This window comes from Actinomyces haliotis (genome assembly GCF_015355765.1).
Taxonomy (GTDB): Bacteria; Actinomycetota; Actinomycetes; order Actinomycetales; family Actinomycetaceae; genus Actinomyces; species Actinomyces haliotis.
Genome location: NZ_JACWNA010000027.1, coordinates 1 through 43,567, shown reverse-complemented (window position 1 = coordinate 43,567; position 43,567 = coordinate 1). Strand labels below are relative to the sequence as shown.

38 protein-coding genes and 6 pseudogenes are annotated in these 43,567 nt (G+C 71.8%); 19 read left to right on the top strand and 25 right to left on the bottom strand.

The genetic code is table 11. The features are described 5' to 3' along the window. Positions 1–102: 102 nt before the first annotated feature. Positions 103–627: a hypothetical protein gene (locus IXW69_RS10690; RefSeq protein ID WP_194786322.1), complete on the bottom strand. Its 525-nt coding sequence runs from the start codon at positions 625–627 to the stop codon at positions 103–105. On the opposite strand from IXW69_RS10690, the gene IXW69_RS12230 reads away from it, so the two are divergent. After that, positions 626–1,513 (top strand): ABC-2 transporter permease, encoded by an 888-nt coding sequence (locus IXW69_RS12230; RefSeq protein WP_228525318.1) that lies wholly within the window; start codon positions 626–628, stop codon positions 1,511–1,513. The genes IXW69_RS10690 and IXW69_RS12230 overlap by 2 nt on opposite strands. Positions 1,514–1,883: 370 nt before the next feature. On the opposite strand, the gene merA is transcribed toward IXW69_RS12230, so the two are convergent. Then, positions 1,884–3,308, bottom strand: a complete 1,425-nt coding sequence (gene merA / locus IXW69_RS10680) for a mercury(II) reductase (protein ID WP_061225165.1) — start codon at positions 3,306–3,308, stop codon at positions 1,884–1,886. Between the two features lie 106 nt (positions 3,309–3,414). On the opposite strand from merA, the gene IXW69_RS10675 reads away from it, so the two are divergent. After that, positions 3,415–3,804 carry a heavy metal-responsive transcriptional regulator gene (locus tag IXW69_RS10675; RefSeq protein ID WP_194786321.1) on the top strand — a complete coding sequence of 130 codons (390 nt, stop codon included), beginning with the start codon at positions 3,415–3,417 and terminating at the stop codon, positions 3,802–3,804. Between the two features lie 47 nt (positions 3,805–3,851). On the opposite strand, the pseudogene IXW69_RS10670 reads toward IXW69_RS10675, so the two are convergent. From IXW69_RS10670 to IXW69_RS10655, 4 genes and pseudogenes are all read right to left on the bottom strand, one after another. Further along, positions 3,852–4,082, bottom strand: a pseudogene (locus tag IXW69_RS10670) (LLM class flavin-dependent oxidoreductase); the annotation flags it as partial. 97 nt (positions 4,083–4,179) lie between these two features. Beyond that, the gene (locus IXW69_RS10665) at positions 4,180–4,764 is read right to left on the bottom strand and encodes a GNAT family N-acetyltransferase (protein WP_323745285.1); all 585 of its coding nucleotides are present in this window, start codon (positions 4,762–4,764) and stop codon (positions 4,180–4,182) included. Between the two features lie 369 nt (positions 4,765–5,133). Next, positions 5,134–6,000, bottom strand: coding sequence for a DUF3152 domain-containing protein (locus tag IXW69_RS12120; RefSeq protein WP_194786320.1), 867 nt, complete (start codon positions 5,998–6,000; stop codon positions 5,134–5,136). Between the two features lie 679 nt (positions 6,001–6,679). Next, positions 6,680–7,627, bottom strand: coding sequence for a DUF3152 domain-containing protein (locus IXW69_RS10655; RefSeq protein WP_194786319.1), 948 nt, complete (start codon positions 7,625–7,627; stop codon positions 6,680–6,682). A 92-nt stretch (positions 7,628–7,719) separates the two neighbouring features. Between IXW69_RS10655 and IXW69_RS12115 the strand changes: the two genes are divergently transcribed. After that, positions 7,720–9,006, top strand: a complete 1,287-nt coding sequence (locus IXW69_RS12115; protein WP_194786318.1) for a ferredoxin reductase family protein — start codon at positions 7,720–7,722, stop codon at positions 9,004–9,006. 45 nt (positions 9,007–9,051) lie between these two features. Here IXW69_RS12115 and IXW69_RS10645 read toward each other — a convergent pair whose 3' ends face one another. Continuing rightward, the gene (locus IXW69_RS10645) at positions 9,052–9,516 is read right to left on the bottom strand and encodes a MarR family winged helix-turn-helix transcriptional regulator (RefSeq protein WP_194786317.1); all 465 of its coding nucleotides are present in this window, start codon (positions 9,514–9,516) and stop codon (positions 9,052–9,054) included. Between the two features lie 150 nt (positions 9,517–9,666). Here IXW69_RS10645 and IXW69_RS12225 point away from each other — a divergent pair. Further along, positions 9,667–10,526: pseudogene (locus tag IXW69_RS12225) on the top strand (DUF368 domain-containing protein); the annotation flags it as partial. A gap of 18 nt (positions 10,527–10,544) precedes the next feature. Continuing rightward, positions 10,545–10,733 (top strand): hypothetical protein, encoded by a 189-nt coding sequence (locus tag IXW69_RS12220; RefSeq protein ID WP_407646569.1) that lies wholly within the window; start codon positions 10,545–10,547, stop codon positions 10,731–10,733. 111 nt (positions 10,734–10,844) lie between these two features. On the opposite strand, the gene IXW69_RS10635 is transcribed toward IXW69_RS12220, so the two are convergent. Further along, positions 10,845–11,048: a cold-shock protein gene (locus IXW69_RS10635; protein WP_194786316.1), complete on the bottom strand. Its 204-nt coding sequence runs from the start codon at positions 11,046–11,048 to the stop codon at positions 10,845–10,847. A 391-nt stretch (positions 11,049–11,439) separates the two neighbouring features. On the opposite strand from IXW69_RS10635, the pseudogene IXW69_RS12105 reads away from it, so the two are divergent. The 3 genes and pseudogenes from IXW69_RS12105 to arfB form a co-directional block, all read left to right on the top strand. Continuing rightward, positions 11,440–11,712: pseudogene (locus IXW69_RS12105) on the top strand (1-acyl-sn-glycerol-3-phosphate acyltransferase); the annotation flags it as partial. A gap of 352 nt (positions 11,713–12,064) precedes the next feature. Further along, the gene (locus IXW69_RS10625) at positions 12,065–12,562 is read left to right on the top strand and encodes a lipoprotein LpqH (protein WP_194786324.1); all 498 of its coding nucleotides are present in this window, start codon (positions 12,065–12,067) and stop codon (positions 12,560–12,562) included. Between the two features lie 37 nt (positions 12,563–12,599). Beyond that, entirely contained in the window at positions 12,600–13,040 is a 441-nt protein-coding gene (gene arfB / locus IXW69_RS10620; protein WP_194786315.1) for an alternative ribosome rescue aminoacyl-tRNA hydrolase ArfB, read from the top strand. Between the two features lie 100 nt (positions 13,041–13,140). Here arfB and IXW69_RS10615 read toward each other — a convergent pair whose 3' ends face one another. Both IXW69_RS10615 and IXW69_RS10610 read right to left on the bottom strand, forming a co-directional pair. Further along, entirely contained in the window at positions 13,141–15,012 is a 1,872-nt protein-coding gene (locus IXW69_RS10615) for a BCCT family transporter (RefSeq protein ID WP_194786314.1), read from the bottom strand. Between the two features lie 356 nt (positions 15,013–15,368). Next, positions 15,369–16,178 carry a class II glutamine amidotransferase gene (locus IXW69_RS10610; RefSeq protein WP_194786313.1) on the bottom strand — a complete coding sequence of 270 codons (810 nt, stop codon included), beginning with the start codon at positions 16,176–16,178 and terminating at the stop codon, positions 15,369–15,371. A gap of 247 nt (positions 16,179–16,425) precedes the next feature. Here IXW69_RS10610 and IXW69_RS10605 point away from each other — a divergent pair, with 247 nt between their 5' ends. Then, positions 16,426–17,265, top strand: coding sequence for an aldo/keto reductase (locus IXW69_RS10605; RefSeq protein WP_194786312.1), 840 nt, complete (start codon positions 16,426–16,428; stop codon positions 17,263–17,265). Between the two features lie 22 nt (positions 17,266–17,287). Here IXW69_RS10605 and IXW69_RS10600 read toward each other — a convergent pair whose 3' ends face one another. Continuing rightward, positions 17,288–18,190, bottom strand: a complete 903-nt coding sequence (locus IXW69_RS10600; protein ID WP_194786311.1) for a TIGR01777 family oxidoreductase — start codon at positions 18,188–18,190, stop codon at positions 17,288–17,290. A gap of 256 nt (positions 18,191–18,446) precedes the next feature. Between IXW69_RS10600 and IXW69_RS10595 the strand changes: the two genes are divergently transcribed. Both IXW69_RS10595 and IXW69_RS12100 read left to right on the top strand, forming a co-directional pair. Further along, on the top strand, positions 18,447–19,622 hold the full coding sequence (locus IXW69_RS10595; protein WP_194786310.1) for a pyridoxal phosphate-dependent aminotransferase: 1,176 nt from the start codon (positions 18,447–18,449) through the stop codon (positions 19,620–19,622). A 100-nt stretch (positions 19,623–19,722) separates the two neighbouring features. Continuing rightward, positions 19,723–20,346, top strand: a complete 624-nt coding sequence (locus tag IXW69_RS12100; protein WP_194786309.1) for a sugar O-acetyltransferase — start codon at positions 19,723–19,725, stop codon at positions 20,344–20,346. A gap of 375 nt (positions 20,347–20,721) precedes the next feature. On the opposite strand, the gene IXW69_RS10585 is transcribed toward IXW69_RS12100, so the two are convergent. The 10 genes and pseudogenes from IXW69_RS10585 to IXW69_RS10545 all read right to left on the bottom strand — a co-directional run bounded on the left by IXW69_RS10585 (position 20,722) and on the right by IXW69_RS10545 (position 29,198). Beyond that, positions 20,722–22,332: a hypothetical protein gene (locus IXW69_RS10585; RefSeq protein WP_194786308.1), complete on the bottom strand. Its 1,611-nt coding sequence runs from the start codon at positions 22,330–22,332 to the stop codon at positions 20,722–20,724. Positions 22,333–22,385: 53 nt separating this feature from the next. Then, positions 22,386–22,517 carry a hypothetical protein gene (locus IXW69_RS11940; RefSeq protein ID WP_267240566.1) on the bottom strand — a complete coding sequence of 44 codons (132 nt, stop codon included), beginning with the start codon at positions 22,515–22,517 and terminating at the stop codon, positions 22,386–22,388. A 199-nt stretch (positions 22,518–22,716) separates the two neighbouring features. Further along, positions 22,717–22,941 (bottom strand): VOC family protein, encoded by a 225-nt coding sequence (locus IXW69_RS10580; protein ID WP_194786307.1) that lies wholly within the window; start codon positions 22,939–22,941, stop codon positions 22,717–22,719. A 152-nt stretch (positions 22,942–23,093) separates the two neighbouring features. Then, positions 23,094–23,204, bottom strand: a pseudogene (locus IXW69_RS10575) (helix-turn-helix transcriptional regulator); the annotation flags it as partial. Between the two features lie 41 nt (positions 23,205–23,245). Then, complete coding sequence (locus tag IXW69_RS10570; RefSeq protein ID WP_194786305.1) at positions 23,246–23,572, bottom strand: HepT-like ribonuclease domain-containing protein; 327 nt, start codon at positions 23,570–23,572, stop codon at positions 23,246–23,248. Then, the gene (locus tag IXW69_RS10565; RefSeq protein WP_194786304.1) at positions 23,569–23,898 is read right to left on the bottom strand and encodes a nucleotidyltransferase family protein; all 330 of its coding nucleotides are present in this window, start codon (positions 23,896–23,898) and stop codon (positions 23,569–23,571) included. The genes IXW69_RS10570 and IXW69_RS10565 overlap by 4 nt, the downstream gene beginning before the upstream one ends. Before the next feature lie 74 nt (positions 23,899–23,972). Then, positions 23,973–25,058, bottom strand: coding sequence for a redox-regulated ATPase YchF (ychF, locus tag IXW69_RS10560; RefSeq protein ID WP_194786303.1), 1,086 nt, complete (start codon positions 25,056–25,058; stop codon positions 23,973–23,975). Between the two features lie 140 nt (positions 25,059–25,198). Then, entirely contained in the window at positions 25,199–25,792 is a 594-nt protein-coding gene (locus IXW69_RS10555) for a hypothetical protein (RefSeq protein WP_194786302.1), read from the bottom strand. A 204-nt stretch (positions 25,793–25,996) separates the two neighbouring features. Then, positions 25,997–27,607: an alpha/beta hydrolase gene (locus IXW69_RS10550; protein WP_194786301.1), complete on the bottom strand. Its 1,611-nt coding sequence runs from the start codon at positions 27,605–27,607 to the stop codon at positions 25,997–25,999. A gap of 73 nt (positions 27,608–27,680) precedes the next feature. Further along, positions 27,681–29,198: an alpha/beta hydrolase gene (locus IXW69_RS10545; protein ID WP_194786300.1), complete on the bottom strand. Its 1,518-nt coding sequence runs from the start codon at positions 29,196–29,198 to the stop codon at positions 27,681–27,683. Between the two features lie 124 nt (positions 29,199–29,322). Here IXW69_RS10545 and IXW69_RS10540 point away from each other — a divergent pair, with 124 nt between their 5' ends. The 3 genes from IXW69_RS10540 to xseA all read left to right on the top strand — a co-directional run bounded on the left by IXW69_RS10540 (position 29,323) and on the right by xseA (position 33,317). After that, positions 29,323–30,741: a DNA recombination protein RmuC gene (locus IXW69_RS10540; protein ID WP_194786299.1), complete on the top strand. Its 1,419-nt coding sequence runs from the start codon at positions 29,323–29,325 to the stop codon at positions 30,739–30,741. 322 nt (positions 30,742–31,063) lie between these two features. After that, entirely contained in the window at positions 31,064–31,747 is a 684-nt protein-coding gene (locus IXW69_RS10535) for a hypothetical protein (RefSeq protein WP_228525314.1), read from the top strand. Between the two features lie 211 nt (positions 31,748–31,958). After that, positions 31,959–33,317 carry an exodeoxyribonuclease VII large subunit gene (gene xseA, locus IXW69_RS10530; protein ID WP_407646567.1) on the top strand — a complete coding sequence of 453 codons (1,359 nt, stop codon included), beginning with the start codon at positions 31,959–31,961 and terminating at the stop codon, positions 33,315–33,317. 110 nt (positions 33,318–33,427) lie between these two features. Here xseA and IXW69_RS10525 read toward each other — a convergent pair whose 3' ends face one another. Beyond that, complete coding sequence (locus IXW69_RS10525; RefSeq protein WP_194786298.1) at positions 33,428–35,068, bottom strand: glycoside hydrolase family 32 protein; 1,641 nt, start codon at positions 35,066–35,068, stop codon at positions 33,428–33,430. Between the two features lie 137 nt (positions 35,069–35,205). On the opposite strand from IXW69_RS10525, the gene IXW69_RS10520 reads away from it, so the two are divergent. Both IXW69_RS10520 and IXW69_RS10515 read left to right on the top strand, forming a co-directional pair. Then, positions 35,206–35,463: an exodeoxyribonuclease VII small subunit gene (locus IXW69_RS10520; protein ID WP_194786297.1), complete on the top strand. Its 258-nt coding sequence runs from the start codon at positions 35,206–35,208 to the stop codon at positions 35,461–35,463. Positions 35,464–35,500: 37 nt separating this feature from the next. Next, entirely contained in the window at positions 35,501–36,475 is a 975-nt protein-coding gene (locus IXW69_RS10515; protein WP_194786296.1) for a carbohydrate kinase family protein, read from the top strand. A gap of 326 nt (positions 36,476–36,801) precedes the next feature. Here IXW69_RS10515 and IXW69_RS10510 read toward each other — a convergent pair. Next, positions 36,802–37,761: pseudogene (locus IXW69_RS10510) on the bottom strand (PhoH family protein); the annotation flags it as partial. A gap of 139 nt (positions 37,762–37,900) precedes the next feature. After that, the gene (locus IXW69_RS10505; RefSeq protein WP_194786295.1) at positions 37,901–38,677 is read right to left on the bottom strand and encodes an isoprenyl transferase; all 777 of its coding nucleotides are present in this window, start codon (positions 38,675–38,677) and stop codon (positions 37,901–37,903) included. Positions 38,678–38,881: 204 nt separating this feature from the next. On the opposite strand from IXW69_RS10505, the gene trhA reads away from it, so the two are divergent. The 3 genes from trhA (at position 38,882) to IXW69_RS10490 (ending at position 41,628) form a co-directional block, all read left to right on the top strand. Next, positions 38,882–39,673: a PAQR family membrane homeostasis protein TrhA gene (trhA, locus tag IXW69_RS10500; protein ID WP_194786294.1), complete on the top strand. Its 792-nt coding sequence runs from the start codon at positions 38,882–38,884 to the stop codon at positions 39,671–39,673. A 111-nt stretch (positions 39,674–39,784) separates the two neighbouring features. Beyond that, positions 39,785–40,993, top strand: coding sequence for a PPK2 family polyphosphate kinase (locus IXW69_RS10495; protein ID WP_228525313.1), 1,209 nt, complete (start codon positions 39,785–39,787; stop codon positions 40,991–40,993). A gap of 131 nt (positions 40,994–41,124) precedes the next feature. Beyond that, positions 41,125–41,628, top strand: coding sequence for a GreA/GreB family elongation factor (locus IXW69_RS10490; protein ID WP_194786293.1), 504 nt, complete (start codon positions 41,125–41,127; stop codon positions 41,626–41,628). Positions 41,629–41,860: 232 nt separating this feature from the next. On the opposite strand, the pseudogene IXW69_RS10485 reads toward IXW69_RS10490, so the two are convergent. After that, positions 41,861–43,567 (bottom strand): annotated as a pseudogene (locus IXW69_RS10485) (hypothetical protein); the annotation flags it as partial.

Here is a 43,567-nt window from a genome sequence, read left to right as displayed (position 1 = left end):
GCGGTCATCGTGATGACTCCGTTCGAGAGTGCTGTGAGAAGTTCACTCGAAGGATCACACGGTGGCCGCGTCCTTGTCCGGGACGATCACAGGGCCACCGCGCTACACCACTATCGGGGACTCAACTAGGCGCTCTCGGACTATCGCACGTTCCACGACCGCAAGGCCGGGAATCAGAAGGGCGTGCAGTCGGCGAACGACGAGCTGATGCGCGAGCACGGGCTCTCGGTCGTGAAGCGGCTGGAGCACGCGCCGAAGGACTGGGAGCTGCGCCGCGAAGACTTCGCCGAGGGGTCGCTCGACCGCGAGATGGGCGACCGGATGAGTGCGGCGCTGGCCGATCCCCGCGCGGTGGACAAGGCCGGTCTGGTCTCGGTGATCGAGGATCAGAACCAGCAGCTCGGTGATGACGGGGATCGGGTGCCACGGATGCGGCTGCACAGCCCCGTCAGCAAGAAGGGCAAACGCGCCGGGCAGGAGACCTGGACGCTCTACATCGAGGACCGCCGCGGCGAGTCCGGGCGTGCCGAGCGCCGCAAGCGCGCGAGTGCCCTCTCGGCGGACTTCACCCCGGAGGGCGCGCAGGCGTTCTTCGACTACCACCAGCAGCAGAAGGAGAAGGAACATGAGCGCAGCGCTCGACAGGCTGAAGCAGCAGAACGGGCCCGTGCAGTCGCAGCAGCAGCTCGGCAGTCCGGAGACGATGGAGCTGTTGACCTCGATCCTCGCCGCCGTCGAGGCGCAGAATACGAGGATCGCCACGCTGACCGAGCAGCAGAAGAAGCTCGCGGGGTTCGTGAAGGTGGACAGCGAGGAGCAGGAGAAGCAGCTTTCCGCGATCTCGCATCAGCTGACCTCAACGTCGCCGCCGCCGGAGTCGAACGAGAACAGCGAACTGCTCGCCGGAATCGCGTCCACTCTCGCGGGTATGAGCGTGAACCTCAACGGGGAGAGTCTGAAGGGCTCAGCCTCTAAGTCCGAGGCTGCCGCCAAGCATCTCGATGAGAGCCGGGCTAAGTTCGAGCGGGCCGCGAACGGTGCGCAGAAGGCCTGGCGGGAGTCGATCACCCAAGCCAGCGCCGAGGCGACGAGTGCGATCAGCACGGCCCGGGATCAGGCTGTGCAGTCGATCGAGAGGGCCGCTGCCGACGCCGGGGCCGTGGCAACAGCCAAGATTGACGCCGCGAACGAGCGGGCCGAAAAGATCATCGCCACAACGGCGAAGCTGGAGGCCCGTCAGCTTTGGTCTGTCGCCGCGTCGATGTGCCTCGCGCTGCTGCCGGTCGCAGTGATCGTCGCGGGTGTTTGGATGGCCGTCGCCGGGCTTATCACGGGCGCTCAGTGGGCCCTCGACGTGGACGGGAGCGTGTGGCTCGGGATCGGTCGCTGGCTCGTGGTCTCCATGGGCCTCGCCGGGGCCGGCTACGGACTCTTCGCGTCCGTCCGCTGGGTCGCCGGTCTCGTGGAGACCTGGAAGGGCCGCAGGATGCCGAGGTGGCCCCGTTGGCGGTGATGGCTGGATCCGATCGAGCTACCGGTTCCGATCAGCAGTCGAAGGATTTTCGCTGCAGCCAGTCCTGCGGCCTCGGTGCCGCCGCCGTAGCCTGACGAGCATCCCGGCCGTGACGGCCATCGCGACGGCGATCCCGGCACCGATGATCCAGGGATTGCCGAGGAGCCCTCCGACGCCTGCGAGTGCTCCGCCCGCCGCGATGAGCGGCAGGCCGCAGCAGAGCAGCAACGGAAGCGCGCAGCATGCCAGTAGGAGCAGCCCGGTCCCTGCGGCGACGATGGGACCGGCGCGCCGTTCGTCGCGGTCGTGATCGGCGCTCATCGTCTGCACCTCTTCCGGATGAGATCTCCCCGATTGCATGCGTTGCCGTTCATGCGCAGCACGAGAGCAGTGACGGGTCGGTGGTGAAGGACTTCGCGGCGATCCGGATACCTTCGGTCATGGTCAGGTAGGGGGCCCAGGCGTCGGCGACTTCGGCGATGGTCTTGCCGAGCACGTGGACGCCTGCGGCGGCGAGTTCCCCGGCGTCCTTGGCGACGGCGGTGAGGCCGAGGATCTCGCTCGTATCGGCGTTCACGACGATCTTGATGAACCCGCGGGTGTCGCGGTTGATCACCGCCCGGGGCACATACTCCAGGGGCAGCACGCGGCAGTCGCAGCGGATCCCCGCGGCGACGACCTCCTTCTCGGTCATCCCGACCGCGCCGATCGCCGGTCCGGTGAACGTCACCCGCGGCAGATGGGAGTAGTCGACGGACCGGTCGGCGTCGGCGAACGCGTTCTCGGCAACGAGGGTGCCGTGGTGGGCCGCGACGTAGACGAACTCCGGGTGCCCGGTCACGTCGCCCGCGGCCCAGATCCGCGGGTTCGACGACTGCAGATGGTCGGAGACGACCACCTCGCCGGAGTCCCCGGTCTTCACCCCGACCGCATCGAGGTTCAAGCCGTCGGTGACGGGACGGCGTCCGAGGGCGACGAGCACCTGGTCGGCGCGGAACTCCTGCGAGCCGCCGGACACGTCCGCGGTAACCACGACCTGCCCGGTCGCCGCGTCCCGGGACACCCGGGTCGGCACCGCGCGGCGGACCACCCGGATGCCCTCGTCGGCGAACACCTCCTGCAGTGTCCGGGACACCTCCGGCTCCTCCTTCGACGCGAGCCGGGACCGCACCAGCACGGTGACCTGGGAGCCGAGGCGGGCGAACAGCTGCGCCTGCTCCAGGGCAACGTAGCCGCCGCCGAGCACCAGCATCGACTCGGGGACCTCGGTCAGGTCCATCGCCGTGGTCGAGGTCAGGTACCCGGCCTCGTCCAGGCCGTCGATCGGCGGAGCCCACGGCCGCGCACCGGTGGCGACCAGGTAGTGCTCGGCCTCGATCGTCTCGACCGCTCCGTCTGCGGCGGTGACCTCCAACACCGGCGCGTCCGGGGTGCCCGCGAACCCGGCGTCTCCCCGCCGGACGTGCCACCCGTATGAATCGGCGACGTCGGCGTACTTCTCGCCCCGCATCGTCTCGACCAACGCCTGCTTCCCGGCGATCAGCGCGGGCATGTCCACTGGGCCTGCCGTCGTCGCGATCCCCGGGAACCGGTCGGCGGCGTCGGCGGCGACGTGCCGTGCATCGGCGGCGGCGATGAGGGCCTTCGACGGCACGCAGCCCGTGTTCACGCAGGTGCCGCCGAGCGTGCCACGCTCGATCATCACCACCGACTTCCCGAGCATGGTCGCGCGAATCGCGGCGGCGAACGCTCCGCCGCCCGATCCGATGATGGCGAGATCGTACTTCGTAGGCATCGCTGCTCCCGTCAAGGCTTGGACTTCTGTTCCGTTTCAGCCAGACTGGACCTTCCAGTGCAGGGGAAGGTCAAGCGTGGCCCCTGCCGAATGATCGGAGGCCGCAATGCGCATCGGAGAACTCGCCGAACGCGCGGGCACCACCTCGAAGACGCTCCGGTTCTACGAAGAGCAGGGACTGCTGCCCCCGGCCGACCGGACGCCATCCGGGTACCGCGACTACGCGCCCGACGCCGTCGCCCGGATCGACTTCGTTCACCGTGGCCAGGCCGCAGGCCTCACCCTCGCCCAGATCCGCCAAATCCTCGACATCCGCGACAGCGGCCACGCGCCCTGCGAGCACGTGCGAGACCTCCTCGACGCGCGCCTGGCCGAGATCGAGCAGCAGATCGCCCAGCTCACCGCCCTGCACGGCACCATCGCCGACCTCCGGCACGACGCCGCGCACCCGGACCCCGACACATGCAGCCCAGGCCAGGTCTGCCGGTACCTGTAGAGGGACGCGGACCGAGAAAACGAGAGCCATAAAACGAACATGCGCTAGCGCATGTCGATGACCCCGGTGCCGACCTCGAGGTGCTTGGTGCGGGCGCCGGCCGCGGCGAGCAGCGGCATGGGCGAGGAGTGCTGGGCGGCGTCGTGGTGGACGCGCCAGGAGGCGTTGTTGACGCCGATCTCGTCGGCGCCGACGGCGATCTCGACCGCGTCGTGGAGGGCCTGGGCGGCGTCGGGGGCACCGTGGTCGAGGCCCTCGCCGTAATGGCCGAAGGACAGGAATCCGAATCACTTCATGGAAGGTTAAACTACCTGAAAGCTCGGAACATGACCAGCCCCTCAGCGCAGTGGGGCTGACGCGGCGCTGATGCTCGCGTCACTCCCCGGTCGGGACTCGCCCGGAGGTGTCCATCCAGAGGAGGACGCCCTCGCCGCCCTCGAAGGTGATGCCGGCGAGCTCCTCGACCCGCGCCAGCTCCTCGAAGCCGACGGCGAGGTGCACGGCGAGGGAGGCGTGGTTCGTCGCGTTGACGACGCTGTGGAGCACAGCCCCCGGGCTCTGCTCGGCGACGGCGTCGACCACGGCCGACAGCAGGGCCCGGCCGATGCCATGGCGGCGGGCGTCGGGGTCGACCACCATCCCGGAGACCATCCAGCCCGGCGCCATCTGCGCCGAGGCGGCCATGCCCTCGGGCATGGGGAAGGCGCCGGAGAGCGCGACCGGGGTGAGCTGGGCGTCGACGGGGTGCTCGTCGGTGGTGGCCGGGACGAGGGCGAGGAGGAGGACCGGGAGGGTCTCGATCATGCGGGGCGCCTCCTCGAGGGCCTCGTCGACGTCCTGACCGCGCAGGGCGAGGAGCTGGGCGACGCGCGGCGCGTCAGCGGGCTCGGCCGGGCGGATGACGATGCCTGAGACGGGAGTGCCGTGGGCGTCGGGCTCGTAGGGGGCGAAGTCGTTCACTCCCCCACCCTCCCACGTCCGGGAGCCGCTCCCTCCATCGGTCTGCGGCCCGCGGCAGGGGGGGCGCCGGCCATGAGGATCTCGCACGCCCGCGAGCGAGCGGGATCCGAGTCATCGCAGTCGTTGGTCGGGCTGCCCCGGCCGCCGAGGTCGGCGCCCGCGGCAGGCCTGACGGGCCCTGCCCGCCGCCGTCCGTGCAGGGGCGGCAGGTGCTCATCCGGGCCCGGTGACCCGCCGCGCCGAGGGCCTGGCCGGACGGTCGAGGGCTCGATCGCCACGACGGGAGGGAAACGTCGGCGCCCCACCCGAACCGCGAGACCGGAGAGTGTGAGGAGGGGGCGAGCACGCGGAGGAAGGCGTCAGCGTCGCTCAGGAGCCGGAGCCGGGCCAGGCGTTGGCGACGCACCCGCCGAGGTCGACGGCCTGGGCCTGCATCACCGGAGCGGATCTTCCCGGCCCCGGACAGGTCTCGACAGGGTGACCGAGCCAGGTGCCGAGCTCATGGTTGATGAGGTACGCACGGTAGGTGGCGGCGTCGGTGAACGCGGGAACGAGGTGGCGCCAGCGGTCGGCGTTGAGGACGAGCCGGTTGGCGCTCGTGCACGACCAGGTGCCCTGCGTGTCCTGGCCCGCGCAGAGCTCGTCCACGGTGTTGGGGGTGGCGAGGACCACGAGGAGGTCGGCGTCGTCCTGGTCCGCCACCTGCCGGAAGGCAACGCCGTCGATGACGCTCCACCCACGGGGGTCGGTGAGGACGGAGGTGGTGGCCCGGGCGACCTCGGCGGCGTCGAGGCCGGTCCCGTGCTCGACGGCGACGGCGACGGTGCGCTCTCCCCCGACCGGCGCCGGTGAGGGTGAGGGGGCGGCGCCGCCCTGACCCTGATCCGCCTCGCCGGGCACGGGAGCGAACGTGAAGGTGCCGTCACCGACCGCGTGGGAGCGAGTGATGCCGTCGGAGGCGGGACTGGGCACCGGTGCGTGGACGCTCGGCGTGAGCTCGGCGGCCGGGGCGACGGCCTGCGTCGGCTCGTGGCTGGGAGCGAGGGTGGCCCGGGCGGCGGCGCCCGGGGCGGATCCCGGCGCCGCAGAGGCGTCGTCGGCCGCGCAGCCGTGGAGGGCGGCGCTGAGGACGAGCAGGGCGACGACGGCGACGCCCGCGCCGCGGACGAGCTTCCAGGGCTCCGAGAGGACGAGCTCACCCGAGCCGCCGGGGCGCCCGGGGCGAGCGGAGCGCACTGGACGCGCTGGGGGGACGTCGCGCCCGCCGAGGCGGCGGCCGGGGGCTGGGACGGCGCGGCCGGCGGCCCCGCGACGGGAGCGGGCTGCGGCAGGCTGGTGCGCTGCTCCTCGCCGGGACCTGTCGGTCCGCGACGTCTGCTCGCGGGAGGCGCCTGCGCGCCGGCTCGACGGCGCTCCGGCGTGCGGCCACGAGGACCTCGTCACGACGTCCGGGGCGCCCTCGAGGTCGTGCTGGCGGGGGGAGGAGCCGCGCGTGGCTCTCTCGGTGCGGCGGGGGCGGGGCGGCTCCGGCCTCCGGCCCTTCCGGCCCCCTCGGGAGCCGTCCCGGGCGGGCGCGGATGGGGCCACGCCGTCGTGGGCGCGGCCCGGCTGACGCTCCGCGGGCCCGGGGGCGGTGCTGGAGCGGCCGCGCTCGGGGCCCTGACCGGACGCCCTGGTGCCGTCGGCGCGCCCTGCACCGCCGAGACCCCGCGGTCGGCGCGGGGTGGCCCCCTGGCCGCGCCGACCTGGCAATCCGGATGTCATGGACGGCATTGTGCGGCGGTCTCCTCCCTGCTGGCCCCGCCACGCCGTCGCCCCGCGTTGCAGACCGGCCTCGACGGTGCGACCTCGCACACGTTCTGCCCCGCGCGCTGGTCACCGGGTCGAGAACCAGGACCGGGCGGCACCGCTCGGCTCAGTCCGGCTGGCTGTCCTGCGTCGGCCAGGGGTTGGCGACGCAGTCGCCGAGCCCCTTGGACTGCTGCATCATGACGGGCGCCTTGAGGCCCTTCCCACCGCACTGCTCGTGGTCGCGGCCCAGGAAGTGCCCGACCTCGTGGTTGACGAGGTAGCCGTGGTAGTCGTCGAGCGACCTGAACCAGGGGACGCCGTAGCTCCAGCGGTCCGCGTTGAGGACGACGTCGGCACTGATCTGGCAGTCCCAGGTGCCCTCGGTCTCGAGCGGGGCGCAGAGCTTGTCGACCGTGCCGGGGGTGGCGACCTTGATGGTGAAGCCCGCCTGGGACGGGTCGCTCACCTGCTTGAAGGAGACGTTGTCGATGGAGCGCCAGCCCCGCTCGTCGTTGAGGATCTCATTGATGGTGGGGGCGATGGCGTCGACGTCGACGCCGGAGCCGTCCTCGGCCTCGAGCAGGTAGGAGTAGACGGCCTGGGGAAGGCCCTCGGGCTGCTCGACGGGCTCGGCGACGGTCCACTGCTCGTGCCCGGTGACGTCGGTGTGGATGATCCCGTCGGAGTCGACAGAGTAGGAGGCCGTCGGCGTCGGGTGGGCGCCCGCCGTCGCCGAGGAGGAGGCCGTCGCGGTGGGCTCCGGCGAGGACGCGGCCCTCGCCGACGAGGTCGCGGTGGGGCCGGCGGTGCGGCTCGGCGCCGCCGAGAGCACGGCAGAGGCGGAGGCTCGCCCCTCGGCGGAGGGAGTCGACGCCGTTGCGCCGGCGGAGGCGCCCGAGTCCTGCGACCAGCCCGTGAGACCGACGGCGAGGAGCCCGAGGACGATCGTGATAACGGCCGCGGCCGCGACGAGGACGGCCGTGCGGGAGGTCAGCGGGAGAGTGCTGGAGAGGGTGGGGGCGGAGGAGGAGCGCTCCTCACTGCCCCGTCCGGGGTGCGACGGGGAGCTCATGGGCTCATTGTCGGGCACCGTCGCGCCCGTGACCACCACCGGCCCGTCGCCGAGACCGGATCGTGCGGTGGCCGTCCCGCTACCCTCGCTGGGTGCGCCGCTGGTTCCCCGTCCTGCTCTCCCTGACCGTCATCGCCGTCTCCGTCCTCATCGCCGCCGCCCCGGGCTCCGGCCCCTTCATCGCGGTGGTCCTCGCCCTGGGGACCTGCGCCTACGCCTGCCTGGCGATGGCGATCGGCATCTCGACGCGGCTCCCGCTCGTCGAGAAGGTCCTCGGCCCGCTCGACCGCGCCTACGGGGTCCACAAGGCCCTCGGCATCACGGCGCTCGTCCTCGTGCTCGCCCACCTCACCCTGGCGACGACGGCCTCGGCCTCGAGCGTCGGCATCATCGAGCCGCAGCCGCTCGTCATCGGGCTGGGCGCGCTCGGGCTCCTCGTCCTGGCGGGGACGGCGGCGGTGGCGCTGTCCGACATGTCGCACTCGCGCTTCCAGAAGGTGCACGGGCCGCTGGCCGGGGTCGCCTTCCTCGTCCTCACGCTGCACGCCGTCGTGGCGTCGGCCACGGGCCACGGGCACGGCGCGGTGACGACGGCGTGGACAGCGGTGCTCGCGCTCATCGGCCTGGGCGGGATCGCGCAGCGGATCCACCACCGCTACCTGGGCGGGCGGCGCATGCGAGTCGCGGCGACGACGCCCCGCGAGCGGGCCCTCGAGGTGGACCTCGTCCCCGCCCGCGACGGCGGCCGCGCGCCGACGGTGCGCCCGGGCCAGTTCATCGTGCTGACCGCCTCGTCGGGTGGCGTGCGCGAGGGGCACCCCTTCACGGTGACGCGCTCTGACGAGCACGGGCTCTCCGTCATGGTGCGGGCCGTGGGCGACTGGACGCGTCTGCTCCAGGCGGGCCTGGCCGTCGGCGACGAGGTGCTCGTCGACGGCCCCTTCGGCGGCTTCCTCCCGGCGACGAGCGGCACCCCCGAGGTGTGGGTGGCGGGAGGCTCAGGGGTGACGCCCTTCCTCGCGACGATCCGCCCCGTCCTGGCCGAGGAGAGGGCCGTGCGCGCCGACGGCGCCGTGCCGCCCGAGCGCTGGCCCGTGCGTCTCGTCGTCGCCGCGCACGCCCGCTCCGACGCCCCCGCGTGGGAGGAGCTGCGCGACGCCGGTGAGGAGCTGGACTGGCTCACGGTGGCCCCGGCCTTCACGGAGTCCGGCGACCGGCTCGAGGACGAGGCGCTCGACGCGCTCGTCGCGGACTCGCCGGAGCGGGCGAGCTGGTACGTGTGCGGGCCGCAGGACCTGACGAGGTCGGTCCGCTCGGCGCTGCGACGGGCCGAGCGGTCCACGGAGCGGCTGCACGTCGAGCGCTTCTCCTGGCGCTGACGGCGCCCGGAACGCACCGGGGTCCGGCTGCGCGGCCGCCCGCCCTCAGCGGCCGGCGGCGACCACCCGGCGCAGGAGCTCGGCGAGCTCCGCGGCGCCGTCGTCCCCGACGGGCTCGACGAGCCTCGAGCGGACGGCTCGCAGGTGCGCGGGCCGGGCGGCGCCCAGGCGCTCCTCGCCCTCATCGGTGAGGTGGACGGTGACGGCTCCGGCGCCGGACTCGCGGCGCACGAGGCCCCGAGACTCCATGCGCGCCAGGAGGTGGGAGACGCGGCTGCGCTCCCAGCCCAGCACCCCCGCGAGCGCGGAGGAGCGCAGCGCGGCGCCGGCGACGTGGAGGCGGACGAGGACGGCGATCTCGGTGTCGGTGACGTCCGCGGCGGTGGAGGCGGCGGCGACGGCGTCGCGCTCGACGGAGTGGAAGGCCGCTTTGAGAAGGGACCACAGCTCGTAGTCGCGGGCGGTGCGCTCCTCGTCGTCCGTGACGCTGACGTCCGTCCCGTGTGCCATGGCGACCATCCTGCCCGCGTTGACGCGTCACCACAACCGCTCACCGCCCGCCCCCAGGCGGTCTCCAGGTACACCCCGTAGCGTCGCTGGAGCCGCCCCGGCGAGCCTGCGAGACCGTTCGGCCCCACACCCCACCGAGGAGACCCCGCGATGCCGCACACGAGCGCGACACCAGCCCCCGCGACACCGACCGTTCCGAGCAGGACACCGGCGACGACGAGCACCGCTCCCCCGCCCCGGACGGACCGGGGAGGAGAGGCCGCGTCCGCTCCTCGGCGTCGCACCACGATCCCCGGCAACCTCCTGCGCGGAGCCCTCATCGGCACCGTCGAGACCGTCCCGGGCGTGTCCGGCGGCACCGTCGCCCTCGTCGTCGGCGTCTACCACGAGCTCATCGACTCCGCCTCGGCCCTCGTCTCGGCCGTCCGGGCCCTCGGTCGCGCCGACCGGCGCACCGCCGTGCCCGCACGGCTCGCCGAGGTCCGGTGGCGAGTCGTCCTCCCCGTCATCATCGGCATGGCCGCTGCCGTCCTCACGATCGCCGAGCCCATGGCCGACGCCGTCGAGCAGCACCCCGTCGCCATGAGGGGCCTCTTCCTCGGGATGGTGCTCGCGTCCCTGGCCGTGCCGCTCCTCATGGTCCGCCGCTCCCTCGCGCTCGCAGACCTGCGGGGCGCACCGCGAGCACCGTCCACCGCGGTCCTCGTCCTGGCCGGGGCGATCGCGGCCGTGGCGACCTTCGCGCTCGTCTCGCTCGAGCCGACGAACGTCGCGCCGTCGACGCCGGTCATCGTGCTGGCGGCGAGCGTCGCCGTGTCCGCCCTCGTCCTCCCGGGCCTGTCCGGCTCCTTCCTCCTGCTCGCCCTCGGCCTCTACGAGCCGACGCTCCGGGCGGTCGCCGAGCGCGACCTCGCCTACCTCGCCCCCTTCGCGCTCGGCGCCTCCTCGGGCTCGCACTCGTCGTCAAGGCTCTCCAGCGCCTGCTCGCCCGGCACGAGGCGGTCACGCTCGCAGCGATCACCGGCCTCATGGTCGGCGGCGCGAGGGCGCTGTGGCCGTGGCAGGCCGACGGCGAGCTCCTGGCGCCCGGCGAGGACGCCGGCACGGTGCTGGCGCTCGGCACTGCCGGCTTCGCCCTGGTGGCCGTGCTCATCGTCGTCGACGAGGTCCTGCGGCGGCGCGAGGGCCACGGAGAGGAGCCCGCGCTCCACGACTGACGCACGGCCCGGGCACGAGCCGGGCGCACGCGATCGGGCCGCCGTCCCCTCCCTGGGGACGGCGGCCCGATCGTTGACCTGGACGCCCCGTGCGGGGCGGTCAGCGGGTGCTCAGAGCGTGGTGACGTTGGCGGCCTGGAGGCCCTTGGGGCCGGACTCGACGTCGTACTCGACCTTGGCGCCCTCGTCGAGGGAGCGGAAACCGTTGGAGTTGATGGCGGAGAAGTGGACGAAGACGTCGTCCGTGCCGTCGTCGGGCTGGATGAAGCCGAAGCCCTTGTCGGGGTTGAACCACTTAACAGTTCCGGTGGCCATGAGGATCTTCCTTCTGGTGGGTGGAGCGGCCGCGGGTCGATCGCTCCCTGGTGCATTCTCGATCGAGCAGAAGGAACCGTGAGGCCCCGTGGCCGGGCTCCGGTCGGAGCAGCCAACTGTCGAACAATGGTCCCACCCTACGCCATCGCGAGGCAGCGCGGGCCACTCGTGGAGGTGGCGGACCGCGCCCGGACGCTGCCGGGGCCGCGACGACGGGGCGCACCGCGGCGCCAGTCGGCTCACGGCGGCGACCCCGGAGGGAGGAGGATCGGGGCCCTGGAGTGGGTGAGCGCCACCGCCCGACCACGCCCACGGAGGTCCCGTGAACCTCAAGCGCGCCGTCGCCCGCGCCCTCCTAGCCGTCTCCCCGCGGAGCGTCGTGACCCAGGAGATGCCAGAGCGGGTCGTCCTCGTCGGGGCGCCGCACACCTCCTACCTCGACGGGGTGCTCATGGCCGTGTCCCTGTGGTCGGCGGAGCGGGAGCTCCGATTCCTCGTCAGGGACTCGGGCGCGCAGGCGCCACTCATCGGGACGGTCATCCGCGCCGTCGGCGGGATCCCGGTGGAGCGCTCCACCTCGCACGGGCTGGTGGACCAGATGGTGGCGCGCTTCGCCGACGACGTCCCCTTCGTGCTGTGCCTCGCCCCCAAGGGGACGCGCGGGGAGCGGGACTTCTGGAGGTCGGGCTTCTACCGCATCGCGACCCAGGCGGACGTGCCGGTCCAGCTGGGCTTCGTCGACCGGCGCGACCGCACCTTCGGGTGGGGCCCCGCGTACCGGCTCACCGGGGACGTCCGGGCGGACACGGACGTCATCCGGGCCTTCTACGAGGGCGAGGGGGGGCGTGCGCCCCTCACTCGCCTGCGTCCCCCGGCTGCGCGCCGGCCGACGGCGCGCCCCGCGCCTGAAGGAGGCGACGGAGCGGCTGACCGCCCCGCCCCGCCGCGGCGCCTACGATCCGGGGGTGACTCCCGACCACCGAGACAGCGCACCTCGACCCGAAGCAAGGACCCCCATGAGGCAGTCGCGCACCCGCAGCCTTACGGCCCTCAGCCTGTCCGCCGTCGCCGCCCTCGTTCTGGGGGCGTGCTCCGGCTCGTCGGTCTCTCCCGCCGCCCCCTCCGCACCGACGACGGCGGCAACCACCGCGATCGCCGTCGGCGGCTCCTTCAAGGGCACCGCGGACGGCAAGGCGCTCGAAGTCCCCGACGCCGGCGTCGCCTGCCGCGTCCAGGACTCCTCGACGACGATGGCCGTCGCCTCGCAGTCGGGGACCGCGGAGGCCTCGGCCAGCGTCGTCCTCGACGGCCAGGGCAAGGTCATCCTCGTCGACCTCGTCTCGGCGGCCACCGGCCCGGTCAGCTACTCGGACGGGTTCAACGTCGGCTCCGCGATCGCCGAGCACGACGGGAGCACGTGGACGGTGCGCGGCGAGGGCACGGCCTCGACGGACGCCTCCCCCGCCCCGGACTCGCCGACCGTTCCCTTCGAGCTCTCCATCACCTGCCCCTGAGCGGCCCCGCGCCCCATCCCGACACCCCGCCACAGACATGGACGACCTGCGCATCGAGCCCGGACCGGGCTGCCCGAAGGGGCTCACGGTCCCGGCAGGGGAGCTGCACGAGCAGTTCTCCCACGCCTCCGGCCCGGGCGGCCAGGGCGTCAACACCTCGGACTCGCGCGTGCAGCTCTCGCTCGATCTTGCGACGACGACGGCGCTCACGGAGAAGCAGCGAGAGCGGGCCCTGGAACGCCTCGCCGAGCGCCTGGACGGGACGGTCCTCACGATCGCGGCCGCCGACGACCGCTCCCAGCTGCGCAACCGCAAGGCGGCACGCGCCAGGCTGGCCGCACTGCTGCGCGCCTCACTGGCTCCGGAGACCGTGCGACGGGCGACGAAACCGACCCGCGGCTCCAAGCGGCGGCGGCTCGCGGCGAAGAAGCGGCGCAGCGAGCTGAAGGTCCAGAGGCGCCGTCCCGGTGCGGAGTAGCGCCGTCCGGCGCGACGCCGGGAGCACCAGGAACGAGGAGGCGGCCGCCCCCGCTCGGGGACGGCCGCCTCGTGACCTGTCGGTGAGGGACGCCGGAGGCTCAGCCCCGCGTCGTCGTGCCGGAGCCCGTGGAGCCGGCGGGGCCGCTCGCGCCCGCTGCGTGGCCGGCCCCCGACGGGTGCCCCTTGCGCGGAGGACGCGGGCCGCGCGGGTGCATGCGCTTGCGGAGGGCGTCCATCTCGAGCTGCTCGCGGTGCAGCCGGCGCTCACGGGCCAGGCGTCGCTGGAACTCCTGGTGCTCGCGGTACTCGAGGTAGATCGGGTCCTCGCGCAGGCCCTTGACGATGGCGAACATGAGCGCGACGAGCACGACGAGGAAGGGGCTCGCGGCGATGATCGTGACGCTCTGGAGGTTGTGGAGCGCCGCGCCGTCCTCGCCCGTGAGGAGCAGGGTGAGGCCGATGACGGCGGTGAGCAGACCCCACAGGGCGGAGAGCCACGGGCTCGCCGTCGCGCGGCCCCGCTGGCTCATCGAGCCCATGACGGTCGAGGCGGAGTCGGCGGAGGTGATGAAGAAGGTTCCCAGGAGCACCATGGCGACGAAGCCGGCGATCGTCCCGCCCGGCATGGTGTGGAGAAGGGCGAAGAGCTGGTTCTCGGCGGAGCCGTCTCCCCAGATCGAGTCGCCCGCGCGCTCGAGGGTGATGGCGGTGCCGCCGAAGATCGCGAACCAGACGATCGAGACGCCCGCGGGGACGAAGAGGACCGTGAGGCAGAACTCGCGGATGCTGCGGCCGCGGGAGATCCGGGCGATGAACATGCCGACGAAGGGGCTCCAGGAGATCCACCAGGCCCAGTAGAAGATCGTCCAGCTGCCGAGCCAGTCGCCGGCGGTGGCGTCGGCCGACTCGGCGGTGCGGCCCGCCATCTCGAAGAACTCGGAGAGGTAGGAGCCGATCGAGCCCGGGATGAGGTTGAGCTCGGCGACGGTCGGGCCGAGCACGAAGACGAAGACGGCGAGCACGGCGGCGATGACCATGTTCGCGTTGGAGAGGTACTGGATGCCCTTGCCGACGCCCGACATGGCGGACAGGAGGTAGCACAGCGTGAGGACGACGACGATGCCGACGATCACCCGGGTGCTGGGGCTGTCGACGATGCCGGACGCCTGGAGACCTGCGCCGATCTGGAGGGCTCCGAGGCCCAGGGAGCAGGCGGTTCCGAACACGGTGGCGACGATCGAGGCGACGTCGATGACCTTGCCGAGCCAGCCCCGGGCGAGCCTCTCGCCGATGAGCGGGGTGAAGGCCGCGGAGAGCAGCTGGGGGCGGCCGATGCGGTACGTGGAGTAGGCGATGGCCAGGCCGACGATCGCGTAGATGGCCCAGGGGTGAAGGGTCCAGTGGAACATCGACTGCGCCATGGCGGTGCCGACCTCGTGGGGCTCGCGCCCGGGGACGCCGTCGCGGTAGAAGGTGAGGGGCTCGGAGGCGCCGTAGAACATGAGGCCGATGCCCATACCGGCGGCGAACATCATGGCGATCCACGAGCCGGTGGAGAACTCGGGCTCCTCGTCCGGGCGGCCGAGCTTGATCTCGCCGAACTTGGACACGGCGATGATGATGACGAAGGCGACGAAGACGGTGCCGAACAGGACGAAGGCCCATCCGAAGCCGTGGAGGAGGCCGCCGAGGGCCGAGTCGGCCACGGAGGCGAAGGAGCTGGGGGCGAGGAGTCCCCACAGGACGACTGCGAGGGCGATGAGCAGGGACGGGATGGTCACGGCCCAGTCGACGCGGGCGTCGGAGTTGTCGGCCTCGAAGACCACGTCGTCCGTGGGAGAGCCCGCCGTGGCTCCGCCGGCGACGAGCAGGTCGCGCAGCTCGCTCGCGGCGGTTGGGGTAGCGCTCTCCGCCTGACCGGGTGGCGCGGTGACGCTGATCTGGGACTCTGGGATCCGGGACTCGGGCATGCTGTCCTTCCGTGTGGCACCCGGAGAACGCCTGGCGGTGGCGGCGCGGAGGGCGCAGCGGTCACCGTGGCGAGGGGTGCGGGCTCTGTGATTTCGTTGAAAAACCCTATCAAGCCCGTGCAAAACATCATCATTACTGCATCTTTTCCGCAGGATCTCAACGACCAGACGCCCCCCTTCCAGCAGGGGGCCCGGTCGCGGCCCCGACCACGGCGAGCACGCCGCGCACGGTCCGGTGCGCGTCTCACGCAGGCGCCGACCGGCAGGCCCTCGCGCGGAGGGGTCGGCGGCCGGGCCGCGCAGAGCCGGTGAGCGGGCCGGCGTTCGAGCGGGTGACGCAGGGGCCCGTGAGCGGGTCAGCCTTCGAGGAGACCGCGCTGCCGGACCTCACCGGAGGCGAGATCGACGGCCGTCACCGTCTCATCGGGCAGGGTCACCCAGCCCTCCCGGGGGATCCCCGAGGAGGAGAAGGCCAGGGTGCCGTCGTCGAGCCGCTTGACGGACATGCGGTAGTAACGGCCGTCGAGGTGCTCCGCGAGGGCGTTGTCCACCGTCATGCCTCCGGCGTGCATGGCGGCGACGTCCGGCACCGCGGCCTCGTTGGCGTGGACGACGACGAGGCTGCCGGTGCCCAGGACCACCGCGTTGAGGCTCGCGCAGGGATGCAGGCGGCGAAGCTCGGCGGCGGCCCGGTGCACGGCCTCGGGCAGCGCGAGCCCGGCCTCCTGGTGGTGGTGGACGAGCTGGGCGTACCGCTCCGAGTCGGTGGTGCCACGGCAGGCGTCGACGACGTCGACGGGGAGCTCGGAGTCCAGCACGTTGATCGGGGCGATGTAGCCGTTGTGCGCGAGCGCGGTGCCACCAGAGACGAAGGGGTGCGTGTTGAGGCCGGTGACGTCCATACCGGTCGAGGCCCAGCGGAGGTGCATGAGGGTGGCGCGCGACGGCGCGAGAGCGCGGGCGGTGAAGTCCGGGTCCGCGTGGGCGGGGAGCACGGAGCGCTGGTAGCGCAGCGACGCGGACCCGCCCGCCGCGTCGACCCAGGCGGCCCCCCAGCCGTCGCGGTGGAAGCGGGACATGGCGGTCCAGGCGTCAAGGACCTTCTGGCCGACGACGTCCGCGACGCTGCGTGGCGTCGCACTGACGACGGCGAGCAGTCGGCACACGGGCCGCACCCCTTCCTCGAGCTCACGCCCGGTGGCGGCTCGGAGCGGGAGCCGGGCGGTACACCCTGACCGTATCCCTCCCCGCGACGGGCGCCCGTCACCGTCTCACGAGGCCGCTTACCCGCCGCTCGGGCGTCCAGCCAGGCCGACGGCGGAGGTCCGGCCCAGCGCCCGGCCCCACCGGCGAGCCCCGCTGGGCTCCCCACCACACCCTCCCGCGCGCCGGCGCGCCGCGTAGGGTGGGGCCATGAGGACGTTGAGGTTCGCAGGTCAGGAGGTGCCCGCCATCGGCCTGGGCACCTGGTACATGGGCGAGGGGCGTGCGACGCGCACCCAGGAGGTCGACGCGATCCGCGCCGGCCTCGACGCCGGGCTGAGGGTCGTCGACACCGCCGAGATGTACGGCGACGGCGCCGCCGAGGAGGTCGTCGGTGAGGCGCTGACGGGGCGTCGCGACGACGCCCTCCTCGTCAGCAAGGTGTACCCGCACCACGCCTCACGCGATGGCGTGCGCCGGGCCTGCGAGGACAGCCTGCGACGCCTGCGGACGGACCACCTGGACGTCTACCTCCTGCACTGGCGCGGACAGTACCCGCTGGCGGAGACGGTCGAGGGCTTCGAGGATCTCGTCGCCGACGGGCTCATCGCCTCGTGGGGCGTGTCCAACCTCGACCCGGAGGACATGAGCGAGCTGGCCGCCGTACCCGGCGGCAGCGCGTGCGTCACGGACCAGATCCTGTACAACCTCACCCGACGGGGCCCTGAGCTGGACCTCATGCCGATGCTGTCAACGGCGCAGGTCCCAGTCATGGCCTACTCGCCGCTGGAGCAGTCGCGGATCCTCGACGCCGCCGGCTCGGAGGTGCTCGAGGAGGTCGCGGGCCGGCACGGTGCGACGCCTGCTCAGGTGGCGCTCGCCTGGTGCGTGCGCGACGGCGACGTCCTGGCGATCCCGAAGTCCGCGAGCGCGAAGCGGGTCCGTGAGAACGCGGCCGCCGCGGACCTCGAGCTCACCGAGGCGGACCTGGTGGCGCTGGACGAGGCGTTCCCGGCCCCGGACGGTCCGGTCCCGCTGGAGATGCTCTGAGCGCGCTCAGCCAGACCGCCCCTCAGTGCGTGAGGGCGGCGTCGAGGGCGGGCCCGAGCCCCGGGTGACGGAAGGTGAAGCCGGAGTCCTCGAGCGCCGTGGGGCGCACGTCGGCGTCGGCCAGGAGCAGTCCCTCGGCCGGGCCACGACCCATCGTGGCGCGCAGGAGAGGCGCGGGCACGGGAAGCCAGTACGGCCGGTGGAGCCGGCCCGCGACCTCTCGACCGAGCTCGTCGAAGGTGGTTCGCGCGGGGGAGGTGAGGTTGACGGGGCCGGTGAGGCCAGCGTCAAGGACGTGGAGGATGGCGCGGACCTCGTCCTCACGGGTGATCCAGGGAATGACCTGGTCACCAGGGCCGAGCGGCCCGGCGAGGCCCGCGAGGGTGAGGGGGATGAGGGGGCGCAGGAGCGCGTCCTGGTCCAGCAGTGAGGCGGTGCGCAGGAGGCTGACGTCGGTGACGTCGTCGGCGCCGAGGGCCTCGCGCTCCCACGCCTCGCACAGCCCGGCGAGGAAGCCGGTCCCTGTCGGGTCGGTCTCGGTAAGCCGCTCCCCGGGACGGGAGCCGTAGTAGCCGACGGCGGAGGCGGACAGGAGTCGCGGGCGCTCGCCCTGCATCGCGTGCAGCGCCGTGACGACGGTGCGCACGGGGTCGCGCCGGGAGACCGCGAGGGTACGGCGGTAGGAGCGGGTCCAAGGGATCCTGGCGATGCTGGCGCCGTTGAGGACGATGACGGCGTCGGCCCCCTCGAGGACGGAGGGGTCGAGCTGACGCGCGGAGGGGTCCCAGGTGGCGGCGCCGGGACTGGACTCCCCTCCGGAGCCGCGGCGGACGAGGCGGACGACCTCGTCCCCGCGGTCCTTGAGGGCGGTGACGAGGGAGGATCCGATGAGGCCGCTGGCCCCGGCGATGATGACGCGTGACATGGTTCGAGGTTAGCGGTCGGGCGCGGCTCGCGCGCGCTGACGCCGTGCTCGCTCGGGGCGGGCATTCGCTGACCGGCAGTTGCGTGTCATGCTGCGGCTGACGCCGTGCTCGCTCGGGGCGGGCTCGTCCTCACGAGTGGTGACGGCCGGGCCGCGGGTGTCCACTGAGCGTCCGCGGCCACGTCGAGCGCCCGTTCCGTCACGGCGGCGCGAGGGGGCGCGGCCTCCCGTCGGCGGCAGTGGCTACCGTGACCCCATGCGCTTCTCCAGCCGCGTCGACGTCGGCACCACCAACCCGGTCAGCGCCGCGGAGGCGGCCGCCCGCACCGCAGGGCGTCGGCTCGTCAGGCTGAGCGACTCGAACCCGACGCGTCACGGCCTCGCGCCCCGTGTCCTGCCCAGTCCGTACGACCCGGACCCACGCGGCCCGCGACGGGCGAGGGAGCAGCTCGCATCCTTCCTCTCGGCGACGCAGGGCCGCGCCGTCGACGCCGACGACCTGTACCTGCTGAGCTCGACGTCGCAGGCCTACTCCTGGCTGCTCAAGCTGTTCTGCGACCCGGGCGACGCGGTTCTCTCCCCCACGCCCGGCTACCCGCTCATCGAGTCGATCGCGCGCCTCGAGGGCGTGACCGCGCTGACCTACCCGCTGCACCACTACGGGCGCTGGGACATGGACACCGCCGACGTGGAGGAACAGCTCGACGACGCCGCCGAGGACCGCGTGCGCGCGGTCATCGTCATCAACCCGAACAACCCCACCGGCTCCTACGTCACTGCGGACGACTACGCCCGGCTCGTCGGCATCTGCCGGAGCCGCGGCCTCCCGCTCATCGCCGACGAGGTGTTCTTCGACCACGAGCTCGCCGGCTGCCCGGACCGGGTCCGCGTGGCCGGCTGCGACGACGTCCTCACCTTCTCCCTGGACGGGCTGTCCAAGCGCCTCGCCGCCCCGCACGCGAAGCTCGCCTGGATCGAGATCTCCGGGCCGGCCGAGGAGGTGGCCGAGGCGAAGCGGCGCCTCGACGCCGTTGCCGACGCCTACCTGCCGCTCAGCGACCTCGTCTCCGAGCGGGTCCCGGAGCTGCTCGAGGGGGTGCCCGGTCAGACCGAGGCGGTGCGCGCGCGCTGCCTGGAGAACCTGGCCGTGCTGCGAGAGCTCGTGGCCGCTGAGCCGTCGGGGGCAATCAGCCTGCTGGAGCCGGAGGGCGGTTGGAGCGCGCTGCTGCGGTTCCCGGCCTTCGTCGACGAGGACGAGCTCGTCACCACGATGATCGCCGAGGACGGCGTCACCGTGCAGCCCGGCTACTTCTTCGACATGCCGCAGCCCGGCTACGTCTCCGTGTCGCTCCTGCTGGAGCCGGGTTTGTTTCGTGCCGCGGCGTCCGCCCTCATCGGGAAGATCGGGCGGGAGGTCGCTGAGGTCGGCTAGCACGCACAGGGCCACAGCGACCTCGACGACGGTGGGGAGAATGGCGCCATCCCGTTCGAGACCATCGAGTGGTTCCTGACGACCAACCTGGGAGGACAGCATGACTGACACGGTGCGCGACGACCTCGACCCCCTGTGGCCATCGGCGGTGATCCCGGGGCTCGACGCCCTCCTGGAGGCCCTCGACGCGGGCGAGACGATCCCAGGGGGCTCGCCGCACCATGAGGCCATGCACGCCGCCAGCCAGCAGGCGATGCGACTGGCGGCAGAGCTGAACGGGCGCTACCACTCGCCCGAAGAGGTCCGGGAGCTCATGAGCGCGATCACGGGGCAGCGCGTGCCGGATTCCCTCACCGTGTTCCCACCGTTCACGACCGACTTCGGCAGGAACATCAGGTTCGGCGAGCGGGTCTTCCTCAACAGCGGGTGTCGCTTCCAGGACCAGGGCGGGATCGAGATCGGCGACGACGTCCTCATCGGGCACAACGCCGTCATCACGACCCTCAACCACGACCTGGACCCGGCCCGACGGGCCGACATGATCCCGGCGCCTGTCCGGATCGGTCGCGGCGCGTGGCTCGGGTCGAACGTCACGATCCTGCCGGGTGTCACCGTGGGCGAGGGCGCCGTCATCGGCGCGGGATCCGTCGTCACGAAGGACGTCGCGCCCGACACCGTCGTGGCAGGCGTGCCCGCCAGGCACATCCGGGACATCTGGGCCTGACGCGGCCCGACCGCGAGCAGTCCCGCAACCCGTGCGGAGAGCAGCGATGATCATCGCCGGCAACGGTCACGACCTCCGGGTCGGCCGACTGACCGGAGTGGACGCCGACGAGCTCCGCAAGGTGCTCGGCGCGGGCGACGTGACGGCCACCCTGCGGTGGTGCTAGGCGCTGGACCCACTCCATCACTCCGCCTGCCTGACGACGGCGGGGCGGCGCCTTCCGTTGGAAGGTTCCATCCCGCCGTCGCGCAGAAGCGATCCACCCAGACGTTGAACCTGAACTCGACCGAGTTCAGGCCAGAACTAACATGTGCTCGCGAGAGCATAATTCACGCTGAATACCACCTGCCACCGTCGCAGCCACGACGTCGAAACCTACTGCTGCGCACGGTGCGTCCAACCTGCCAACCCACTGACAAACAAGGCTACCAAACCAGCAGCCAACAACTTCAGCAGCCATAGGAGGCTCGTCATCCACCACACCGTGGTGACCCACATCGTCGATTGTCCCGAACCAATCGGAGGGGCGATGACATCGAGAGCGTAGAGGAAGCCCCAAAAACCCGGCTTCCCGGAGGAACCATCTGTCGTGGCGAAGGTTGACGATCCCGCCGTTACGAGGAGGCCTGTCGCCAAGTAGATGAGCAGAATCCCCCACAAAGATCGAGTCGGACGGTAGCCGTGTCCGATAGTCACTCTCGAAATTCGACGCCATATCTGTCGAAACAGTCCCCCCCGCGAACGTAAGAAGCGGTCGTATGACTCGACCCGCAGATCCGTTGCCTCCTCCTCGTGGCCTTGAGCCTCCAACGCGCGAGCCGCTGTACGCCAGGGCGGAACGTTGAACCTGTCCCCCGAGACTCCTGCCGGCAACCATTTCATCAGCGCCTCGAACGCTTGCGGATGGTCACTATTGCCAAGCAGCGGAACTTCACGCCACATCGCGCTCCGAGCCGAGAACGCGTCTACAGTCCAGCGTCTCGTAAGCGTCACTGGAGCGGCGGCCCGAATCGCGTCTGCCGGCTCCGAGGCACCCTTGGGCAACTCGAATACAAACGTTCCAATCTCGGCATCCGTGAGGTCGAGCCCCCCAGGAACAGCCTCACGCGAAGGCAGATAGAAGCGTCCCGCCACACGCACACGACGCATATCGAGGTCTCTCAGAGCCATCAGACAAGGATCTTCACCACTGTTGGGGCATGGCACGAACCCCGCTGCCCGCGCTGCTCGAAACTCTCTCCGAGGGACCACGCGTCTAGCCCCGTTGAAGTTGCAGAGGAACCCCGAGAGTGTCAGATCGCGTTCGAAAATACTCCCCTCGAGGGTGAAGATCGCCGTGCCTGCGGCAACATCCTCCGTTGGCGTTGACAAGTCGCACCCGATCACTGCCGGCCCCGTGAAGGTGCTCTCACAAACCTGGACGAAGCCAACGTCCGACCAGCGCAGAAAGCAACCGGATTCGTCAGCGAAAGGACTAGCGACATGGCAGGAGTTAAAAGACAGCGACTCCGCCTTCAATTTTCCCCAGCCCATATAGGAGGAGATACTCATCTTATCGGCAGTGACACCTCCCGACACCGTGACACCAAACACATCGCAGCGACCATTGATCGTGGCGCCCTCCAGGTTAAGCGAGCCGCCCACAACCAAGTTCTCAATTGCCAACGACCCCTCCAAGTCTGAGCAGCGCAGGATCAGGTCGTCTGCCACGTCACAGCCAGTGAAGGTGACCCCCTCAAGCGTGGAGTACGAAGCGTCGACAGTGCCAGAAAAATGACAATCGACAAATTCGAGTGTAGGAAGCGATAAATGACGCAAGTCGAGGTCTCCGGTGACCTTCGTGTTCACCAAGCGCAATCCCGAGGAGGGGGCGGCCGGATCCTGAAGAGCTAACCGCAGCGCACTCGCTACAAGCTCCCGCTCTGCAGATGCAGTATTGCCTCGCATCAACTCAAGGACGTAGACCACCTGATCATGGGTATCCATGCACGACATGATAGGCCATTCGACGGCCCCAGAAGACGTCGCCTGTCACTAAACTACGCACGCGCGGTCTCCCACCATTGCGCCTCGTCCACACCAGCCACACCCATGGCGCGGAAAATTTCCAACTGCAGCAAAGCCAGGGCAGCAACATCAGCCGACGTGGAGCGGCGCCGCACGTGGTTCATGGCCCCAATCTAGGACAGGCTCCTGAGACACGACCTGGCGACCTGAGCCAAGCCCGAGTGCCAATACTCTCCCCACTCATTCAAGAGCGGAACTAGTTATTGAGCCTGAACTCGCCACGTTTGCAAACGTGGCCGCGATGAGCATCCGCTTGAGCATGGGGTCATCAGCCTCATCCACGGGACGGGGAACGCCCTCCCCTCAGCGCCGCCCTTGCAAGCCGCGGATGGCGCCAAACGCGTCAATCAACTGGCAGATGGCTTCGCCGCGGCCGATGTCAAGGGGCCCGCGATGGGCCTTCACACCCGCTTGCAGCAGCTCGGCGCGCTGGACATCAGGCTCGTTCGTGACGAAGTAGGCGACGACCGATCCACCCTGCGAATTCTGGGCGGGAATCGGCTGGATGGAAGCCGACCTCGAAGCCATCAACGTCAAGGTACACGTAGCCGACCTCCTCGACGATGGAGCCGCCCCTGAGAACGTGGTCGCGGTACCACGTGGGCGCGACCATCTGGTCGTCGACGAAGAACATGACCGCCCTCAGCGGCCGACCGTTATCATGACGCCAGCCGTGGGGGCGTGATCGCTCGCTTGCCATGCACAATCTCACTGATCCGAGGCGGCGGAACACCGATGAACACTGCGAGATTGTTCTGCGTGATGCCGACGCCCTCGATGAAGCCCTCCATGAGGACCTCACTCGGATGGATCGGCCCTCAGGGCTTGTCTCTCACCGCAGCGCCTCGACCAGGACTGGCAGGTGGTTCTCGACGACGTCGCGAATGACCTCGACGTCCACGCCGAAGTACTGGTGGACGAGGATGTTGCGGAAGCCCCGGATCTGGGACCACGGCACCTCTGGATGCGCCGCGGTCAGCTCGTTCGGCAGATGGTTCGCTGCCTCCCCGATGATCTGGAGGTTGCGCTCGAGCGCATCCTCCGCCATGGCGACGAGGACCTCCTCCGCTCGGTGCTCATCGAGGGTCCTCATGTATTCCTGGCACCGAGCCGACGCCTCGAGGATGTCGACGATGCGCTCATTGTCGGAGCGACTCACAGCGGGACCGCCTCAGTCAGCGCCGACGCCGAGACCGGTCGCTTGAGCAGCTGGACCGGGAAGATATCGACCGCCTCGGTGCCGAGGAGCACCCTGGCCTCTTCCATCAGGCCGGATGCCCGCATCAACAGGTTGCCGTCGGCAGGGTCCATATCGACCAGGATGTCGATGTCACTACCCGCTTGCGCGGTACCGCGGGCCACTGAGCCGAACAGCAGCGGGTTGGTCGCGTGGTACCTCGCCAGCAAGGCATCGAGCTCGCCACGGCGCGCATCGAGGAGCGCTCGCAGGGCGAGCGTCTCCGGAGTGGCCTGATGCGCGGTCATGATCCAACGATAACCGGCGGGATGGCGCCTTCCGTGGGAAGGTGCCGCCCCGCCGTCGTGCAGGAGCGCTGGGCTCAGACGTTGAACCGGAACTCCACCACGTCGCCGTCCTGCATGACGTAGTCCTTGCCCTCCATGCGCATCTTGCCGTGGGCGCGGGCCTTCGCGATCGAGCCGAGCTCCATGAGCTCGTCGTAGGAGATGATCTCAGCCTTGATGAAGCCGCGCTCGAAGTCGGTGTGGATGACACCGGCGGCCTGCGGGGCGGTCCAGCCCTTGTGGATCGTCCAGGCGCGCGACTCCTTCTCACCGGCGGTGAGGTAGGTCTGCAGCCCGAGCGTGTCGAAGCCGACGCGGGCGAGCTTGTCCAGGCCGGACTCCTCCTGGCCGTTCTCGTGCAGCATCTCAGCCGCCTCCTCGGGCTCGAGCTCGACGAGCTCGGACTCGAACTGGGCGTCGAGGAAGATCGCCTCGGCCGGAGCGACGAGCGCGCGCAGCTCGGCCTGCTTGGCCTCGTCGTTCATCCCGGCGTCGTCCATGTTGAAGACGTAGATGAAGGGCTTGGTCGTCATGAGCTGGAAGGACTTGAGGGCGTCGGCGTCGAGCCCCTCCTTCTCGGCGACGGCGGACAGCAGCGTGCCCTGCTCGAGGATCTCGAGCGCCTTCCTGGCGGTGTCGAGGACGGAGGCGTCGACCTTCTTGCCACGGACCTCCTTCTCGAGGCGCGGGACCGCCTTCTCGAGGGTCTGGATGTCGGCGAGGACGAGCTCGGTGGCGATGGTCTCGATGTCGCTCGCGGGCTCGATCTTCCCGTCGACGTGGACGACGTCGGGGTCGTCGAAGGCACGGGTCACCATGCAGATGGCATCGGCCTCGCGGATGTTCGCGAGGAACTGGTTGCCCAGGCCCTCGCCCTCGCTCGCGCCGCGGACGATGCCGGCGATGTCCACGAAGGAGACGGTCGCGGGGACGGTCTTGGCCGAGCTGAACATCTCGGTGAGGCGGTCCAGGCGCGGGTCCGGCAGCGGGACGATGCCGACGTTGGGTTCGATGGTGGCGAAGGGGTAGTTCGCCGCGAGCACGGTCGCGCGGGTGAGGGCGTTGAAGAGAGTGGACTTGCCGACGTTGGGCAGTCCGACGATTCCGATAGTGAGGGCCACGGCCGCGAGTCTAGCGACTGGCCCGACGGCGCCCCACCGGCCGGCCCGGTGACGACCGGTCCGGCCTCAAGCCGCGCACCGCCGACCGACTGACCGACCGCCGTGACGTTCGCGGTGCCGCCCGACGACCACCGCCAGGCTCAGAGGGACCCGAGGAGCCCGCTCCATGTCGTCGGCGCGCCGAGGACGTCGTGCGCGAAGAGCCCGATCATCACGGCGACGACGAGTGCGGTGCCGCCCACCAGGGCGACGCGCAGTCCCCAGCCGCGCAGTGCCTCGGCCGGAGCCGCGGCCGCGAGCCGGCGGGAGCGGACGTCGTGGAGCTCCTGCCCGCGGTTGCGGGCGGTGACGATGAGGAGGCCGATGCAGGCGCCGGCGGCCGCGGCGGCGAGGACGAGGACGGGCACGCCCTGCGGGGACCAGGCGCCGCTGCCGACGACGCTCAGTCGGGAGGCGAGCGGAGCGACGGCGGTGCCGTGGGAGCTGCGCCCGGCGCCGGCCAGGACCCCGGCCGAGCCGACCTCAGAGGCCGCGGCGGCGAGCCCCGCGCCGACGGCGAGGACACCGACGACGGGCAGCACGAGCACGAGGGCTCCGACGACGGCGCGCTCGGCGGCGTTGCGCCTCAGGTGCCCGAGAACGGCGCCACCCACGAGGATCGCCGCGATCGTCACGAGGATGACGAGAGGCAGGTGCTCGGCGGAGTCGGAGGAGAGGCGGAGGAGCTCGTTCACGTGGCCGATCATGCGTCCGAGCCACCCGCTTGCCACTCGACCGCGAGGGCGAGTCGAGCGTGACGCTCCCCTCCGCGAGGAGGAGGACAGGCTCCCCCTCGGGGTGGCCCGCCGGACGGGGCCGGGCCGCCCCGCAGCGCGCGGGACGGCCCGGTGTCACGGCTTCGCGCCCCGGACGGGGCGGGGCCGGCTCAGAGGGCCGGCTCAGGAGGCGGCGAGGACGCCCTCCCAGGTCGTGAGGTAGCCGGTGACGGCGTTGCCGGCGAGCCCCAGCGCGCAGGCGACGACGACGGCGACCCCGGCGACGAGCAGGGCCCGCGCGGCCCAGCCGCCCACGGCGCCGACCGGGCCGACGGGGCGTTGCTCCCCCGCGGCTATCGCGGCGAGCGCCCGACCTCGCCGTCGGGCGGCGAGGAGGAGGACGCCGCACGCCGCGGCGGCGAGGACGCCGGCGCCGGTGAGCACGCGGGCTCTGACGGGCGACCACGGTCCCGACGTGACGGCGCCGTCGTGGCGCTGGTCGTGGGGCGTGTCGGCGATGACGGCCAGGAGGGCGGCGTCCGCGGTCCGAGTGGCGGACGCGCTCGGGCCCGTGGCGGCCGAGGCTCCCTCGACGGCGCTCCAGACGGCGGGATCGGATCCCCACCAGGCGAGGACCGTGGGGAAGCGGGCGCTCCACAGGCTCCAGGCGTGGCCGCCGGTGACCGGGGTGTCGGTGGTGACCGTGTCGGGCTTGTGGACGACGGCGGCCATGGACCAGGCGGTCTGGGCCGACTTGAGCCCGTCGTCCTGGGCGCCAAGGGCGTAGAAGCGGGTGCCGAGCACGGAGTGGCTGGCGGCGAGGAGGTGGGAGAGCGTGTAGGCGTCGGCGACGGCGGCCCCCGAGGTGGCCAGACCTCCCTCGGTGGGACGGTCGTAGCTGGACATGACCGCGGCGGAGCCGAAGGTCTCGGGCTCGGCGATGGAGGTCCAGCCGGCGCAGTAGGCGCCCGCGGAGATGCCGAGGGCCATCCAGCCCTCGCGCTGGGTGGTGACGTTGGGGAAGGTGGCGCGCACCATCCGCGGGATCTCCTGGGCGACCCAGGTGCCGACGGCGGGGCGGCCGGCGATGTTGGCGCAGTCGTGGGCGTTGACGTCGACGTTGAGGGAGGGGATGACGATGATGCTCGGCGGGATCCGGTGCGCGTCGATCGCCGCCTGGAGGGCCGCGGGCGAGCCCAGCGCGCCGATCATCGAGTCGGGGGTGCCCCGGTAGCCGTGGAGGGCCTCGATGACGCCGTAGGTGCGTCCGTCGTCGGGACGGTAGCCCGAGGGGACGACGACCTTGACCGCGAGGCTGACGCCGCTGACGGGGCCCGTCCAGGTCGTGGAGAGGACGCCGTTGGAGCCCGTGGTGAAGGAGGCCTTCCAAGCCGTGGCGGGGACGGCGTCGAGCTGCTCGACGGTGGCGAGCGGCCGGACGTCCCCGACGAGGGCGGGTCCGTTCGACGTCGTGGTCGTGCTCGACGTCGTGCGGGGAGCGGAGGACGTCGTCCTGGCGGGAGCGGCGACGGTATCGGTCGACGTGGCGAGTGCGGTCGGCCGGTCACCGATGGTGGTGCGGGCGACCTGCTCGGTGGCCGCGGCCAGCTGTCGGGTGGCTCCGGAGACCCCGGTCCCGCCGGGGACCACGGCGGCGCCGGATCCGGCACCGCCCACGGTCGCCGTCCGCTCTGCGGAGTGGACGCCGACGAGGTCCCCCACCGTCTGGACGTACTGCCCCTGTCGGTTGATGAGCAGGCCGCCGACGGCCATGACTCCGGCGACCGGCAGCACGAGGACGAGGAGGAGGGACCTCTCATCCGGATCGGCACCTGGCGTGACGCGGAAAGGTCCGAGTGCCCGAGCCCTACTGGAAGGCTGCGCTGATGATGCCGCCGAGGTCGTCCCAGGAGGTCGCGAAGCCGGTGACTGAGTTGCCGACCAGCCCGATGGTGGCGGCGATCGCGGCTCCGACGAGGAGGACCGCGAGGCTGCGCAGCACCCAGGCGCCCGCGCCTCGTCCTCGCGGCCCCCAGCGCAGGAGCGCGATGGTGCCGAGGAGGCACAGGAGGACGCAGCCGGCGAGGGTGAGCGGGCCGCCGGGGTCGGTCGGGGTGACCTTCTGCGCGTCGGCCACGGTCTTGCTCGTGCGCTGCGAGAGGGGCGTGTCGATGATGGGAGTGATGCCGCTCGACGCGGCGGCCTGCGCGTCCTGGGCGGTGCTGAGCCCGGCGGCGCGGAAGACGGCCGGGTCGGAGCCCCACCAGCGGAGCATCGTGGGCAGGTGGCTCGACCACAGCTTCCAGGTGTGCCCGCCGGTGACGGGGGTGTCCGAGGTGACGACGTCGTCGGAGTTCTGGGCGGCCTGCATGCGCCAGGCGGTGAGGGCGGCCGCGTAGGGGTCGTCCTGGGAACCGAGGACGTAGTAGCGCAGTCCCGGGCGGCCTGTCCGCTGGCGCACCATCGTCGACAGCGTGTTGGCTGCGGCGACGGCGTCGCTGCCGTGGGCCATGCCGCCCTCGACGGGACGGTCATAGGAGGACATGACGCCGGCCGAGCCGTACTGGGCGTCATTGTTCATGGCGAGCCAGGCGGCGCAGTAGGCGCCCGAGGACAGCCCCATGAGGAGCCAGCCGCTGCGGTCGCGGGTCGTGTTGGGGAAGGTCTCGGCGACCATCCGCGGGATCTCCTGGGCGACCCAGGTGCCGACGGCGGGACGCCCCGAGATGTTGGCGCAGTCGTGCTGGCGGCCGTCGGGGTCGAGGGAGGGCATGACCATGATCGACGGTGGGATGAGACCGGCGCTGATGGCCTTGTTGAGGGCGTCCGCGGCGCCGAGCGCGGTGGAGAAGGAGCCAGGGTCGCCCGGGTAGCCGTGGAGGCCCTCGATGACGTCATAGGTGCGTCCGTCAGTGGGGCTGTAGCCCTGGGGGAGGATGACGCGGACGCTGAGGTCGAGGCCGCTGACGGGGCCGCGGAAGGTCGTCGTCAGCGACCCGTCGTCGAGGCGGGTGAAGCGCGCTCGCCAGCGCGAGGCCGGGACCGCGTCGAGCCGCGCGGGCGTGGCGAGGGGCTTCACGTCGCCGGTGACGCGCTTGCCCGAGGTGGCGGTGCTGACGAGGTCGGAGACTGTGGGGACGTAGTCGCCGGAGCGGTTGAGGGCGAGGCCCCCGGTCGCGAGCGCGAGGAGCGTCGGCACGAGGACGGCGACGACGGCGCCCGCTCCCCGGCGAAGGCGGTGGGGGCGTCCGGAAGCGTCCGCGCCCCGGGCGCGACGCAGGCGCGGGAGCAGCGCCCCGACGACGGTGCAGGCCAGGAGGGTCAGAACGGCCGCGGTGACGACGGCGCCCACGGTGGTGAGCGGGAGTGCGCCGATCTGCTTCATGCCGCTGAATCTGCCCCGGAGGGAGCCCACGGGGATCGTCCTGGAGGAGGAGCGAGTCCCCGATCCGTCTCCTCCAGGGGAGGGCAGCCGTATTCGTGTCGTGGGGGCGTGGGACGGTGGGGGCATGAGCACCACCGCCCTGCCCGTCCTGCTGCTCGTCCTCGGCATCGCCGTCGGCGCCGTCCTCGGCTACGCGCTGGCCGTCGCCCGGTCGGCGACGGCGCGGGCGGGGGGCCGTGATGAGGCCGCCTCGCTGCGTGCGGAGGCGGCGCAGTGGCGGGCACGCGCGGAGGAGCTCTCCGAGCGCACACAGCTCGCGGAGGAGCGGGCCGAGCGGGACGGCGCCGTCCTGCGCGCGCTGGCGCCCGTCCGCCAGCAGCTCGAGCAGGTCGGGGCGCGGGTGGAGAGCATGGAGCGCCAGCGCGCCGCCCAGCACGCGACGCTCTCCGAGCAGCTGAGAGCAGGGGCTCGCAGCGAGCAGGAGCTTCGACGTGCGACGGCCTCCCTCGAGGGCGCGCTGCGCTCGCGCTCGAGCCGGGGGCTGTGGGGTGAGGTCGAGCTCGCGCGGGTTCTCGAGGCTTCGGGGATGATGCGGCACATCGACTTCGTGGAGCAGCGCTCGGTGGCCTCGGTCGTGGGCCGGAGGGCCGGAGCCGGCTCGATCGACGACGGTGTCCGCTCCGGGACCGGGCGCTCGCGACCCGACGCCGTCATCCACCTGCCCGCCGGGGGCCACCTCGCGCTGGACGCGAAGGTGCCGCTGGACGCCTACCTCCGCGCCTGCGGCGTCGGCGAGGAGGAGCGCAGCGCCGGTGGCGCGGGCGCGACGGGTGCGAGGACCGGACACGACGCGGGGAACGTGGCGAGGACCGGGACAGACGAGGCGACCGGAGCAGAGCGCACGACGCAGGGAGCCCAGGGCGAGGACGGTGCGCCGGGAGCGCACGGCGGGGAGGCGTCGTCGGGAGCGACCGGAACAACGCGGCCGACGGAGGCGGAGCGCACGCGGCTCCTCGCTCAGCACGCGCGGGCGCTGCGCGGTCACATCGACGCCCTCGCGGACCGCCACTACGACCGCTCGCTCGGGGACTCCCCCGAGCTCGTCGTCCTGTTCGTGCCCGCGGAGCCGATCCTCTCGGCGGCGCTGGACGCGGACCCGACGCTCATGGAGCACGCCCTCGACCGCGGCGTGGCTCTCGCCTCCCCGGCCTCCTTGCTCGGCATCCTGCGCACCTGCGCCACGGCGTGGGCGCGCACGGCGGTCAACGAGGACGCGCGCGAGCTGCTCGACCTGGGCCGGACCCTCTACGAGCGTCTGGGGACCGTGGCCGGTCACCTCGACCAGCTGGGCAGTGCCCTGACTCGCTCGGTCACCGCCTACAACAGGGCGGTCGGCTCGGTGGAGTCGAGGCTGCTCGTGACGGCGAGGTCCTTCGAGGCGCTCGGGGACTCCCTCACCGAGCTCCACGAGGTGGATCCGGACGCGGCACAGGTCCGCCGTCTCACGGCCCCCGAGCTCACGGCTCACCCCCTGCGGTCGTAAAAATTCACCCGGGCCAATTCCCTCCGCCCCGATGGGTGAACTTTCGGGATATTCGGGGTTTTCCCAGGTTTCACGCCGATCGCCGCCGATCGGCGTCCTTCTCCCGAAAAACCCGCACGCGCCTCCCACCTCGCAGGGTGTACCCGCATCACGCATGTGGGTTCTCAGGCGTTCTACGGAGGCGCAAGGATCCCAAGCGCATCCAGGTTTTTTCGCGCCATTCCGCAGAAAAGTGCCGATTTCAGCGATCACTTGAGTTCCCGCGGTGCCCTCAATATATGGTTGCGCGCGTCCCCAGCCACTCGACACGAAGGTCTCTTTCATGGCACTCGACGAAGGCGTGATCGGCGCGCCGGTCTCGATGACCGCAACCGACTCCCGCAGCCGCTCCGGCGCCCGTCTCACCACGGAGTCCGCTCCGATCCTGACGCGTCTCGACGAGCTCGCGGGCGAGCAGGAGCGCCTCCAGGAGCAGCTCTCCTCCCTGCGCGACGAGCGCGACTCCCTCATCCTCCGGGGTCTCGCCCACGGCATCTCCTCCTCGGAGCTCGCCAACACCTCGCACCTCACCGGAGCCCGTGTCCGCGCCATCGCTGACGCCGCCGCCTCCTCCTCGGCCCGCGAGCGCGTCTCGCACGCCGTCGCCCGCCTCGTCGAGCACAAGCCGGCCCTGTGCACCACCTACGGCGCCCTGGCCACCGCCGTCGGGATCGGCTCCGCGAAGGGCGTCGCCTCCTCCCTCGCTACGAACCCGGACGTGTCCGCCCGTGAGGGTGCCCGCGTCCTCCTCCTGCGGTGGGCCTCCCCCACCATCGGTGGCTACGTCATCCCCACGAAGGAGCCTGCCTGGCAGACGCAGGGCGACGACACCGCCAGCCGCCTGGAGTGCCTCAAGGCCGAGGGCCTCGTCACCCAGACGCTCAGCCCCGACGGGCCGATCTGGTACGTGCCCTTCGACCGCGTGTGCGCTGACGCCAAGCGCCTCACGCAGATCATCGCCGGCTGACACCAGCCGCACCGCCCGCCGCCGGCCCCTGGTCGCGTCACCGGGCACATCGAGTCGGGACATCAACGCCCTCCGCAGCACCGCCCTGCGGAGGGCGTTGTCGCGGTCCCGGGCCGGGCGGGTGCCGCGCCGCGCGGGAAGCCTGAGGCCGCGATGGTCCGCGCCGAGCATCGGGGCGGGTCCGGACCGCCGCGCGTGGCACAGTGGGGCCGTGACGCAGCAGCCCCCCGCTCAGGGATCCCCCGCCCCCGGCCGTACCGACGCCCCCGGCAGCGTGAGGGCCGACGCCGAGCGCGGCAACCCCGCCACCCGCAAGGAGCCCGCCCGCCTCGCCCGGGACACGACGGCGGAGAACCCGTGGCCCCTCCGCCTGCTCTCCACGAAGATCGACGCCTACGTCGCCCGCATGACCGAGGTGTGGGTCGAGGCGCAGATCGTCCAGCTCAACCGTCGTGCCGGCATGTCCTTCCTGACGCTGCGGGACCCGGAGGCGGAGATGAGCCTGCGGGCCTCCCTGTACCGCCGCGACCTCGAGCGCTCCGAGCGGGCGATGGGCGCGCAGCTGAAGGAAGGCTCACGCGTCGTCGTCCACGGCCGGCCGACCTTCTGGACGAAGGGAGGCTCCCTCCAGTTGCAGCTCGACGACGTCCGCCCCGTCGGCGAGGGCGACCTCCTGGCCCGCATCGAGCAGCTGCGCCGGATCCTCGCCGCCGAGGGGCTGTTCGAGCCGGGGCGGAAGAAGCCGCTTCCCTTCCTGCCCACCAAGGTCGGCCTGGTGTGCGGACACGACGCGAAGGCCAAGGACGACGTCATCACCAACGCCCGACTGCGCTGGCCCGGGCTGCCCTTCGAGGTGCGCGAGGTCGCCGTCCAGGGTGTCCACGCGGTCCCCCAGATCACGCGAGCCATCCAGGAGCTCGACGCGGACCCGACCGTCGAGGTCATCGTCGTCGCCCGCGGGGGCGGCGGCGTCGAGGACCTCCTGCCGTTCTCCGACGAGGGCCTCGTGCGCGCCGCCGCTGCCGCCCGCACGCCCCTCGTCTCCGCCATCGGGCACGAGACCGACCGCCCGCTCCTCGACTACGTCGCCGACTACCGTGCCTCGACGCCGACGGACGCCGCGCGTCGGATCGTGCCGGACCTCGCCGAGGAGACGGTCGGGCTCGACCAGGCCCGCGAGCGCATCCGGGTGAGCCTGACGAAGAGGATCGAGGACGAGCAGCGGCGCCTGGACCAGGTGCGCGAGCGCCCCGTCATGACGGACCCGACCGTCATCGTGCGGGACAAGGTGGTCGAGCTGGACCAGGCCCGCTCCCGCATGCGCCGGGCCATGACGACGGCGATCGACCTGGCGGCCGCGGACCTGCGCGCCGAACGCGCCCGGCTCACGGCTCTGTCCCCGCAGGGGGTCCTCGACCGCGGCTACGCGATCCTGCGCAAGCCCGGCGGCGGCGTCATCCGCAGCGCGGACGACATCAAGAAGGGCGACCTCATCGAGGGCGTCCTCGCCTCCGGGCGCATGGTGGCGCAGGTCGTGGGCGCCACGAAGCCCGCTCCGTCTGAGAGCTGACCCGCCCGCCTCACGACACCCGCTCGCCGAGTCAGCCCGTTTGGCGCGAGTCCGCCCCAACAACGGGTGTTCTCGCGCCAAACGGGCTGACTCGCGCTCTGGTTCGGGGCCTAGCGCGCGGCCAGGCGCTCGCCGTAGGCGTCGTCCATAGTCCAGGCGCGCAGCCTCGCCCGCGTGAGCCCTGCGCCGTGAACGACGACGCGCTCGTCGGCCGGATCGGATCCGACGCGTGCGGACAGGGGCTGGCCGTTGACGAAGACCTCGAGGCTCGAACGGTCCAGGAGGATCCGGAGCTCGACGCCGCCGTCCTCACCCAGTGGCACGGGACCGCTCAGCTCGCGCGTCTCCTCACCCTCACAGGGTGAGCCCGGCTCGACCGAGCCGGTGCGGTCGAGGCTGAGCCAGCCGGTCCAGGCGTCCTGCCCGGCGTCACCGACCGGCGCGCGACGCGAGAGCATGAGTCTCGTCCTGCGTGACCCGTCCTCGGAGGCGAGGAGGTCGATGACGACCGGGTCGCCTCCAAGCTCGCCCGAGAGCACGACGTCAAGACTGCGGCCGCGCAGCTCGACCGCAGCGGCGGCCTCGCCGTCGAGGTCAGCGACCTGATCCCCGCGGAGCGTCTCGAACTCGGCGATCGGCGCGAAGCGGAGGGTGCCGTCGGCGGCGAGGGTGACGGTCCGGGGCACGTTCATCGAGCCTGCCCAGCCCGCCGCGATGCGCTGCTCCTGGGTCCCGTTGAGCTGCATCCAGCCGATGGTGACGCGGCGCCCGTCGGGCAGGGTCACGGACTGGGGAGCGTAGAAGTAGTTCTCGCCGAGGTCGCTGCACCCCTGCGCGGTGACCGTCATGCGGGTGCCGGTTCGCACGCCAGTCATCCACATCGAGCGCATGGTGTCGCCGTCGTGCCAGGCGGAGACGCACAGGACGTCGGCCGTGCCACCGTCACCGGGGACCGTGCTGAGCTCGGGGCACTCCCAGACGGTGCCGGTGGCGCTGACGTCGCCGTCGCCGACGGCGAGGGGTCCCTCGTAGGTCCAGGTGCGCAGGTCCTCGCTGGAGAAGCACAGGGCGGCTCCGCCCTGTGCGCCGTCGGCCCCGGCGCCGGGGATCCCGGATCCCATGACCTGGTACCAGCGTCCGTCCTCGCGCCACACGGAGTGGTCGCGCATCTCGGGCAGGTCCTGCCCGACGCTCACGTGGGCGACGTCGACGACGGGGTTGGCGCCGTCCTTGACCCAGCGCGTGAGCAGCGGATCCTCGTCGGGTGGGACCGCGGGCACGGCCAGGCAGCCCACCTGGGTCGGGCCGCCCATGTTCCCCGAGTAGACCATCGTCGGGGTGGTCGGACCGTCCGGGTCGGTGGGATCCGTGGGACCGTCGACGATGACACCGGACCAGCAGCCCAGGGCGTCGGGGCCCTCCGGGCCGGGCTCGAGGGCGATCGGAAGGTCGGTCCAGCGGACGAGGTCCGCCGAGTACTGGTGGCCCCACTGGATGAGGTCGTGGACCGGCGCGTGGGAGTTGTGCTGGTAGAAGAGGTGCACGAGCGGCTCACCGTCGGGGCCCGGCTGGACGGTGAGGCCGTTGGGGTCGTTGAGCCATCCCCACGGCGGTGTGACGTGCCAGCGGGGACGGGCCGGGTCGGCGTCCGCGCGGCCGCGCTGGAGAGCCTCGGGGACCTCGACGCGGCGGCCGGGGGTGCTCGGGGTGAGGGGACACCCCGCCTCCGCCTGGCTGGGGCTGCTCGTCATCGTGTGGATCCTCCGTGGGCTCCGGTCGGGGCACTCGCCCTCTCGGGCTCGGGCAACCCTACGTCGACTCCCGAGGCCCCGAAGACGCGGCCGTCTGTCCCGAACGCCGGGGCGCCGCGCGTGCGACAATCGGGCGCATGAGCCTCACCCCGGACGAGTCCGAGCCCACCACCGCACCGGACGCCAACGCCGACGTCGCCACGCTGTCGTACGAGCAGGCCCGGGAGGAGCTCGTCGGGGTGGTCCAGCGCCTCGAGGCCGGCCAGGTCCCGCTCGAGGAGTCCCTCACCCTGTGGGAGCGCGGCGAGGCCCTCGCCGCACGCTGCCAGCACTGGCTCGATGACGCCCGGGCGCGGCTGGCAGCCGTCGCCGAGCACGACGACGCCGAGTCCTGACCCGCCTCCCCTCCCGCCAGCACGAAGGAGCTGCACCATGACCGCACCCGGACGCGAGGGCACGGCCCTCGTCATCGGCGAGGCGCTCGTCGACGTCGTCATCCGCCGCGACGAGGACCCCGTGGACATCCCCGGAGGCTCACCCGCCAACGTCGCCCTGGGGCTCGCCCGCCTCGGCCGCGACGCCGAGCTCGACTGCTGGATCGCCGACGACGACCGCGGCCACGCGATCCGCGAGCACCTCGACGCCTCGGGCGTCCGCCTCACGCCGGGCTCCGAGGGCGCCGAGCGCACCTCGACGGCGCAGGCGACGATCGGCGCCGACCGTGCCGCCACCTACTTCTTCGACCTGGACTGGAACCCGCCGTACCCGCGTCGCGAGGAGGGCACCACCCCGCCCGTCCTCGTGCACACGGGCTCCATCGCCGCGATCCTCGAGCCGGGCGCGCAGACGGTCGCGAAGGTCCTCGACGACTTCCGCGCCACCTCGACGATCTGCTACGACCCGAACGCCCGCCCGCAGCTCATGGGCGAGCCCGCCGACGCCCGCGCGAAGGTCGAGTCCCTCATCGCGCGCGCCGACCTCGTCAAGTGCTCGGACGAGGACATCGCCTGGCTCTACAGCCGGGAGGACCTCACGACGGAGGATCTTGAGGCGATCCTCGGCGACTGGCTGGACAAGGGCCCGGCCGTCGTCGTCGTGACGCGGGGGAAGGAGGGTGCCCTGGCGCTCACCTCCTCGGGCGTTCGCATGCGCGTGCCGGCGGACCCGAGCGTCGTCGTGGCCGACACAGTCGGCGCGGGCGACTCCTTCATGGGCGGCCTCGAGGACGCGCTGTGGACCGAGGACCTCGTCGGGGCGGACCGCCGCGAGGCGCTGCACGCCATCGACCCGGAGACCCTCGAGCGCGTCGTGCGCCACGCGGCGGCGATCGCGGACATCACGGTCTCGCGCGCCGGCGCGAACCCGCCCACGCGCGCCGAGCTCACCGGCTCCCTCGAGCGGGACTGAGCGCGCGCGGGCTCACGCTGCCCCCCCACCACAACCGATGGCGGCTCCCGGACACCCCGGGAGCCGCCGTCGGCGTCGTAGCAGGCTGACCGCCCCGGCCCGAGCCCCGGCCGCGCACGACCCGCGTCAGTACAGCGGCACCTCGTCGAGCATCCGGGGACGAGCTCGGCGATCTCGCTGCGCTCGGTGCGCACGAGGTCGACGTGCGCGAAGAGGGGGTTGCCGCGCAGGGACTCGATGACGCTCGCGATCCCGTCCCAGCGGCCCACCCGCAGGTTGTCTCGCTGGGCGATCCGGTCGAGGCGGTCGATCGGCACCACGGAGGACAGCGTGTCGAAGACGGCGTCGGCCCAGGGCTGCATCTTCTCCCCCGTGTCCCCGGGCAGGAAGCCGAGGGTCTGACCGCCGACGGCGTAGAGCGGACGGAAGACCATGACCTTGCGGTGCTCGCGGCGGTTGACGACGGCGTCGAAGACGGCCGCGAGGGCGGACTCGCCGGTTCCGGCCCGGCCGCCGAGGGACACGATGCCGACGTCGGGGTTGAGGAGATGGTCGATGGCGACGCGCTGCTCGGCGGAGCGGCCGTGCACGCCGAAGACCTCCCGGTCGGGGCGGACGATCCGGATCTCGTCGCCGACGACGGTGGCCAGCGCCGAGGCCCGCGGCGAGGAGACGGTGAGGCCGGTGTGGTCGAGCTCGGCGGCGAGGCGGTCGGCGTCGCCGGGCTCGAGGCGGTCGAGCGGGAGGGCGCCGTCGGACCACAGGGCGTCGAGCTCCTCGGCGCCGACCGACAGGCTCGACATGCCGGTGTAGCCGGATTCGGGGGCGAGGTGGGCACGGTACTCGTCGGCGGTCAGCCCCACGGAGGAGGCCTTGATGCGCATGGGCATGTCCTTGGAGACGACGGTGACGTCCGCGCCGGCGTTGGCGAGCCCGACGGCGACGGCGAGGATCCGGGTGTCGTTGTCCCCCAGGCGCATGCCGGCGGGCAGGACGCGGTCGTCCGTGCCGTTGAGCTCGACCCGCAGGGTGCCGCCCTCGTCGTTGAGCGGGACGGGGCGGTCGAGGCGTCCGTGCCGCTCGCGCAGCCCGTCGAGGAGCCGCAGGGCGGTGCGCGCGAAGTAGCCGAGCTCGGGGTCGTGGCGCTTGGACTCGAGCTCGGTGATGACGACGACGGGCAGCACGACGGCGTGCTCGTCGAAGCGCAGGATCGCGCGGGGGTCGGACAGGAGGACGGAGGTGTCCAGGACGTAGGTGCGCAAGGAGCCGCTCTTCCGGTGTTCCACGGCGGGAGCCCCGGCGGCGTCCCGCCTCGTGCTCCTCACGCTAGGAGGGCGGGTGCGCGGGCAGGGTCTGGGCGCGGCGAAGGTCGGGCGAACGGCCGGTGACGATCCGGGCGCGCGGCGGGGCCGGGTGCGGCCGTCCTCAGCGCCCGAGGCGCCGCTCGCGGTGCGCGTAGTCGCGCAGGGCGCGCAGGAAGTCGATTCGCCGGAAGTCCGGCCAGTAGACCTCGCAGAAGTAGTACTCGGAGTGGACGGACTGCCACAGGAGGAAGCCCGAGAGGCGCTGCTCGCCGGAGGTGCGGATGACGAGCTCGGGGTCCGGCTGGCCCTTGGTGTAGAGGTGCGCCGTGATGTCCTCCTCGGAGAGGGACTCGGCCACCTCCTCGAGGGTGTCCCCGGCTGCGGCGCGCTCGCGGAGGATCTCGCGGATCGCGTCGGCGATCTCCTGGCGGCCGCCGTATCCGACGGCGACGTTGACCTGCATGCGCTCGTCGGGCTCCGGGGCGGCCTCGTTGGCGACCTCGACGGCGGCGCACAACCGCCCGGCGACGGGCTCGGGGAGGAGGTCGACGGCCCCGACGAGCCGCAGCCGCCACAGCTTCCCGGTGGCGAGCTCCTCGACGGCGTGGGCGATGATGTCGAGCAGGGGCGAGAGCTCGGCGGGGTCGCGGTTGAGGTTGTCGGTGGAGAGCATCCAGAGGGTGACGACCTTGACGCCGGCGCCGTCGGCCCATCCGAGGAACTCGGCGATCTTGTCGGCGCCGCGCTTGTGGCCCTGGGCCGTGCCGAAGCCCATGGCCTTGGCCCAGCGGCGGTTACCGTCGAGGATGACGCCGACGTGGGCGGGGGTGCGGTCGTTGTCCGTCTGGGCGATGAGCCGGCGCTCGTAGAGCTCGTAGACGAGGTTGTCGCCTGCCATGACTCTCCTCGGGTCCGGTGGTCGGCGCGCGGCGCCTCACGGGCCGCGTCGGACTGCTGGGACAACCGTAGCGCGGGCCTGTTGCTCGCAGGGCGCCAGGAGGAGACTCTCAGTACGTGGGGGTGACGCTGAACTTACGGTCGCGTAACCTACGGAATCGTAACCTTCGGGTCGCACTTTGGCACCCACCGCAGGAGAAGCACCGTGAGCCCACACACAGCAACGCGCGGCCGAGGCACCCGCCTCGCCGAGGACGTCCGCGACGCCGCCTCCGAGGCGACGTCCCGGGCGGCCAGCTCAGTCGGCTCTGCCGCCGACTCCGTCGCGAGCGCCGCCGCCGACGCCGCCGCAGCCGTCCTCGCCTCCAAGCCGCGCCTGCGCGGATGGATCCACGCCTGCACCGCCCCCCTGGCGCTGGCAGCCTGCATCGTCCTCACCGCCCTCGCCCCGGGAGCCGCGCTCACGTGGGCCTGCGCCGCCTACCTGGTCTGCTCGCTCGTCCTCTTCGCGAACTCCGGCGTCTACCACCTGTCGAACGGGCACTTCCCGAGCCGGGTCACGACCGTCCTCCAGCGCTTCGACCACGCGAACATCTACCTGCTCATCGCCGGCACCTACACGCCGCTCAGCGTGGCCCTCCTGACCCCGGGCACGGCGCGGCTCGTCCTCGCCATCGTCTGGGGTGGCGCGCTCGCCGGCATCGTCACGACCCTCGTGTGGCGGACGGTTCCCCGCTGGTTCGCGACCCTCCTCTACGTCCTCCTCGGCTGGGTGGCGACCTGGTTCCTGCCCTCTTTCTGGCGGGCCGGCGGTGCCGCCGTCGTCTGGCTCATCCTGGCCGGAGGGATCGTCTACACGCTCGGCGGAGCCGTCTACGCGCGGCGCTGGCCCAACCCGGCACCACGCTGGTTCGGCTTCCACGAGATCTTCCACGTCTGCACCGTGCTGGCCTGGGCCTGCCAGTGCGTCGCCTGCTTCATCGCCGTCCTGGGCTGAGCGCGAACCAGCCGCGAAGCGCCGCGCGGGGCGGCTTCCCCGGGCTAGCCTGCCTCCAACCGCTCGACGACGGCGACGCCGCCGTCGCTCCCCGTCCCCCAGGAGGACCCCATGGGCAGGAACAAGAAGAAGAACGACGCCGCCGAGGCCGCCGTGAACGCGGACCTGTGGAGCCAGGACCCGCGCGAGGCCCTGCGCGTCGGCCCCGACTTCCACCTCGCCTCGCTCGACCGGGCCTCGACGCCCGGCTGGGAGGGCGACGAGGACGACGCCGTCACCTACCAGGCCGCGATCGCGCCGCTGCTCGCCACCTTCCAGGAGCGCCTCTTCGCCGCGTCCAAGGAGGGCTCCACCAAACGCGTCCTCATCGTCGCCCAGGGCCTCGACACGGCCGGCAAGGGCGGGATCGCGCGTCACGTCATCGGGCTCGTGGACCCGCAGGGCGTGGAGCTCACCGCCTTCAAGGCGCCCACCGAGGAGGAGAAGGAGCACGACTTCCTCTGGCGCATCCGCAAGGCCGTTCCCGACGCCGGCTACATCGGCTACTTCGACCGGTCGCACTATGAGGACATCCTCGTCCCCGGGGCCAACGGCCAGCTCGACGACGCCGCCTTCGACGAGCGCGTCGAGCAGATCCGCGCCTTCGAGCACGAGCTCGTCGAGTCGGGCACCGCGATCATCAAGATCGCCCTCATGGTCTCCTACGAGGAGCAGGGGCTGCGGCTGCTGGAGCGCGTCGACCGCCCGGACAAGCACTGGAAGTACTCGACGAACGACATGTCCGTGCGCGGCCAGTGGTTCGACTACCAGGCGATCTACCAGCGCATGCTCACCGCGACCTCCTTCGACGAGGCCCCGTGGCACGTCATCCCGGCGGACAACAAGTGGTACTCCCGGGTCGCCGTGACGGAGATGCTGCTGCGCACCCTCGCGGACCTGGACATCCCGTGGCCTGAGGGCACCTTCGACGTCGAGGCCGAGCGCGAGCGCGTGCGCGCCACGATCTCGGAGGAGGCGCTCGCCGGCTACGACAAGAAGCTGAGCGACAAGCTCGCCAAGGTCTCCGGCCGCATCGCCGCCGTCGACGAGGCCGCGAAGGAGATCCAGGCCGACGGCGAGGACGACGCCCCGGGCTCCGCCGGCAGCCTCACCAAGGCGCCCGCGGGAGCCAAGGACAAGAAGACGACGAAGCCCAGAATCAAGAAGACCAAGGGCTCGAAGACCGTCAAGAGCACCCGGAGCACCAAGAGCGCCAGGAGCTCGACCACGAGGTTCGGCAGCACCAGCCCGCGCACGTCGGGCAGGAAGGCCTCGAAGTAGCACCGGGCGGTACACTCGCCCACCTGACACGGGCCGAGGCGCGTGCGACGCCGTCGGCGTCGGCGCCCCGCCCACCCGGCGGTCGGCCCCGGCGCCGACCGCCGCCCCACGCAGAAACCAAGGAGGAACCCATGGCCGATGAGACCACGGAGAACACCGACCAGCAGGGCACCTGGCTGACCCAGGAGGCCTTCGACCGCCTCACCGAGGAGCTCAAGCGCCGCCAGGAGGAGGACCGCAAGGAGATCGCGCAGCGCGTCGAGGCGGCCCGTCAGGAGGGCGACCTCCGCGAGAATGCCGGCTACCACGCCGCCCGCGAGGAGGCCGCCCTCAACGAGGCCCGCATCATCCAGCTGACCGACATGCTCGAGAACGCGCAGATCGGCGAGGTCGCGGACGACGGGCGCGTCTCCGCGGGAATGGTCGTCACCGCGAAGGTGGCCGGCAAGGAGCAGAAGTTCGCGCTCGGCGGCCAGGAGATCACCGCGGACGTCCCCGAGGGCGTCAAGGTCTTCTCCCCGGACGCCCCGCTCGGCAAGGCCCTCATGGGCCACAAGGCCGGCGAGACCGTCTCCTACGAGGCCCCGAACGGCAAGGAGATTAAGGCCGAGATCGTGGACGTCACCAAGCTCTGACGCCCACTGAGACCGTCGGCGGCGGCCGGTCCCTCACTGCGAGGGACCGGCCGCCGTCCTCGTTCGAGACGCTTCAAACACCGCACGAGCGCCGCGGGGGGGGGCGCCCGCGCGGGGCGTCACGGCAGCCCCAGCCCGAGCGTCGTGACACGCACGGAGGCCCGGCCCCCTGGGGGCCGGGCCTCCGGTATGGGCGGCTGCCTCAGGGACCGGTCACCGAGTCCTTAGCGGCTCATGCCTCGTCAGCACGACGGCGCCGGCTCACGAGGAACCACCCGAGTGCGAGAAGGCCACCGACGACGACGACCCCTCCGAGCACGTTCGCACCGGTGTGGGCGAGACCGTGACTCGGGCTGGTGGGCTCGTGCGGCGCCACAGGCACCGTGGGGTGCGACGGTTCCGTCCGGTTCGACGGCACCGTCGGGTTCACGGCGGGCTGCGAGGGGCTCTCGCTCGGCGCGGGCGAAGGGGACTCGCTCGACGCGGGCGAGGGGGACTCGCTCGACGCGGGCGAGGGGGACTCGCTCGACGCGGGCGAGGGGGACTCGCTCGGCGCGGGCGAGGGGGACTCGCTCGGCGCGGGCGACGGAGCCGGGGTCTTCACGGTCACGCAGGCGTCGTTGTTGGCGATCAGGTCACCATCAGAGGCATTGTCCGCCCCCATGACCACCTGGTTGTACAGACCCTTGGTCTTGTCACCAGTGCCGTCAGCACCACCGGTGGTGTCACACGTGCCCACGGCGTTCCAACCAGCGTCAGAGTTGGCCGAGGCCGCCGCACGATCCACCGTGAACGTCACCGGAACCGTGTACGACTTCGACGCACCCGCCGCCAGCTCCTCACCCGGAATCGTGGCAGTCGGGGTCGCAGCGTTCTTCACCGCGAAACCAGCCGGCAGAGCATCCGAGATGTTGTCAGTCAGGTCCTCGAACGCGCCCGCAACACTGCTCGTGTTCGTCACCGTCACCTTGTAGTCGACCGTGAACTCGTCCGAACCATCAGCAAGCTCAACAGCCGAGCCCTGACCATCAGCCAGACCCTTCTCAACCTTGAAGGTCGGGACCGGGGCCTTGACGGTGACGCAGGCGTCGTTGTTCGCGATGCCGTCACCGTCGGTGGCGTTGTCAGCGCCCATGATGACCTGGTTGTACAGGCCCTTGGTCTTGTCACCGGTGCCGTCGGCACCACTGGTGGTGTCACAGGTGCCGGCGGCGGTCCAGCCGGCGTTGCCGTTGGCGCCAGCGGCGGCGGGGTCGACGTGACCGACGACGGTCACCACGTAGGACTTGGACTCACCCGCGGCCAGGTTCTCACCCGGGATCGTCGAGGGAGACACCGAGTCAACGCTGAAACCAGCCGGCAGGGAGTCGGACATGTGGTCCGTCAGGTCCTCGAAGGTGCCCGCGACGGTGCCCGTGTTGGTCACCGTCACCTTGTAGGTCACCTTGAACGCGTTGTCCGCACCAATGGTGATCTGCGAGGGCTGGTCCGTGGTCAGACCCTTCTCCACCTTGAAGGAGGCCTTGGGCTTGTCCACCGTGACGCACGCGTCGTTGTTGGCGATCAGGTCACCATCAGAGGCATTGTCCGCCCCCATGACCACCTGGTTGTACAGACCCTTGGTCTTGTCACCAGTGCCGTCAGCACCACCGGTGGTGTCACACGTGCCCACGGCGTTCCAACCAGCGTCAGAGTTGGCCGAGGCCGCCGCACGATCCACCGTGAACGTCACCGGAACCGTGTACGACTTCGACGCACCCGCCGCCAGCTCCTCACCCGGAATCGTGGCAGTCGGGGTCGCAGCGTTCTTCACCGCGAAACCAGCCGGCAGAGCATCCGAGATGTTGTCAGTCAGGTCCTCGAACGCGCCCGCAACACTGCTCGTGTTCGTCACCGTCACCTTGTAGTCGACCGTGAACTCGTCCGAACCATCAGCAAG

Excerpts from the sequence above, each read along its gene's own strand:
- IXW69_RS12230 (WP_228525318.1), top strand. The coding sequence starts at position 626 with ATGAGCGCAGCGCTCGACAGGCTGAAGCAGCAGAACGGGCCCGTGCAG.
- IXW69_RS10690 (WP_194786322.1), bottom strand. The coding sequence starts at position 627 with ATGTTCCTTCTCCTTCTGCTGCTGGTGGTAGTCGAAGAACGCCTGCGC.
- merA (WP_061225165.1), bottom strand. The coding sequence starts at position 3,308 with ATGCCTACGAAGTACGATCTCGCCATCATCGGATCGGGCGGCGGAGCG.
- IXW69_RS10675 (WP_194786321.1), top strand. The coding sequence starts at position 3,415 with ATGCGCATCGGAGAACTCGCCGAACGCGCGGGCACCACCTCGAAGACG.
- IXW69_RS10655 (WP_194786319.1), bottom strand. The coding sequence starts at position 7,627 with ATGAGCTCCCCGTCGCACCCCGGACGGGGCAGTGAGGAGCGCTCCTCC.
- IXW69_RS10645 (WP_194786317.1), bottom strand. The coding sequence starts at position 9,516 with ATGGCACACGGGACGGACGTCAGCGTCACGGACGACGAGGAGCGCACC.
- IXW69_RS12220 (WP_407646569.1), top strand. The coding sequence starts at position 10,545 with ATGGTCGGCGGCGCGAGGGCGCTGTGGCCGTGGCAGGCCGACGGCGAG.
- IXW69_RS10635 (WP_194786316.1), bottom strand. The coding sequence starts at position 11,048 with ATGGCCACCGGAACTGTTAAGTGGTTCAACCCCGACAAGGGCTTCGGC.
- IXW69_RS10625 (WP_194786324.1), top strand. The coding sequence starts at position 12,065 with ATGAGGCAGTCGCGCACCCGCAGCCTTACGGCCCTCAGCCTGTCCGCC.
- arfB (WP_194786315.1), top strand. The coding sequence starts at position 12,600 with ATGGACGACCTGCGCATCGAGCCCGGACCGGGCTGCCCGAAGGGGCTC.
- IXW69_RS10615 (WP_194786314.1), bottom strand. The coding sequence starts at position 15,012 with ATGCCCGAGTCCCGGATCCCAGAGTCCCAGATCAGCGTCACCGCGCCA.
- IXW69_RS10605 (WP_194786312.1), top strand. The coding sequence starts at position 16,426 with ATGAGGACGTTGAGGTTCGCAGGTCAGGAGGTGCCCGCCATCGGCCTG.
- IXW69_RS10600 (WP_194786311.1), bottom strand. The coding sequence starts at position 18,190 with ATGTCACGCGTCATCATCGCCGGGGCCAGCGGCCTCATCGGATCCTCC.
- IXW69_RS10595 (WP_194786310.1), top strand. The coding sequence starts at position 18,447 with ATGCGCTTCTCCAGCCGCGTCGACGTCGGCACCACCAACCCGGTCAGC.
- IXW69_RS12100 (WP_194786309.1), top strand. The coding sequence starts at position 19,723 with ATGACTGACACGGTGCGCGACGACCTCGACCCCCTGTGGCCATCGGCG.
- IXW69_RS10585 (WP_194786308.1), bottom strand. The coding sequence starts at position 22,332 with ATGGATACCCATGATCAGGTGGTCTACGTCCTTGAGTTGATGCGAGGC.
- IXW69_RS11940 (WP_267240566.1), bottom strand. The coding sequence starts at position 22,517 with ATGAACCACGTGCGGCGCCGCTCCACGTCGGCTGATGTTGCTGCCCTG.
- IXW69_RS10580 (WP_194786307.1), bottom strand. The coding sequence starts at position 22,941 with ATGGCTTCGAGGTCGGCTTCCATCCAGCCGATTCCCGCCCAGAATTCG.
- IXW69_RS10565 (WP_194786304.1), bottom strand. The coding sequence starts at position 23,898 with ATGACCGCGCATCAGGCCACTCCGGAGACGCTCGCCCTGCGAGCGCTC.
- IXW69_RS10545 (WP_194786300.1), bottom strand. The coding sequence starts at position 29,198 with ATGAAGCAGATCGGCGCACTCCCGCTCACCACCGTGGGCGCCGTCGTC.
- IXW69_RS10540 (WP_194786299.1), top strand. The coding sequence starts at position 29,323 with ATGAGCACCACCGCCCTGCCCGTCCTGCTGCTCGTCCTCGGCATCGCC.
- IXW69_RS10535 (WP_228525314.1), top strand. The coding sequence starts at position 31,064 with ATGGCACTCGACGAAGGCGTGATCGGCGCGCCGGTCTCGATGACCGCA.
- IXW69_RS10525 (WP_194786298.1), bottom strand. The coding sequence starts at position 35,068 with ATGACGAGCAGCCCCAGCCAGGCGGAGGCGGGGTGTCCCCTCACCCCG.
- IXW69_RS10520 (WP_194786297.1), top strand. The coding sequence starts at position 35,206 with ATGAGCCTCACCCCGGACGAGTCCGAGCCCACCACCGCACCGGACGCC.
- IXW69_RS10515 (WP_194786296.1), top strand. The coding sequence starts at position 35,501 with ATGACCGCACCCGGACGCGAGGGCACGGCCCTCGTCATCGGCGAGGCG.
- IXW69_RS10505 (WP_194786295.1), bottom strand. The coding sequence starts at position 38,677 with ATGGCAGGCGACAACCTCGTCTACGAGCTCTACGAGCGCCGGCTCATC.
- IXW69_RS10495 (WP_228525313.1), top strand. The coding sequence starts at position 39,785 with ATGGGCAGGAACAAGAAGAAGAACGACGCCGCCGAGGCCGCCGTGAAC.
- IXW69_RS10490 (WP_194786293.1), top strand. The coding sequence starts at position 41,125 with ATGGCCGATGAGACCACGGAGAACACCGACCAGCAGGGCACCTGGCTG.